The organism is Streptomyces sp. NRRL WC-3626, from assembly GCF_000718785.1.
Lineage (GTDB): Bacteria > Actinomycetota > Actinomycetes > Streptomycetales > Streptomycetaceae > Streptomyces > Streptomyces edwardsiae.
Map to the genome: position 1 here is coordinate 1 of NZ_JOCA01000027.1, position 57,671 is coordinate 57,671.

52 protein-coding genes and 2 rRNA genes (1 of these 54 running past the window's edge) are annotated in these 57,671 nt (G+C 72.6%); 38 read left to right on the top strand and 16 right to left on the bottom strand.

All coding sequences use genetic code 11. The features are described from left to right. Positions 1-77: ribosomal RNA gene (locus IF28_RS0131125) — 23S ribosomal RNA — on the top strand; the annotation flags it as partial. Positions 78-181: 104 nt separating this feature from the next. Next, positions 182-295 (top strand): 5S ribosomal RNA (gene rrf, locus IF28_RS0131130). A gap of 37 nt (positions 296-332) precedes the next feature. Here the strand turns inward: rrf and IF28_RS40045 are convergent. Beyond that, a complete protein-coding gene (locus tag IF28_RS40045; RefSeq protein ID WP_030227317.1) occupies positions 333-551 on the bottom strand; it encodes a hypothetical protein in 219 nt (72 codons plus the stop codon). Positions 552-1,247: 696 nt separating this feature from the next. On the opposite strand from IF28_RS40045, the gene IF28_RS38910 reads away from it, so the two are divergent. Next, the gene (locus IF28_RS38910; protein WP_199809063.1) at positions 1,248-1,991 is read left to right on the top strand and encodes a tetratricopeptide repeat protein; all 744 of its coding nucleotides are present in this window, start codon (positions 1,248-1,250) and stop codon (positions 1,989-1,991) included. 57 nt (positions 1,992-2,048) lie between these two features. Here IF28_RS38910 and IF28_RS0131145 read toward each other — a convergent pair whose 3' ends face one another. Then, positions 2,049-3,347 (bottom strand): DUF1015 domain-containing protein, encoded by a 1,299-nt coding sequence (locus IF28_RS0131145; protein WP_030227319.1) that lies wholly within the window; start codon positions 3,345-3,347, stop codon positions 2,049-2,051. 72 nt (positions 3,348-3,419) lie between these two features. Here IF28_RS0131145 and IF28_RS0131150 point away from each other — a divergent pair, with 72 nt between their 5' ends. From IF28_RS0131150 to IF28_RS0131165, 4 genes are all read left to right on the top strand, one after another. Next, positions 3,420-4,448, top strand: coding sequence for an HAD hydrolase-like protein (locus tag IF28_RS0131150; RefSeq protein ID WP_030227321.1), 1,029 nt, complete (start codon positions 3,420-3,422; stop codon positions 4,446-4,448). A 72-nt stretch (positions 4,449-4,520) separates the two neighbouring features. Further along, on the top strand, positions 4,521-5,564 hold the full coding sequence (locus IF28_RS0131155; RefSeq protein ID WP_030227322.1) for a FecCD family ABC transporter permease: 1,044 nt from the start codon (positions 4,521-4,523) through the stop codon (positions 5,562-5,564). Then, positions 5,561-6,598 carry a FecCD family ABC transporter permease gene (locus IF28_RS0131160; RefSeq protein WP_030227323.1) on the top strand — a complete coding sequence of 346 codons (1,038 nt, stop codon included), beginning with the start codon at positions 5,561-5,563 and terminating at the stop codon, positions 6,596-6,598. Before IF28_RS0131155 ends, IF28_RS0131160 begins: the two co-directional genes overlap by 4 nt. Beyond that, positions 6,595-7,461: an ABC transporter ATP-binding protein gene (locus IF28_RS0131165; protein WP_030227325.1), complete on the top strand. Its 867-nt coding sequence runs from the start codon at positions 6,595-6,597 to the stop codon at positions 7,459-7,461. Before IF28_RS0131160 ends, IF28_RS0131165 begins: the two co-directional genes overlap by 4 nt. Positions 7,462-7,464: 3 nt before the next feature. Here the strand turns inward: IF28_RS0131165 and IF28_RS0131170 are convergent, their stop codons facing one another. Beyond that, a complete protein-coding gene (locus IF28_RS0131170) occupies positions 7,465-7,812 on the bottom strand; it encodes a sterol-binding protein (protein ID WP_030227327.1) in 348 nt (115 codons plus the stop codon). A 42-nt stretch (positions 7,813-7,854) separates the two neighbouring features. Between IF28_RS0131170 and IF28_RS0131175 the strand changes: the two genes are divergently transcribed. From IF28_RS0131175 to IF28_RS0131195, 5 genes are all read left to right on the top strand, one after another. After that, positions 7,855-8,124 (top strand): hypothetical protein, encoded by a 270-nt coding sequence (locus IF28_RS0131175; RefSeq protein ID WP_030227334.1) that lies wholly within the window; start codon positions 7,855-7,857, stop codon positions 8,122-8,124. A gap of 7 nt (positions 8,125-8,131) precedes the next feature. Further along, a complete protein-coding gene (locus tag IF28_RS0131180; RefSeq protein WP_030227336.1) occupies positions 8,132-8,947 on the top strand; it encodes a TlyA family RNA methyltransferase in 816 nt (271 codons plus the stop codon). Beyond that, positions 8,944-9,849, top strand: coding sequence for an NAD kinase (locus IF28_RS0131185; protein WP_030227339.1), 906 nt, complete (start codon positions 8,944-8,946; stop codon positions 9,847-9,849). Before IF28_RS0131180 ends, IF28_RS0131185 begins: the two co-directional genes overlap by 4 nt. A 165-nt stretch (positions 9,850-10,014) precedes the next feature. Beyond that, the gene (gene recN / locus IF28_RS0131190; RefSeq protein ID WP_030227341.1) at positions 10,015-11,733 is read left to right on the top strand and encodes a DNA repair protein RecN; all 1,719 of its coding nucleotides are present in this window, start codon (positions 10,015-10,017) and stop codon (positions 11,731-11,733) included. 191 nt (positions 11,734-11,924) lie between these two features. Beyond that, positions 11,925-13,046 (top strand): glycosyltransferase family 4 protein, encoded by a 1,122-nt coding sequence (locus IF28_RS0131195; RefSeq protein WP_030227343.1) that lies wholly within the window; start codon positions 11,925-11,927, stop codon positions 13,044-13,046. Positions 13,047-13,061: 15 nt separating this feature from the next. Here the strand turns inward: IF28_RS0131195 and IF28_RS0131200 are convergent, their stop codons facing one another. Beyond that, positions 13,062-14,690, bottom strand: a complete 1,629-nt coding sequence (locus IF28_RS0131200; RefSeq protein ID WP_030227345.1) for a PucR family transcriptional regulator — start codon at positions 14,688-14,690, stop codon at positions 13,062-13,064. A 128-nt stretch (positions 14,691-14,818) separates the two neighbouring features. Next, a complete protein-coding gene (locus IF28_RS0131205; protein WP_030227347.1) occupies positions 14,819-16,621 on the bottom strand; it encodes a glycoside hydrolase family 15 protein in 1,803 nt (600 codons plus the stop codon). Between the two features lie 484 nt (positions 16,622-17,105). Here IF28_RS0131205 and IF28_RS0131210 point away from each other — a divergent pair, with 484 nt between their 5' ends. The 12 genes from IF28_RS0131210 to IF28_RS0131265 all read left to right on the top strand — a co-directional run bounded on the left by IF28_RS0131210 (position 17,106) and on the right by IF28_RS0131265 (position 30,567). Beyond that, positions 17,106-18,755 carry a CTP synthase gene (locus IF28_RS0131210; RefSeq protein ID WP_030227350.1) on the top strand — a complete coding sequence of 550 codons (1,650 nt, stop codon included), beginning with the start codon at positions 17,106-17,108 and terminating at the stop codon, positions 18,753-18,755. 119 nt (positions 18,756-18,874) lie between these two features. Next, complete coding sequence (locus IF28_RS0131215; protein WP_030227353.1) at positions 18,875-19,501, top strand: NUDIX domain-containing protein; 627 nt, start codon at positions 18,875-18,877, stop codon at positions 19,499-19,501. A gap of 227 nt (positions 19,502-19,728) precedes the next feature. Beyond that, positions 19,729-21,786 carry a tetratricopeptide repeat protein gene (locus IF28_RS0131220; RefSeq protein ID WP_030227354.1) on the top strand — a complete coding sequence of 686 codons (2,058 nt, stop codon included), beginning with the start codon at positions 19,729-19,731 and terminating at the stop codon, positions 21,784-21,786. A gap of 145 nt (positions 21,787-21,931) precedes the next feature. After that, positions 21,932-23,047: an alanine dehydrogenase gene (ald, locus tag IF28_RS0131225; RefSeq protein WP_199809064.1), complete on the top strand. Its 1,116-nt coding sequence runs from the start codon at positions 21,932-21,934 to the stop codon at positions 23,045-23,047. 410 nt (positions 23,048-23,457) lie between these two features. After that, positions 23,458-24,594: a ParA family protein gene (locus IF28_RS0131230; RefSeq protein WP_078621560.1), complete on the top strand. Its 1,137-nt coding sequence runs from the start codon at positions 23,458-23,460 to the stop codon at positions 24,592-24,594. Next, the gene (locus tag IF28_RS0131235; protein ID WP_078621562.1) at positions 24,579-25,139 is read left to right on the top strand and encodes a hypothetical protein; all 561 of its coding nucleotides are present in this window, start codon (positions 24,579-24,581) and stop codon (positions 25,137-25,139) included. Before IF28_RS0131230 ends, IF28_RS0131235 begins: the two co-directional genes overlap by 16 nt. A gap of 18 nt (positions 25,140-25,157) precedes the next feature. Continuing rightward, positions 25,158-26,240, top strand: a complete 1,083-nt coding sequence (locus tag IF28_RS0131240; RefSeq protein WP_030227365.1) for a segregation and condensation protein A — start codon at positions 25,158-25,160, stop codon at positions 26,238-26,240. Then, positions 26,237-26,890 carry an SMC-Scp complex subunit ScpB gene (scpB, locus tag IF28_RS0131245; RefSeq protein WP_030227368.1) on the top strand — a complete coding sequence of 218 codons (654 nt, stop codon included), beginning with the start codon at positions 26,237-26,239 and terminating at the stop codon, positions 26,888-26,890. The genes IF28_RS0131240 and scpB overlap by 4 nt, the downstream gene beginning before the upstream one ends. Further along, complete coding sequence (locus IF28_RS0131250) at positions 26,890-28,005, top strand: pseudouridine synthase (protein ID WP_030227371.1); 1,116 nt, start codon at positions 26,890-26,892, stop codon at positions 28,003-28,005. The genes scpB and IF28_RS0131250 overlap by 1 nt, the downstream gene beginning before the upstream one ends. Positions 28,006-28,072: 67 nt before the next feature. Continuing rightward, positions 28,073-28,792: an NUDIX hydrolase gene (locus IF28_RS0131255; protein WP_030227375.1), complete on the top strand. Its 720-nt coding sequence runs from the start codon at positions 28,073-28,075 to the stop codon at positions 28,790-28,792. Beyond that, positions 28,789-29,811 carry an ADP-ribosylglycohydrolase family protein gene (locus IF28_RS0131260; RefSeq protein ID WP_030227378.1) on the top strand — a complete coding sequence of 341 codons (1,023 nt, stop codon included), beginning with the start codon at positions 28,789-28,791 and terminating at the stop codon, positions 29,809-29,811. Before IF28_RS0131255 ends, IF28_RS0131260 begins: the two co-directional genes overlap by 4 nt. 3 nt (positions 29,812-29,814) lie before the next feature. Then, complete coding sequence (locus IF28_RS0131265; protein ID WP_030227381.1) at positions 29,815-30,567, top strand: DNA polymerase beta superfamily protein; 753 nt, start codon at positions 29,815-29,817, stop codon at positions 30,565-30,567. Here the strand turns inward: IF28_RS0131265 and IF28_RS0131270 are convergent. Both IF28_RS0131270 and IF28_RS0131275 read right to left on the bottom strand, forming a co-directional pair. Beyond that, the gene (locus IF28_RS0131270) at positions 30,493-31,236 is read right to left on the bottom strand and encodes a DNA polymerase beta superfamily protein (protein WP_030227383.1); all 744 of its coding nucleotides are present in this window, start codon (positions 31,234-31,236) and stop codon (positions 30,493-30,495) included. The genes IF28_RS0131265 and IF28_RS0131270 overlap by 75 nt on opposite strands. A gap of 21 nt (positions 31,237-31,257) precedes the next feature. Next, the gene (locus tag IF28_RS0131275) at positions 31,258-31,674 is read right to left on the bottom strand and encodes a Rieske (2Fe-2S) protein (protein WP_030227385.1); all 417 of its coding nucleotides are present in this window, start codon (positions 31,672-31,674) and stop codon (positions 31,258-31,260) included. Between the two features lie 191 nt (positions 31,675-31,865). On the opposite strand from IF28_RS0131275, the gene aroH reads away from it, so the two are divergent. The 5 genes from aroH (at position 31,866) to der (ending at position 36,337) form a co-directional block, all read left to right on the top strand. Then, a complete protein-coding gene (gene aroH, locus IF28_RS0131280; protein WP_030227388.1) occupies positions 31,866-32,228 on the top strand; it encodes a chorismate mutase in 363 nt (120 codons plus the stop codon). Next, positions 32,225-33,310 carry a prephenate dehydrogenase gene (locus IF28_RS0131285; RefSeq protein WP_030227391.1) on the top strand — a complete coding sequence of 362 codons (1,086 nt, stop codon included), beginning with the start codon at positions 32,225-32,227 and terminating at the stop codon, positions 33,308-33,310. The genes aroH and IF28_RS0131285 overlap by 4 nt, the downstream gene beginning before the upstream one ends. Positions 33,311-33,437: 127 nt before the next feature. Further along, complete coding sequence (gene cmk / locus IF28_RS0131290; protein WP_030227393.1) at positions 33,438-34,124, top strand: (d)CMP kinase; 687 nt, start codon at positions 33,438-33,440, stop codon at positions 34,122-34,124. Then, positions 34,121-34,768: a lysophospholipid acyltransferase family protein gene (locus IF28_RS0131295; RefSeq protein WP_030227395.1), complete on the top strand. Its 648-nt coding sequence runs from the start codon at positions 34,121-34,123 to the stop codon at positions 34,766-34,768. Before cmk ends, IF28_RS0131295 begins: the two co-directional genes overlap by 4 nt. A gap of 78 nt (positions 34,769-34,846) precedes the next feature. Beyond that, entirely contained in the window at positions 34,847-36,337 is a 1,491-nt protein-coding gene (gene der / locus IF28_RS0131300; RefSeq protein ID WP_030227398.1) for a ribosome biogenesis GTPase Der, read from the top strand. Positions 36,338-36,387: 50 nt separating this feature from the next. Here der and IF28_RS0131305 read toward each other — a convergent pair whose 3' ends face one another. The 5 genes from IF28_RS0131305 to IF28_RS0131325 form a co-directional block, all read right to left on the bottom strand. Next, positions 36,388-36,789 (bottom strand): hypothetical protein, encoded by a 402-nt coding sequence (locus tag IF28_RS0131305; protein ID WP_030227401.1) that lies wholly within the window; start codon positions 36,787-36,789, stop codon positions 36,388-36,390. A 77-nt stretch (positions 36,790-36,866) separates the two neighbouring features. After that, positions 36,867-37,652 carry a hypothetical protein gene (locus tag IF28_RS0131310; RefSeq protein ID WP_030227404.1) on the bottom strand — a complete coding sequence of 262 codons (786 nt, stop codon included), beginning with the start codon at positions 37,650-37,652 and terminating at the stop codon, positions 36,867-36,869. A gap of 419 nt (positions 37,653-38,071) precedes the next feature. Beyond that, entirely contained in the window at positions 38,072-38,728 is a 657-nt protein-coding gene (locus IF28_RS0131315) for an ABC transporter ATP-binding protein (protein ID WP_030227406.1), read from the bottom strand. Beyond that, positions 38,728-41,367, bottom strand: coding sequence for an ABC transporter permease subunit (locus IF28_RS0131320; RefSeq protein ID WP_030227408.1), 2,640 nt, complete (start codon positions 41,365-41,367; stop codon positions 38,728-38,730). Before IF28_RS0131320 ends, IF28_RS0131315 begins: the two co-directional genes overlap by 1 nt. A gap of 10 nt (positions 41,368-41,377) precedes the next feature. Continuing rightward, positions 41,378-41,845, bottom strand: coding sequence for a hypothetical protein (locus IF28_RS0131325; RefSeq protein WP_030227411.1), 468 nt, complete (start codon positions 41,843-41,845; stop codon positions 41,378-41,380). 82 nt (positions 41,846-41,927) lie between these two features. On the opposite strand from IF28_RS0131325, the gene IF28_RS0131330 reads away from it, so the two are divergent. Together IF28_RS0131330 and IF28_RS0131335 are read left to right on the top strand one after the other, a co-directional pair. Beyond that, positions 41,928-42,506, top strand: coding sequence for a hypothetical protein (locus IF28_RS0131330; RefSeq protein ID WP_030227414.1), 579 nt, complete (start codon positions 41,928-41,930; stop codon positions 42,504-42,506). Further along, the gene (locus tag IF28_RS0131335; RefSeq protein ID WP_030227417.1) at positions 42,475-43,764 is read left to right on the top strand and encodes an ABC transporter substrate-binding protein; all 1,290 of its coding nucleotides are present in this window, start codon (positions 42,475-42,477) and stop codon (positions 43,762-43,764) included. The genes IF28_RS0131330 and IF28_RS0131335 overlap by 32 nt, the downstream gene beginning before the upstream one ends. On the opposite strand, the gene ctaD is transcribed toward IF28_RS0131335, so the two are convergent. Continuing rightward, positions 43,752-45,446 (bottom strand): cytochrome c oxidase subunit I, encoded by a 1,695-nt coding sequence (gene ctaD, locus IF28_RS0131340; RefSeq protein WP_030227419.1) that lies wholly within the window; start codon positions 45,444-45,446, stop codon positions 43,752-43,754. The genes IF28_RS0131335 and ctaD overlap by 13 nt on opposite strands. Before the next feature lie 424 nt (positions 45,447-45,870). Here ctaD and IF28_RS0131345 point away from each other — a divergent pair, with 424 nt between their 5' ends. Then, a complete protein-coding gene (locus tag IF28_RS0131345; protein WP_030227422.1) occupies positions 45,871-46,086 on the top strand; it encodes an I78 family peptidase inhibitor in 216 nt (71 codons plus the stop codon). Between the two features lie 9 nt (positions 46,087-46,095). On the opposite strand, the gene IF28_RS0131350 is transcribed toward IF28_RS0131345, so the two are convergent. Continuing rightward, positions 46,096-47,097, bottom strand: coding sequence for a phosphatase PAP2 family protein (locus IF28_RS0131350; protein ID WP_030227426.1), 1,002 nt, complete (start codon positions 47,095-47,097; stop codon positions 46,096-46,098). A gap of 238 nt (positions 47,098-47,335) precedes the next feature. After that, positions 47,336-48,658 (bottom strand): glycosyltransferase family 39 protein, encoded by a 1,323-nt coding sequence (locus IF28_RS0131355; protein WP_030227428.1) that lies wholly within the window; start codon positions 48,656-48,658, stop codon positions 47,336-47,338. A 264-nt stretch (positions 48,659-48,922) separates the two neighbouring features. Between IF28_RS0131355 and IF28_RS0131360 the strand changes: the two genes are divergently transcribed. Continuing rightward, positions 48,923-50,524, top strand: coding sequence for an MFS transporter (locus IF28_RS0131360; protein WP_030227430.1), 1,602 nt, complete (start codon positions 48,923-48,925; stop codon positions 50,522-50,524). A gap of 121 nt (positions 50,525-50,645) precedes the next feature. After that, positions 50,646-51,836 (top strand): acyl-CoA dehydrogenase family protein, encoded by a 1,191-nt coding sequence (locus tag IF28_RS0131365; protein WP_030227432.1) that lies wholly within the window; start codon positions 50,646-50,648, stop codon positions 51,834-51,836. 36 nt (positions 51,837-51,872) lie between these two features. Here IF28_RS0131365 and IF28_RS0131370 read toward each other — a convergent pair whose 3' ends face one another. Then, positions 51,873-52,310, bottom strand: a complete 438-nt coding sequence (locus IF28_RS0131370) for a cell division protein SepF (protein WP_030227434.1) — start codon at positions 52,308-52,310, stop codon at positions 51,873-51,875. Between the two features lie 290 nt (positions 52,311-52,600). Between IF28_RS0131370 and IF28_RS0131375 the strand changes: the two genes are divergently transcribed. The 4 genes from IF28_RS0131375 to IF28_RS0131390 all read left to right on the top strand — a co-directional run. Continuing rightward, positions 52,601-53,764 carry a DUF5685 family protein gene (locus IF28_RS0131375; protein WP_030227438.1) on the top strand — a complete coding sequence of 388 codons (1,164 nt, stop codon included), beginning with the start codon at positions 52,601-52,603 and terminating at the stop codon, positions 53,762-53,764. A 298-nt stretch (positions 53,765-54,062) separates the two neighbouring features. Next, on the top strand, positions 54,063-54,965 hold the full coding sequence (locus IF28_RS0131380; RefSeq protein WP_030227441.1) for a S1 family peptidase: 903 nt from the start codon (positions 54,063-54,065) through the stop codon (positions 54,963-54,965). Between the two features lie 543 nt (positions 54,966-55,508). Then, entirely contained in the window at positions 55,509-56,555 is a 1,047-nt protein-coding gene (locus tag IF28_RS0131385; RefSeq protein ID WP_030227445.1) for a S1 family peptidase, read from the top strand. Positions 56,556-56,748: 193 nt separating this feature from the next. Continuing rightward, positions 56,749-57,671, top strand: the 5' end (the start) of a protein-coding gene (locus tag IF28_RS0131390; RefSeq protein ID WP_030227449.1) for a DNA polymerase III subunit alpha. The gene runs 2,593 nt beyond the window's last position; 923 of the gene's 3,516 nt are visible here — the first part of the coding sequence; the start codon lies at positions 56,749-56,751; its stop codon lies off the right edge, out of view.

Here is a 57,671-nt window from a genome sequence, read left to right on the forward strand (position 1 = left end):
CTGGGTTGATAGGCCGGATATGGAAGCACGGTAACGTGTGGAGTTGACCGGTACTAATAGGCCGAGGGCTTGTCCTCAGTTGCTCGCGTCCACTGTGTTAGTTCTGAGACAACGACCGTTGTCGGCTTTGAGCAGAACAGACAAAAGAAAAGTGTGCTTGTTCGCTCGAAACCATTAGGGTTTCGGTGGTCATAGCGTAGGGGAAACGCCCGGTTACATTTCGAACCCGGAAGCTAAGCCTTACAGCGCCGATGGTACTGCAGGGGGGACCCTGTGGGAGCTGGGACCAGGGGTCCTTTTTTTATTTATGCTTGCAGTACCGAAGACAGGAGTCACCGATGTCCACCAACTCTCCCGACGACCGACCGGAGCGCGACCAGCGCCGACGGGACAGTGGTGACCGTGGCGGTCGGAGCGCGGATCGCGGCGGTTTCCGCCGCGACAACGACCGTGGTGGCTTCCGTCGTGACGACCGCCGTGATGACCGGCGAGGCGATGACCGCGGTGAGCGTGGTGGCTTCCGCCGGGACGACAACCGCGGTGGCGGGCACGTGCGTCGGGACGACCGCGACCGTGACCGCGGGCCGCGTCGTGACGACCGTGGCGACCGCCCCTCGTTCCGCCGCGACGACCGCAGGGACGACCGCCCTTCGACAACCGCGGTGGCGGGTACGCGCGTCGGGACGACCGCGACCGTGACCGCGGGCCGCGTCGTGACGACCGTGGCGACCGCCCCTCGTTCCGCCGCGACGACCGCAGGGACGACCGCCCTTCCCTTCCGTCGTGACGAGCGGAGGGATGACCGACGGGACGACCGCGGTGACCGTCCGGCCTTCCGTCGTGACGACCGTGGCGACCGCAGGGACGACCGTCCCTCCTTCCGTCGCGACGACCGAGGCGAGCGCCGCGACGACCGCCGGGACGACCGTCCCTCCTTCCGTCGCGATGACCGAGGCGACCGCGGTGACCGCCCGACCTTCCGGCGTGACGACCGTGGTGACCGGCGTGACGACCGTGGTGACCGCGGTGGTTTCCGGCGCGACGACAATCGTGGTGAGCGTGGCGGTTTCGGCCGGCGGGACGACAGCCGCGGCGGCGACCGTGGTGGCTTCCGTGGCCGGGACGACCGTGGGCCCCGCAGGGACGACCGGGGCGGACGTCCCGGAGGTTTCCGTGGGCGCGACGACCGGCACGGTGGCGGGCGCTTCCGTGAGGAGCGGGACCGGGACCGTGAGCCGATCAAGCGGCTGCCGATCCCGGAGGACGTCACCGGCGAGGAGATCGACAAGGACGTACGGCAGGAGCTGCTGAGCCTGCCCAAGACGCTCGCCGAGGACGTCGCCAAGAACCTGGTGATGGTCGCCCGGCTGATCGACGAGGACCCCGAGGGCGCCTACGGCTACTCCAGGGTGGCCCTGCGGCTGGCCTCGCGTGTCGCCGCCGTACGGGAGGCCGCCGGGTTCGCCGCGTACGCGAACCAGAAGTACGCCGAGGCGCTCGCCGAGTTCCGGGCCGCCCGGCGGATGACCGGGACCGTGGAGCTCTGGCCCCTCATGGCCGACTGCGAGCGTGGACTCGGACGGCCGGAGAAGGCGCTGGACATGGCCGGCGCTCCCGAGGTGCAGAAGCTGGACAAGGCGGGGCAGGTCGAGATGCGTCTCGTCGCCGCCGGTGCCCGGCGTGACCTGGGCCAGCTGGACGCGGCGATCGTGACGCTGCAGAGCTCCGAGCTGGCGTCCCACTCCGTCCAGCCGTGGACCGCACGCCTGCGCTACGCCTACGCCGACGCGCTGCACGCGGCCGGCCGCAGCGACGAGGCGCGGGAGTGGTTCGCCAAGGCCGTCGAGGCCGACCGGGACGGCAGCACGGACGCCTCCGACCGGCTGGCCGAGCTGGACGGCGTCGAGTTCATGGACGCCCTCGTCGAGGACGAGACCGATGAGGCCGTCGAGGCCGAAGACACCACGGCGCCCGAGGACGACAAGGACTGACGTCCGCAGCGGGGAACGGAACGAAGGGGCGGGTCTCTCCGGAGGCCCGCCCCTTCGTCACAGGTCCAGCGCGCGCAGCACCAGTCCCGACGCCGGCTTCGGGCCGAACGACGTCGACTTGCGCGGCATCGTGACCCCCTGCCGGGCCAGATCGCGGACGACGTCCTCACGCACCGGATGCATCAGGACCGCCGTGCCGCCGTCGCGTTCCGCCTTCTCGACCGTGGCGGCCGTGTCGTGGATGTACGCGATGTGGGCGGGGGAGTCGGGCACGCGCCACACCTGGTCGAGGAGCGTGGCGTGCAGGACCGTCGCGTCCAGGCTGCGCCACGCCGCCGGGCGGTCCGACGGGACCGTACGGGCCAGCAGGTCCGGGTCGGGCCGGTCGACGAGATGGAAGGTGCCGTCCCCGGCGAGCAGGAAGGCGTTGCCCGCCGAGGCCGCCCCGCCCAGGACGTCCATCGCCCCGGCGAGCGGCGCGTCGACGCGCCGGACGCGGAACAGGCCGTCGAGCGCGGCCACGGCGTCCGCGACCGGAAGGCTGTGCAGCAGCCGGTGGATGGCGCGCACGCGCAGCGGATAGCGGGCCGTGTCGACCAGCAGGACCAGGCCGTGGTCCCAGGCACTCGGGGAGGGGTGCTCCGCGCGGAGGCGGCGATACGTCGCCCAGCGGTGGTGGCCGTCGGCGATGAGAGCCTGATGACCGGCGAGTTCGCCCTGGATCGCGGCCAGGTCGGCGGGGTCGGTGACGGACCACAGGCGGTGGTGGAAACCGTCCTCCGTGGTGGTCGCCAGCAGGGGCCGCTGCCCTGCCGTGCGTTCGATCAGGGCGGCGGTGGAGGCCACCCGCCCGTCGCCCTCGTCCCCCCGGTAGGTGAGCAGCAGCGGTTCCAGGTTCGCGGACGTGGCCCGCATCAGCTCCGCGCGGTCGGCGACGATGTGCGGCATGACGTCCTCGTGCGGCAGGACGAGTCGCTCGCCGGGGTCGGAGACGTGCAGAGCGCCGATGATGCCGCGCTGCACCATGCCGTCGCCGTCGCGCTGTTCGTAGACGTACAGACAGGGTTCGGGGTCGGCGGTCAGGACTCCCTCGGCGCGCCAGCGGCGCAGGGTGTCGGCGGCCTGGGCGTTGCGCGCCTCGGGCGTGTCGGCCTCGGGCAGGATCAGCCGGACGATGTTGTGCGGGTCGGCGGACTGGAGGTGGTGCAGGCCGTCGGGGCGGACGACGACGTCGTACGGCGGGGATGTCACGGAGGCGAGGCCGCCGACCCGGTCGGGGTCGTAGCGAAGGCCGCGGAACGGGGTGAGTTCCAGGCCCCGGGGCGCCTTTGCCGTCGAGTGACCTGCAGTGTTCATCCCGGCATCGTACGGCTGTCGGTGGCATGGGGGATGATCGGGGGAAAGCCGTCGAACGAGGAGCGATGCGGAATGAGCCGGAGCGTCAGGACGAGGCCCGAGGGCAGTGGGCAGGCCCTGAGCGAGGCGTACGACACGGCGCTGCTCGACCTCGACGGTGTGGTGTACGCGGGCGGGAGCGCGATCGCCCACGCGGTCGAGTCGCTCGCCACGGTCCGTGCGGGAGGGATGCGCCTCGCCTATGTGACCAACAACGCCCTGCGCACCCCGGACACCGTCGCGGCGCATCTGACCGAGCTGGGGATACCCACGGACGCGGGCGACGTCATCACCTCCGCGCAGGCGGTCGCGCGGCTCGTCGCCGGGCAGGTGCCGCAGGGCGCCCGGGTGCTGGTGATCGGCGGCGAGGGCCTGCGGGTGGCGCTGCGCGAACGAGGGCTGGTTCCGGTGGAGTCGGCGGACGACGATCCGGTCGCGGTCGTCCAGGGGTACGGCGGGCCCGACATGGCGTGGGGACGGTTCGCGGAGGCGTCGTACGCCGTGGCGCGCGGGCTGCCGTGGTTCGCGTCCAACACCGACCTGACGATTCCCAGCGGCCGGGGCATCGCCCCGGGCAACGGCGCGGCGGTGGAGGTCGTACGGATCGCCACCGGCGCCGAGCCGCAGGTCGCGGGCAAGCCGCTGCCGCCGATGCACCGGGAGACGATCCTGCGCACGGGCGCGGAGCGGCCGTTGGTGGTGGGGGACCGGCTGGACACGGACATCGAGGGCGCGTTCAACGGTGAGGTGGACTCGCTGCTGGTGCTCACCGGAGTGGCGGACGGCGCCCAGCTGCTGGCCGCGCCGCCGCGGCACCGGCCGACGTACGTGGACGCCGATCTGCGCGGGATGCTCACCGGCCAGCCGGAGGTCGCCCCCGCGGACGACGGGTTCCGCTGCGCCGGCTGGACGGCGCGGGCCGGTGCCGGGCAGCTGGAGCTGGACGGCGAGGGCGGTGCCCTGGACGGGCTGCGTGCGCTGTGCGCGGCGGCGTGGACGGCGGCCGGGGACGGTGAGTGCACACTGGACGGCGGGAAGGCGCTGGCCCGGCTGGGGCTGTGAGACCGGGAACGCCCCTCGCCGCCCGAGGGCTCGGGATCGTGATCGATTGGGAGGGTAGGCTAACCTAACCGCGTGTTGGTCGAGAGTTCCCCAGAACAGCGCGCGGAGACCGCCGCCGCGCCCCCGAGCCGCCGGGCGGTACGTGCCCTCGGGCTGCTCGCCTCCCTCGTGCTCCTGGCGCTCGTCGCGCTGGCGAGCATCGCGATCGGGGCGAAGGAGCTGTCCCTGGAGCAGGTCTGGCACGGCCTGTTCGAGGACTCCGGCACCTACGGCGACGTCGTCGTGGCCGACAGACTGTCACGCACCGTCCTCGGTGTGCTCGCGGGCGCAGCGCTCGGACTTGCGGGATCGGTTCTGCAGGCGCTGACCCGCAACCCGCTGGCCGATCCCGGACTGCTCGGCATCAACGCGGGCGCGTCCGCCGCCGTCGTCACCGCCATCACCTTCTTCGGCGTCACCTCACTGTCCGGCTATGTGTGGTTCGCCTTCTTCGGGGCGGCCGCCGTCGGCGCGCTGGTGTGGTTCCTCGGCGGCAGCCGCGGCGCGACACCGGTGCGGCTGGCGCTCGCCGGTACGGCCATCAGCGCGGCGCTGTTCGGCTACCTCCAGGCCATCATGATCCTCGACGACGCTGCGCTCGGCCGGATGCGCTTCTGGACGGTGGGCTCACTTGCCTCTGGCAGCGACTCGACCATCGTCCAGGTCCTGCCGTTCATCGTCGCCGGTTCCCTGCTCGCGCTCGCGCTCGCCCGGCCGCTCAACGCCATGGCCATGGGCGACGACACCGCCAAGGCGCTCGGCGCCAACCTCAACCGCACCCGGGCGCTGTCCATGCTCGCCGCGACCGTGCTGTGCGGGGCCGCGACCGCCGCCTGCGGGCCGATCATCTTCGTCGGCCTGATGGTGCCGCACGTCGTGCGCTCCTTCACCGGGCCCGACCAGCGCTGGATCCTGCCGTACGCGGCCGTCCTGTCGCCCGTGCTGCTGCTCGGCGCCGACGTCATCGGACGGATCGTGGCCCGGCCCGCCGAACTCCAGGTGGGCATCGTCACCGCGATCCTCGGCGGCCCCGTCTTCATCCTTCTCGTACGACGCCGGAGGACGGCCCAGCTGTGAAGACCAACCGCGCGGTGCGCAGTCCCGGCGGCCTCTCGGTCCGGCTCGACGTGCGTGCCCTCACCGTCGTCGTCGTGCTGCTGCTCACCGCGCTCACCGCGAGCGTGGTGCTGATCGGCACCGGAGACTTCCCGATCCCGGCCGGCGACGTGCTGAGGACCCTCGTCGGCGAGGGCAACGCGGGCCAGGAGTTCATCGTCACCGAACTGCGGCTGCCCCGGGTCCTGGTCGGACTGCTCGTCGGCGCCTCCCTCGGGCTCGGCGGCGCGCTGTTCCAGTCCATCTCCCGCAACCCGCTCGGCAGCCCCGACGTGCTCGGCCTCGGACAGGGGGCGACGGCGGGCGCCCTCACGGTGATCGTGCTGTTCTCCGGCACCGCGGGCCAGGTCGCCCTCGGCGCGCTGGCCGGCGGGCTGGTGACCGGGTTCGCCATCTACGCGCTCGCCTGGAAGCGGGGCGTGCACGGATACCGGCTCGTCCTGGTCGGCATCGGTGTCTCCGCGATCGTCACGGCCGTCAACGGCTATCTGCTCACCAAGTCCGACATCGTCGACGCCGCCCGCGCGGTCGTCTGGATGACCGGCTCCCTCGACGGCCGGGACTGGGACCAGGTCTGGCCGCTGCTCGCCCTGTGCGCCGTCCTCGTACCGCTGGTGCTGGCCCATGGGCGCGGGCTCAGGATGCTGGAGATGGGCGACGACGTGTCGTACGCCCTCGGCGTGCGCGTGGAGCGCGTACGGCTGCTGCTGATGCTGTCGGCCGTGCTGCTCACCGCGTCCGCGACCGCCGCCGCCGGACCCGTCAGCTTCGTCGCGCTCACCGCGCCCCAGCTCGCCCGCCGGCTGACCCGCGCGCCCGGCCCCAACCTGGCCGCCTCGCTGTGCATGGGCGCGGCCCTCCTGGTCACCGCCGACTGGGTGTCGCAGCGGGCGTTCGGCGCCGAGCAGCTGCCCGTCGGCGTGGTCACCGGCGTGCTCGGCGGCGTCTATCTGCTGTGGCTGCTGGTCACCGAACGCCGGGCGGGCCGGATATGAGCGGCACCGGCAGCACACTGAACCACCGAAGGAGCACCGTGAACCGACTGTCCGCCGAGAACGTCACCCTGGCCTACGACCAGCGGGTCATCGCCGAACAGCTGTCGGTGGAGATACCGGACAACTCCTTCACCGTGATCGTCGGCCCCAACGCCTGCGGCAAGTCGACCCTGCTGCGGGCACTGTCACGGATGCTCAAGCCGCACGCGGGACGCGTCCTGCTGGACGGGCAGGTCATCCAGTCGATGCCGGCCAAGAAGGTGGCCCGCACCCTCGGCCTGCTGCCCCAGTCGTCGATCGCGCCCGACGGCATCACCGTCGGCGACCTCGTCGGCCGCGGCCGCTACCCGCACCAGGGACTGCTGCGCCAGTGGTCCGCCGAGGACGAGCGCGTCGTCCAGGAGTCCATGGCCCGGACCGGCATCGCCGAACTCGCGGACCGCTACGTCGACGAGCTCTCCGGCGGTCAGCGCCAGCGCGTGTGGATCGCCATGGCGCTGGCCCAGCAGACCCCGCTGCTGCTGCTCGACGAACCGACCACCTTCCTCGACATCCAGCACCAGATCGACGTACTGGACCTCTGCGCGGACCTGCACGAGGAGCACGGGCGGACCCTCGTCGCAGTCCTCCACGACCTCAACCACGCCGCCCGGTACGCCACCCACCTCATCGCCCTGCGCGAGGGCAGGGTCATCGCCCAGGGCGCGCCGAAGGACATCGTCACCGCCGGGCTGGTCGAGGAGGTCTTCCGGCTGCGCTGCCAGGTCATCGACGACCCCGAGACCGGCACCCCGCTGGTGGTGCCGGCCGCCCGCGGGGCACGGGCGAGGGGCGCAGCGGAGAAGGCCGGAGCCATGAAGTGAGCGCTACAGCAGCTTTCTGAGGTGGAACAGGTCCCGCAGCCCCGCCTCGAGCCGCACCCGGCCCGAACCCCACGCCTTCGCGAAGTGCAGTTCGCCGTCGACCAGGGCCAGCAGGTCGTCGCCCGTCATCGCGAGCCGTATCTGCGCCTTCTCGCGCGGCGGGCCGGGGAACGTGTCGCGCACCTCGATGCGGCCGCCGGTCATCCGGCCGGCGAACGTCACGTCCTGGTCGGTGATGTGACAGCTGACCGAGCGGTCCATGGCCGCGGCCGCGCGGACATCCCCCTCGGCGCCCCGCATGCTGTCCGAAAGCTTGTCGAGTGCGGCACGGCACTCCTCGATCGTGGCCATCGCGGACGACGGTACCGCAGCCGTTCGCGATAGCGTCGGGGCATGAACGACGCAGTGCCGGAGACGGAGCCCGGACAGGCGCCGCCCCAGGACGACGGCGGCCCCGCGGCCCCCGCCCCCCTGAACGTGCCGCGCACCCCCACCGGCCACCCCGAGATCGACGCCCAGGTGCGGCGGCTGGCCGATGCCGACCACCTCGCCACCGACGGCCACGTCGAGGTGTACGAAAATGTGCACCGGGGGCTGCGCGACGCGCTCACCGCGCTCGACACCCGCCCGGGACCCCCGTCGAACCACGGACACAGGAGCTGAACCGAACGTGGCAGGAGTCGCACGCCGCCGTCTCGACGCGGAGCTGGTCCGCCGTAAACTCGCGCGCTCGCGCGAGCACGCCAGCCAGCTGATCGCCGCCGGCCGGGTCAGCGTCGGCAAGACGGTCGCGACCAAGCCCGCCACCCAGGTGGAGACCGCCGCCGCGATCGTCGTCACCGACGACGCCGGCGACCCGGACTACGTCTCGCGCGGCGGCCACAAACTGGCCGGCGCCCTCGACGCCTTCATGCCCCGGGGCCTCGTCGTCGAGGGGCACAGGGCCCTGGACGCCGGCGCCTCCACCGGCGGTTTCACCGACGTACTGCTGCGCGCCGGGGCCGCGCACGTGGTCGCCGTGGACGTCGGATACGGACAACTCGCCTGGTCTCTGCGCAACGATGAACGCGTCACCGTCAAGGACCGTACGAACGTACGCGAGTTGACGCTCGAGATCATCGATGGGGAGCCTGTGGATCTTGTCGTGGGGGATCTGTCCTTCATCCCGCTCGGACTGGTACTGCCCGCCCTGAAGCGGTGCGTGAAACCGGACGCCGACCTGGTGATGATGGTGAAACCGCAGTTCGAGGTGGGCAAGGAACGGCTGGGCAGCGGCGGAGTCGTCCGCAGCCCGCACCTGCGCGCCGAGGCCGTGCGGGGAGTGGCCGCGAAGGCCTGGGAGCTGGGACTCGGAGCGCAGGGCGTGACGGCGAGTCCGCTGCCCGGACCCTCCGGGAACGTCGAATACTTTCTGTGGCTGCGGGCCGGTGCTCCGGAACTGGATCCCGCGGAAGCCGACCGTGCTGTGGCGGAGGGGCCGCGTTGACGCAGAACCGAGCTCGTACTGTTTTCCTGCTGGCCCACACCGGCCGGCCCGCTGCCATCCGCAGCGCCGAACTCGTGGTCAGAGGACTGCTGCGGGCCGGGCTGGGGGTGCGGGTCCTGGAGGACGAGGCCCGCGACCTGCCGCTCCCCGAGGACGTGGAGACCGTCAAGGAGGCCACCCCGCAGTGCCTGGACGACTGTGAACTGCTGATCGTGCTGGGCGGCGACGGCACGCTGCTGCGCGGCGCCGAGTTCGCCCGCGCCTCCGGGGTGCCCATGCTGGGCGTCAACCTCGGCAGCGTCGGATTCCTCGCCGAGGCCGAGCGCGACGACCTCGACAAGGTCGTCGACCGGGTGGTGAGCCGGGCGTACGAGGTCGAGGAACGGATGACCGTCGATGTCGTCGTGCACCGCAACGGCGACATCGTGCACACCGACTGGGCGCTGAACGAGGCGGCCGTGCAGAAGGTGTCCGCCGAGCGGATGCTGGAGATCGTGCTCGAGATCGACGGGCGGCCGGTCACCGGGTTCGGCTGCGACGGCATCGTCTGCGCGACCCCGACCGGGTCGACGGCGTACGCGTTCTCCGCCGGCGGGCCCGTGGTGTGGCCCGAGGTCGAGGCGCTGCTGCTGGTGCCGATCTCGGCGCACGCGCTGTTCGCCAAGCCGCTGGTGACCTCGCCGGACTCGGTGCTGGCGGTGGAGATGCTGCCGCACGTCCCGCCGGGGGTGCTGTGGTGCGACGGGCGGCGCACCGTGGAGCTTCCGGTGGGGGCGCGGGTGGAGGTGCGGAGGGGGGCTGTGCCGGTGCGGTTGGCCCGGTTGCACCATGCGTCGTTCACCGACCGGTTGGTCGCGAAATTCGCTCTGCCCGTGTCGGGGTGGCGGGGGGCGCCGCATTAGCCCTCTCGATGGGGTGGTTCCGCGGCGTGGGCGGGCGCGGGTCGAATGTGGTCGTTCGCGCAGTTCGTCGCGCCCCTGAGCCACTTGCTCCTCCCTTCGTGACAAGGGTGGGGCGGTCGCACTTCCCGGGCTGGACCTCGTAAGGTCTAGTTCGTGTTGGAGGAGATGCGGATACGGTCGCTCGGAGTGATCGACGATGCTGTCGTCGAGCTGTCGCCCGGCTTCACCGCCGTCACCGGTGAGACGGGTGCGGGCAAGACCATGGTGGTCACCAGCCTGGGCCTGCTGCTCGGTGGACGCGCGGATGCGGCCCTGGTGCGGATCGGCGCGCGCAGCGCGGTGGTCGAGGGACGGATCGCGGTGCCCGCGGGCGCCGCGGCCGTCGTACGGGCCGAGGAGGCCGGGGCCGAGCTGGACGACGGGACGCTGCTGGTCAGCCGGACCGTGTCGGCCGAGGGGCGCTCGCGGGCGCACCTGGGCGGGCGGAGTGTGCCCGTGGGGCTGCTCGCGGAGCTCGCCGACGACCTCGTGGCCGTGCACGGGCAGACCGACCAGCAGGGGCTGCTGAAGCTGTCCCGGCAGCGACAGGCGCTCGACCGGTACGCCGGGTACGCGGTCGCCGTGCCGCTCGGCAAGTACGCCGAGGCGTACAAGCGGCTGCGGGCCGTGGTCACGGAGCTGGAGCAGATCACGACGCGCGCGCGTGAGCGGGCCCAGGAGGCCGACCTGCTGCGTTTCGGGCTCGAGGAGATCGCCGCCGTGGAGCCCCGCGCCGGCGAGGACGCGGAGCTGGCGGAGGAGGCGGAGCGGCTCGGGCACGCCGAGGCACTGGCGTCCGCCGCCGCGGTCGCGCACGCCGCGCTCGCGGGCAACCCGGAGGACCCCGAGTCCGTCGACGCGAGCACGCTCGTCGCGGGCGCCCAGCGGGCCCTGGAGGCCGTACGGGCGCACGATCCGGCGCTGGCCGCGCTGACCGACCGGATCGGGGAGGTCGGCATCCTGCTGCGCGACGTGGCCGGGGAGCTGGCGGGGTACGCCGACGACCTGGACGCCGATCCGCTGCGGCTGGCGGCGGTCGAGGAGCGCCGGGCCGCGCTCACCGCGCTGACCCGGAAGTACGGCGAGGACATCGCGTCCGTGCTGACATGGGCCGAGCAGGGCGCCGCCCGGCTGACCGAACTGGACGGCGACGACGAGCGGACCGGTGAGCTCACCGCCGAGCGGGACGCGCTCCGCGCGGAACTGGGCGCTCTGGCGCAGGAGCTGACGGACGCGCGGACGGAGGCGGCGGACCGGTTCGCGTCGGCGGTCACCGCCGAGCTGGCCTCGCTCGCCATGCCGCACGCGCGTGTGTCGTTCGACATCCGGCAGACCGAGGACCCGGAGGGCGTCGAGGTGGACGGGCGCACGGTCGCCTACGGTCCGTCGGGCGTGGACGAGGTGGAGCTGCTGCTTGCCCCGCATCCCGGCGCGCCGCCCCGCCCCATCGCCAAGGGGGCGTCCGGCGGTGAGCTGTCCCGCGTGATGCTGGCCGTGGAGGTCGTGTTCGCCGGCACCGACCCCGTGCCGACGTACCTCTTCGACGAGGTCGACGCCGGGGTCGGCGGCAAGGCGGCGGTGGAGATCGGGCGGCGGCTCGCGAAGCTGGCGAAGACGGCGCAGGTCGTGGTCGTCACGCATCTGCCGCAGGTGGCCGCGTTCGCCGACCGGCAGCTGCTGGTGGAGAAGACCAACGACGGATCGGTCACCCGCTCCGGCGTGAAGGTCCTGGAGGGCGAGGAGCGCATCCGGGAGCTCTCCCGGATGCTCGCCGGGCAGGAGGACTCGCAGACGGCCCGGGCCCACGCGGAGGAACTCCTGGCGACCGCCCGGGCAGACGGGTAGCGCGGGGCCGCCCGGGGGCTTCTGTCACTCGTGTGGGTGACATGGTGTCCTGGGCGGACCCGCGCGCGTGACCTCGGCGTTCCCGGAACGGCCGTACGGCCTGGCATCCTTGACGGAGTACAGGAAGGAACGGGCCAGATCCTCCGGTACGTTCTTCGTGACCGCACGAACCCAACCAGGAGCCCGGCCGCGTGACCCCCGTGAGCAGCCACTCACCGCTGCGCACCGTGCAGGTGCTGGGCGGTGGCAACGCCGCCAGCAGCGCCCATGTGCGCTCGCTGGCCGCGGGGCTCGTCGCGAGGGGCGTGCGGGTCACGGTGTGCGCCCCCGCCGAGGCCGATCACACCTACGACTTCAGCGGTGCCGGCGCCGACCACGTGCCGGTGCCGCGCAGCAGCGACCCGGGCTCGGTGGCCGCGCTGCGGGCCGCCTGCAGCGGCGCGGACCTGGTCCACGCGCACGGACTGCACGCCTCCTTCCGTACGGCGCTGGCCCTGAGCGGACGGCGTACGCCCCTCGTGGTCACCTGGCACGACCGGGCACACGCCGACGGCCCGCGCGGCCACTTCCTGCGCGTGCTGGAGCGGCGGGTCGCCAAGGCGGCCACCGTGGTGCTCGGCACGACCTCCGCCCTCGTCGACCGGGCGCGCCGCACCGGAGCGCGGGACGCGCGGCTCGCCGCCGTCTCCCTCCCCGGCCCCCGCACCGCCCCGGTGACGGACGACCCCGATCTGCTGCGGCCCAAGATCCGGGCCGAACTCGGGGCCATCGGACGCCCGTTGCTCATCGCCGTCGGCTCCCTCGAACGCCACCGCGGTTACGACGTCCTGCTGGACGCCGCCCACGCGTGGCAGCGCCTCGACCCGCTGCCGCTGGTGGTGCTCGCCGGGGAGGGGCCGCTGCGCGACGAACTCCGGCGCAGGATCGACCTCGAGGAGCTGCCGGTCCGGCTCGTCGGACCGCGCGAGGACATCGGCGATCTGCTGGCCGCCGCCGACCTCGCGCTGCTGCCCGGCAGCTGGGAGGCGCGCTCAGCGCTCGCCCAGCAGGCCCTCCACGCACGCGTGCCGCTCGTCGCGACCGCCGCGGGCGGCATCCCCGAACTCGTCGGCGACGCCGCCGAACTCGTCCCGTACGGCAACGCGCGGGCGCTCGCCGACGCCGTCGTACGGCTGCTGGAGGATCCCGGCCGGCGGGAGTCCCTCAAGGAGAGGGGCGCGCGGCAGGCGGCCACCTGGCCCACCGAGGACGAGACGGTCACCCAAGTGCTCAGCGTCTACGACGAGCTGACCCGGCCCCGGCCGATGATCTGACACCGGCCGGCGCGGTCACGGCACATGCCGTCGGGCGCGCAGCGCCAGGCTCAACGCCAGCACGGTGTGCGGGTCGTCGAGGTCGGAGGCGAGCAGCTCGCCGATGCGGGCGAGCCTGTTGTACAGCGTCTGCCGGTTCAGATGCAGTTCGCGGGCCGTCTCCGCCTTGCGTCCCGCGTGCGCCAGATAGGCCTCCAGGGTGGGCAGCAGCGGAGGCCTGGAACGGCCGTCGTGGTCCAGCACCGGGCCGATCGCGCGGTCCACGAAGGCCGCCAGGTCCGGGTGGTCGCGCAGCCGCCACAGCAGCAGGTCGATGTCCAGCCGGCGGGCGTCGTACCAGGGGAGGTCCGGCAGCCCCTGTGCCGCCGTCGCCGTCTCCGCCGCGTGCCGCAGCCCGGTGGACGCCGCCGCCCAGTCACCGGCGGGACCGACCACCACGACGGGCGCCCGGCCCCCTGGACGCGGCACGCCCGCGCGTTCCACGCCCGCCCGCAGCGCCGCCGCCACCCGGTCCGCGACCGCCGCCCGCTCGGCCTCCGCGCGGAGGCCGAGCAGCAGCGGCACCCGGCCCTCCACCGGACGCACGCCCAGCAGGACGGGCACCCCCAGCGCGGCCAGCTCGTCGCCCACCGCGCGGGCCAGCACCGCCCAGCCGCCGCCCTGCGGGGACAGCGCGTCACCGAGCCGCATCACCACCGGCAGCAGCGGCCCCGACCCCGGTCGGAAGCCCAGCACACGCGCCTGCGCGGGCGCGTCGGCGGCGCCGACCCGGCCCTCGGCGAGGTCCGTGAGGAAGTCCCCGCGCCCCCGCGCCGCCAGCTCCTCCTCCTGACGTGCCTGCATCAGCACCACCGCGAGCAGTCCCGCCGCGCGCTCGGCCGCCATACGGTGCACCGGCTCCGGGGGATTGAGCACCGGCAGCAGCACCAGCCGCGCCCGTACGCCACCGCTGCCCGGGCCGCCGCCGGGCACGTCCACCAGCGCCGAACCGGCCGGCGGATCGTCCTGGTGCCGGTCGCGCAGCCCCTCCCACACCTGGAGCGGGTCCGCGCCCTCGGGGCCCTCACCGGCCGCGTACAGCAGCCGGCCGTCGGTCGTCTCCAGGAACACCGGGTTGCCGGTGAAAGCGGCGAGGATCTCCAGCACCCTGGGGACCCCGCCGCCGCCGAGCAGCGCCTCGGTGCACCGGCGGTGCACCTCCTCCGCGCGCTGCAGCAGCGCGTAGTGCCCGTTGACGATCTCGGTGTGGATCTCCTCGGTGACCGTCACGAACGGCACCTCGCGGTGCAGCTGGACCAGCGGCAGGCCGGCCGTGCGGGCCGCGTCGACGAGGGCGGCCGGCAGCCGGGTGAACCGTGTGCCCAGCTCCACCACCAGGGCGGCGATGCCGCGCTCGGCCAGCGTGCGTACGAACGCGCGCTGGTCGGCCGGGCGGGTACCGAGGCCGTACCCGGTGGTGAGCAGGAGCTCGCCGCCCTTGAGCAGCGAGGCGATGTTGGGCACCTCGCCGGCGTGCACCCAGCGCACCGTGCGGTCCAGCCGGTCGGCGCCGGCGAGGACCTCGGGGAGGCCGCTGCGCAGGCCCGGGAGCTCCAGGGCGCGCTGCACGGTGATGCCCGTGGGCGGGGGTGCGCCGGTGTTCATACAGCGGACGGTACCTGGGCGGGCCGGGGGCGGGTTCACTCCCCGGCGTTCGCCGGTGCCGCCGCGCCCACCCGTGCCGCCCCAGCGGCACGACTGCCCGCGGCCGGGGCGTCAGCGCCGCTGCGGGGTCATCCTCCGTAGGCGCCGCTTGCCGTCAGGCGCAGGGCCGTGTCGATGAGCGGGACGTGGCTGAAGGCCTGGGGGAAGTTGCCCACCTGGCGCTGCAAACGCGGGTCCCACTCCTCCGCCAGCAGACCGAGGTCGTTGCGCAGGGAGAGCAGCTTCTCGAAGAGCCTGCGCGCCTCGTCCACCCGGCCGATCATCGCGAGGTCGTCCGCCATCCAGAACGAGCAGGCCAGGAACGCGCCCTCGTCGCCCGGCAGACCGTCGACGCCCTCGTGCCGCCCCTCCGTCGGGTACCGCAGGATGAACCCGTCCGACGTGGACAGCTCGCGCTGGATCGCCTCGATGGTGCCGATCACCCGCTTGTCGTCCGGCGGCAGGAAGCCCATCTGCGGGATCAGCAGCAGGGAGGCGTCCAGTTCCTTCGAGCCGTAGGACTGGGTGAACGTGTTGCGCTCCTTGTCGTAGCCCTTCTCGCACACGTCCCGGTGGATGTCGTCGCGCAGCTGCTTCCACCGCTCCACCGGGCCGTCGGCGTCGCCGGACTCGATCAGCTTGATGGTGCGGTCGACGGCCACCCACGCCATCACCTTGGAGTGCACGAAGTGCCGGCGCGGGCCGCGCACCTCCCAGATGCCCTCGTCCGGCTCCTGCCAGTGCTGCTCCAGGTACTGGATCAGCTTCAGCTGGAGCAGCGAGGCGTAGTCGTTCCGGGCCAGGCCCGTCATATGGGCCAGGTGCAGGGCCTCGGTGACCTCGCCGTACACATCCAGCTGGAGCTGGTGCGCCGCGCCGTTGCCCACCCGGACCGGGGCCGAGTTCTCGTAGCCCGGCAGCCAGTCCAGCTCGGCCTCGCCGAGCTCGCGCTCACCGGCGATGCCGTACATGATCTGCAGGTTCTCGGGGTCGCCCGCCACCGCGCGCAGCAGCCACTCGCGCCAGGCGCGGGCCTCCTCGCGGTAGCCGGTGCGCAGCAGCGAGGACAGGGTGATGGCCGCGTCCCGCAGCCAGGTGTAGCGGTAGTCCCAGTTGCGGACGCCGCCGATGTCCTCGGGCAGGGAGGTGGTGGGCGCGGCGACGATGCCGCCGGTCGGGGCGTACGTCAGCGCCTTCAGCGTGATCAGCGAGCGGATCACGGCCTCGCGGTAGGGGCCGTGGTACGTACAGTGCTCCACCCACTCGCGCCAGAAGTCCTCGGTCGCCTCCAGCGACTGCTCGGGCTCCGGCAGCGCGGGCGGCTGCTTGTGCGAGGGCTCCCAGGAGATGGTGAACGCGATCCGGTCGCCCGGCGCGACGGTGAAGTCCGCGTAGGTCGTCAGGTCCTCGCCGTAGGTCTGCACGGGGGTGTCGAACCACACGGAGTCCGGGCCCGCCACGGCGACCGTGCGTCCCTCGTGGCGGTGCACCCACGGGACGATACGGCCGTAGGAGAAGCGCATGCGCAGCGCCGAGCGCATCGGCACCCGGCCGGAGACGCCCTCCACGATGCGGATCAGCTGCGGGGCGCCGTCGCGCGGGGGCATGAAGTCCGTCACCCGGACCGTGCCGCGCGGGGTGTCCCACTCCGACTCCAGGACCAGCGAGTCGCCGCGGTAGGCGCGCCGGGTCGCCGCGGGCGGCTCGGTGTCCTGCGCGTGCGCGGGACCCAGCCGCCAGAAGCCGTGCTCCTCGGTGCCCAGCAGGCCGGCGAAGATGGCATGGGAGTCGAAACGGGGCAGGCACAACCAGTCCACGGTGCCGTCCCGGCAGACCAGCGCGGCGGTCTGCATGTCTCCGATGAGTGCGTAGTCTTCGATGCGCCCGGCCACGTGCAACTCCAGTCGAACGGCCACGTCACCCCTCAAGGGGGTTGTCGCTAGTGCGGTCAAGGGGTTTTGAAATGTCGTTGAGCTGTGAAGCAAAGCAGTCGCTCAGCCTTGCATGCAAAGCACTGGCTCAGCCTTGAATACAAAACGCCAATCTATGCTCAACGAACTGACGAGCTCACGTTGTTCCGGAAGTCACGGGCTGGGGTGGTGCCGTTCGGCCGGCCGGGCTCGGCAGCAAGCGTCCGAGCAGGATACGACGCACGAAGTTGATCTGTGTGCCGCTCCCGATATCCCGGTTGCGCCGAACGGGTGACCAGGGGGTGACGGTTCCGTGCCCGGTGCTCGCCCGTGGCGGCGCGTGCGCGGAGCGTGGCCGGACGCCACAGCGCCGCGGCGCTGTTACGCTGGTAGCCCGTGGACCGGTGGGCGAGAAAACCCCGGAACCGCACCCACAAGCCGCGACCACGGGAGCCCCCTCTTGGCCATGCCGCCGAAATCTACGACGACCAAGCACATCTTCGTCACCGGGGGTGTCGCCTCCTCGCTCGGCAAGGGGCTCACCGCCTCCAGCCTGGGCATGCTGCTCAAGGCCCGGGGTCTGCGTGTCGTGATGCAGAAGCTCGACCCCTACCTCAACGTCGACCCGGGGACGATGAACCCCTTCCAGCACGGTGAGGTGTTCGTCACCAACGACGGCGCCGAGACCGACCTGGACATCGGTCACTACGAGCGCTTCCTCGACCGCGACCTCGACGGCTCCGCCAACGTCACCACGGGTCAGGTGTACTCGACGGTGATCGCCAAGGAGCGGCGCGGCGAGTACCTGGGCGACACCGTCCAGGTCATCCCGCACATCACCAACGAGATCAAGCACCGCATCCGCCGTATGGCGACCGATGAGGTCGACGTGGTGATCACGGAGGTCGGCGGCACGGTCGGCGACATCGAGTCGCTGCCGTTCCTCGAGACCGTCCGCCAGGTCCGGCACGAGGTCGGCCGGGACAACGTGTTCGTGGTGCACATCTCGCTCCTGCCGTACATCGGCCCGTCGGGCGAGCTGAAGACCAAGCCCACCCAGCACTCCGTCGCCGCCCTGCGCAACATCGGCATCCAGCCGGACGCGATCGTGCTGCGCTGCGACCGCGAGGTCCCCACCGCGATCAAGCGGAAGATCTCGCTGATGTGCGACGTCGACGAGGCCGCCGTCGTCGCCTGTCCCGACGCCCGCTCGATCTACGACATCCCGAAGACCGTGCACGGCGAGGGCCTGGACGCCTATGTGGTCCGCAAGCTGGACCTGCCGTTCCGGGACGTGGACTGGACGACCTGGGACGACCTGCTCGACCGCGTCCACAACCCCGACCACGAGATCACCCTCGCCCTGGTCGGCAAGTACATCGACCTGCCCGACGCCTATCTCTCGGTCACCGAGGCGCTGCGCGCGGGCGGCTTCGCCAACAAGGCCCGAGTGAAGATCAAGTGGGTCACCTCCGACGACTGCAAGACCCCGGCCGACGCCCAGGCGCAGCTCGGCGACGTCGACGGGATCTGCATCCCGGGCGGCTTCGGCGACCGCGGGGTGCTCGGCAAGGTCGGCGCGATCAAGTACGCCCGCGAGAACCGCATCCCGCTCCTCGGCCTGTGCCTGGGTCTGCAGTGCATCGTGATCGAGGCCGCGCGCAGCCTCGCCGACATCTCGGACGCGAACTCCACCGAGTTCGACCCGGGTACCGCGCACCCGGTGATCTCCACCATGGCCGAGCAGCTGGACATCGTCGCCGGTGAGGGCGACATGGGCGGCACCATGCGGCTCGGCATGTACCCGGCCAAGCTGGCCGAGGGCTCCATCGTGCGCGAGGTGTACGACGGCAAGGAGTACGTGGAGGAGCGGCACCGGCACCGCTACGAGGTGAACAACGCCTACCGCGCGGAGCTGGAGAAGAAGGCGGGCATCGTCTTCTCCGGCACATCCCCGGACGGCAAGCTCGTCGAGTACGTCGAGTACCCGCGCGAGGTCCACCCGTACCTGGTCGCGACCCAGGCGCACCCGGAGCTGCGCTCGCGCCCGACCCGTCCGCACCCGCTCTTCGCCGGCCTGGTGAAGGCATCGGTCGAGCGGAAGATCTCGAAGTAACACACCCGGTTGTACGGTTGCCGGGGTGCGAACCTTCAAAAGGTGCGCACCCCGGCCATTTTTTCGCACACGTTCACGCACGGCACGCGCACCTTGGCGGTACGCCGGGAAGGACAGCCATGACGATCAAGGACACCCCGGAGGAGTGGGAGATCCGCGGGACCGAGACCCCGTTCACCGGCAACAAGACCTCCGTGCGCACCGACGACGTGGTGATGCCGGGCGGGACCGTGGTCCGCCGCGACTACCAGGTGCACCCCGGGTCCGTGGCCGTCCTCGCGCTCGACGACGCCGACCGGGTGCTGGTGCTGCGTCAGTACCGCCACCCCGTGCGCCAGAAGCTGTGGGAGATCCCGGCCGGCCTGCTCGACGTCCCCGGCGAGAACCCGCTGCACGCCGCCCAGCGTGAGCTGTACGAGGAGGCGCACGTCAAGGCGGAGGACTGGCGGGTGCTGACCGACGTGTACACCACGCCCGGCGGCTGCGACGAGGCCGTACGGATCTTCCTGGCCCGGGGGCTGTCCGAGGCCGAGGGCGACCGCTTCGAGGTGGAGGACGAGGAGGCCGACATGGAGCTGGGCCGGGTCTCCGTCGAGGAGCTGGCGCGCGGTGTGCTGGCCGGTGAGCTGCACAACAACTGCCTGGTGGTGGGTGTGCTTTCGCTGGTCGCCGCGCGGTCGGGTGACGGCTTGGACGCGCTGCGTCCGGCGCTTTCGCCGTGGCCGGCGCGGCCGTTCGAAGCGTGAGGCCGGTGGGGGTGCCCCCATCGTCCCCCGGACCCCCCGCTCCTCGAACGCCGCAGGGCTGAGGGGGCGGGCTGACGGTCCTACGATCGGTTGATCCGATCGGGGGGAGTCCCGTCCCGGTGCCGCGCTCCTCACGGAACGTCGCAGAGCGTGAACTAGGCTCGGGAAAACGCCCGGTCCGGAGTCCCGGCGGGCTCTGTGCGCGCGGTGGGACGGGAGTGAGGCCCGTGACGGATCAGGCGGTGGACCCGGGCGGTGTAGGGCTCCTTCGGGACGCCCCCGACGAGGGTCGATTCCTGGGCCGTAAGAGGGAGTTGAAGGAGTTGCGCGCCGACATCGAGCGCGCGGGACTGGACACCCTCTCCGGCCGCAAGGCGCCCCGCGCGCGGGTGCTCCTCATCGCCGGCGGGCCCGGCTCCGGCCGGACCTCCCTCGCCGTCGCACTCGTGCACCAGGTCGCCGGCGACTACCCCGACGGGGTGCTGCGCGTACGGCTGAGCGAACCCGACGGCACACGCGTGCCCGTCGGGCGCGCCGCGCGCGAGCTGCTCGACGCGCTGGAGACGCCCGCCCCGGCCGGCGCCGCCGAGGACGAACTCGGCGAGGCGCTGCGCACCGCCCTGAACGGCCGCCGGGTCCTGCTCCTGCTGGACGACGCGGCCGACGCCGAGCAGGTCGACGCGCTGCTGCCGGACAACCCGGACTGCCTGGCCGTCGCCGTCTCCTCCGGGCCGCTGACCGGCATCGCGGACGTCCGCCCCTGCACCCTCGGCGGACTCGACACCAAGTCCGCGGTGGAGGTGCTGTCCCGGTTCACCGGATCGGTGCGCGTCACCGTCGACCCCCGGGCCGCCGAGCGGCTCGCCGAGCAGTGCCAGGGCCAGCCCGCCGCCCTGGTGCTCGCCGGGGGCTGGCTCGCCGCCCGGCCCCAGGCCGCCGTCGCGGACCTCGCCCGGCAGCTCCACACGGACCCCGGCCGGGGCACCGTCGTCAGCAGGGTCCTGAGGCTCGTACACGCCTCGCTGCCCGCGTCCGCCGCCCGCACCCTGCGGCTCCTCAGCCTCGCCCCGGCCGGCCTGGTCGACCCGCACACCGCCGCCGCCCTCGCCGGCTGCTCGGTGGAGTCCGCCCGCGCCACCCTGGACCGCTTCGTCGCCCACGGGCTGCTGCACCCGGCCGGCTCGGCGCCGTCGCAGTACGAGGTGCCCCGCTGCCTGCATCCCCTGCTCGCCGCCCTCGCCGAGGAGCACGAGCGGCCCGCCGAGCTGCAGCTGGCCCGCGCCCGGATGCTCGAGCGGACCGTACGGCTGCTCCAGTCGTGCCGGGCCATCACCGAGACCGACAGTGCCAAGGCACGCGAGAAACTCCTCGAGATGCCGCGCTCCCTGCGGTTCCCCAGCCCCCGCGCCGCCGCCGACTGGCTGCGCCTGCGCCGGCCCGCCCTGCTGGCCTCCGCGCGGCTCGCCGTCGCCGACGGGGAGCTGGACACCCTCGCCCGGCGCCTGATGTCCCAGCTGGTGCGGGCCATGGTCGCGCACTTCGGCACCCAGGCCGCCGCGAGCGACCTGTACGACGTCCACGGCCTGGTCCTCGACGTCGCCGAGCGCCGGAACCTGCCCCGCGAACGGGCGGCGGCCCTGCTGAACCTCGGCGACCTCGACGCCCGTACCGGCCGCACCGGCGACGCCCTGGCCCGCTACCGGGCCGCGCTGGACGCCGGACGCGAGGCGAACGACCCGTACGCCACCGGCCGTGCGATGGAATCCGTGGGCGGCGCCCACCTCGAGCTCGGGGACTACGACCGGGCCGCCGACTGGTTCGGCCGCGCCCTGGCCGAGCGGCTGGCCCGGGGCGAGCGCGAGGAGGCCGCCCGGCTCTACGGCCGTATCGGTGCCGCACACACCTACGCGGGCCGCTACGGCGAGGCGCTGCGCGACTGGCGTGCGGCCGTCGCCGGACACCGCAGATACGGGGACGTCGCCGCACAGGCGCGGGCGCTCAGCGAACTGGCCCGGGTGCAGGAGTACGCCGGCCGCCCCGACGAGTCGCTGCGCACCTGCCGGGAGGCCGTGGAATGGGCGCGCCGGGCCGAGGACACCCGGCTGCAGGCCGCGCTGCACCTGCGGCTGGCCGACTCCTTCGAGCGCGGTGGCGACCCCGCGTCGGCCGCGCTGCACCGCGATACGGCCGGGCGGATGCTGGCCGAGGAGGATCAGGACGAGGAATCCGCACCGGAACCTGGTGCTAACACCTGCGAAATCCGCAGCACACCCGCTGAAGATTGATGCAATGGAAGGCTAGACAGAAAGAACACCTTCATTAGACTGGCTCTGCCGCACCATCTCCTGCGGTCTCTCCCGGTGTGCCCGTGCGTGCCCGGGTATGTGCAGTGATATCCCCATACCCTCTGAGCCAAGGACCGTGATCGTCGTGAAGGTCGGCATCCCCCGCGAAGTCAAGAACAACGAGTTCCGGGTGGCCATCACCCCCGCCGGCGTGCACGAGCTGGTGCGCCACGGCCACCAGGTCGTCATCGAGCGCGGCGCCGGCGTCGGCTCCTCGATCCCGGACGGCGAGTACATCGCCGCCGGCGGACAGATCCTGGACACCGCCGACGAGGTCTGGGCCGCCGCCGATCTGCTGCTGAAGGTCAAGGAGCCCGTCGCGGAGGAGTACCACCGCCTGCGCAAGGACCAGACCCTCTTCACCTACCTGCACCTGGCCGCGTCCAAGGAGTGCACCGACGCCCTCCTGGAGTCCGGCACCACCGCGATCGCCTACGAGACCGTCGAGCTGCCCAGCCGCGCGCTGCCGCTGCTCGCGCCGATGTCCGAGGTCGCGGGCCGGCTGTCCACCCAGGTCGGCGCCTACCACCTGCTGCGCGCCAACGGCGGCCGCGGTGTGCTGCCGGGCGGTGTCCCCGGTGTGCTGGCCGGCAAGGCCGTCGTCATCGGCGGCGGTGTCTCCGGCTGGAACGCCGCGCAGATCGCCATCGGCATGGGCTTCCACGTGACGCTGCTCGACAAGGACGTCAACAAGCTCCGCGAGGCGGACCGGATCTTCGGCACGAAGATCCAGACCGTCGTCTCCAACACCTTCGAGCTGGAGAAGGCCTGCCTGGAGGCCGACCTCGTGATCGGCGCGGTCCTCGTCCCCGGCGCCAAGGCCCCGAAGCTGGTCAGCAACGAGCTGGTCTCTCGGATGAAGGCCGGAAGTGTCCTTGTCGACATCGCGATCGACCAGGGGGGCTGCTTCGAGGACTCCCACCCGACCACGCACGCCGAGCCGACCTTCAAGGTCCACGAGTCGGTCTTCTACTGCGTCGCCAACATGCCCGGCGCGGTGCCCAACACCTCCACCTACGCGCTGACCAACGCCACGCTGCCGTACATCGTGGAACTCGCCGACCGCGGCTGGGCGGAGGCGCTGCGCCGCGACCCCGCGCTCGCCAAGGGCCTCAACACGCACGAGGGCAAGGTGGTTTACCGGCAGGTCGCCGAGGCACACGGAATGGAGCACGTCGAGCTGTCCGCACTGCTCGGCTGAGCCGCCAGGACGTTAAGTCGACCAAGTCGACCGTCGTCAAAGGCGATACGTCAACACGGGTCGTCAACGCCACACATCCGGCCGGACCTTGCCACAAGGGCCGGCCGGATGTGTGTATGGTCACTTCCTGATTCCCGGACAACTCGCCTAGAACGTAACCCTTCCACCGATTCGCGCACCCGTGGAGCCTGCCGTGCGACGGCCGTACGCCCTTGACAGAGGGATGTTTCATTGCCGACACATCGGGCCGGGTCCGGCGGATTGTGTTGCTGCGGACGGTCGACACGCCATAGAGTCGCCAATCGTCGGCATGGTGCCACGCTGACCTGTCTAGAAGTTTCCTGGTCACCAAGGAGGTAAGACGACTTGTGAATGAGTCGACATTTACTCCCGGGGGTGGTCAACCAGGAATGCCCGCACCGGGCCAGGGGTCCGCGGGATTCGCTGCTGTCGGCTCCGTCGCGGTGCGCACCTTCGCAGCCCACCGGGGTCACCAGACAGCAGGGGTGACTCACCCAGCACACCAGAGCATGGATGGCCATCACGTGAACGCCATGGCCGGCGACGGAAGTGGCGCGCCCCACAACCATCTCGCCGACTACGACGAACTGCCCGAGGGGCATTTCTACGACCCCGACGCCGAGTACGAGCCCGATCCCGAGTACGCGGCCACGCTCGCGCCCGACGCGGCGCGCCAGCGGCGTGAGCGCGTCGGTCCGACCGGGCGCCCGCTGCCGTACTTCCCGATCCCGGGTCCGCTGACCGATCACGGCCCCGCGAAGATCATCGCGATGTGCAACCAGAAGGGCGGCGTCGGCAAGACCACGTCGACCATCAACCTGGGTGCCGCGCTCGCGGAGTACGGACGCCGGGTGCTGCTCGTCGACTTCGACCCGCAGGGCGCGCTGTCGGTCGGTCTCGGCGTCAACCCGATGGAACTCGACCTCACCGTCTACAACCTGCTCATGGAGCGGGGCATGGCGGCCGACGAGGTGCTGCTGAAGACCGCGGTCCCCAACATGGACCTGCTGCCCAGCAACATCGACCTGTCGGCGGCCGAGGTGCAGCTGGTGAGCGAGGTCGCGCGCGAGTCCACGCTGCAGCGGGCGCTGAAGCCGCTGATGGACGACTACGACTACATCGTGATCGACTGCCAGCCCTCGCTCGGCCTGCTCACGGTCAACGCGCTGACCGCCGCGCACAAGGTGATCGTGCCGCTGGAGTGCGAGTTCTTCGCGCTGCGCGGTGTGGCGCTGCTGACCGAGACGATCGAGAAGGTCCAGGAGCGGCTCAACCCCGACCTGGAGCTCGACGGGATCCTCGCCACGATGTACGACTCGCGCACGGTGCACAGCCGTGAGGTGCTGGCGCGTGTCGTCGAGGCGTTCGACGACCACGTCTACCACACGGTCATCGGGCGTACGGTCCGCTTCCCGGAGACCACGGTCGCCGGTGAGCCGATCACCACGTACGCGTCCAACTCCGTCGGTGCCGCCGCCTACCGCCAGCTCGCCAGGGAGGTGCTCGCCCGGTGTCACGCCGAGTGAGTCTGCCGGGGGCCGACGAACTCTTCCGTACGACAGGGGGGATGGCGCTGCAGGCGTCGACCCCCCGGCGCCAGGCCAACGGCGACGCCCGTGTCCCCGCACCCGCGGGGGAGGGCGACGCGGCGGCCGCCGCCGAGGACGCGCCGCAGTCGGTGCCCGCACAGGGCGGCGACGGCGGGGGCGCGGAGCACGTCGCGGCGGACGCGGAGCCGGACGGGGCCGGCGAGTCCCGCAGCCGCGACGCCGCGGGCCCGGGGCGGCGTCCGCCGGCGGCGCAGGACGGTGCGGCGGCCCAGCGCGGGAAGCGGGGACGGGCGGCGTCGCGCCGGCCGAGCGGCCGGGAGCGGCACGACGAGAAGATCACCGTGTACGTGTCCGCCGAGGAACTGATGGACCTCGAGCACGCGCGCCTGGTGCTGCGCGGCGAGCACGGGCTGGCGGTGGACCGCGGCCGGATCGTCCGCGAGGCCGTCGCGGTGGTCCTCGCCGACCTGGAGAGCAGGGGCGACGCCAGCATCCTCGTACGACGGCTGAGGGGCCGGTAGCGGTAGCCTGCGGAGGCCATGACCCCGAACGACGCACCCGCTCCCGGCGCCCGGCCGCCCCGCCGCCGCACGCTGGGCCGGGGCGCGGGAGCGCCGCCGCCCGGCACGCCCGAGGGGGATGTGGGCCCCGCACCGGGGGCGCCGCCCGAGAGCGGTGCCGCCGAGCCGGACGCGTCCCGGCACGCCCCGCCCGAGGACACACCGGCCACCGAACCTCCCGCGCGGGTCTCCTCGCCGGTCGAGGCGGCCGAGGCGGTCGCGCCGGACGGGGCGGAGGGGGCCGAGGACGGTGACGGGCGGTTCAAGGTCCGGCTGGCCAACTTCGAGGGGCCGTTCGATCTGCTGTTGCAGCTGATCTCGAAGCACAAGCTGGACGTCACCGAGGTCGCGCTGTCGCGGGTGACCGATGAGTTCATGGCGTACATCCGGGCCCTGGGGCCGGACTGGGACCTGGACGAGACGACCGAGTTCCTGGTCGTGGCCGCCACCCTGCTCGACCTCAAGGCGGCCAGGCTGCTGCCCGCCGCCGAGGTGGAGGACGAGGCCGACCTCGCCCTCCTGGAGGCCCGCGACCTGCTCTTCGCACGGCTGCTGCAGTATCGCGCGTACAAACAGATCGCCGGCATCCTCAGCCGGCGCCTCGAGGACGAGGGCCGCCGCTACCCCCGTACCGTCGGACTCGAACCGCACCACGCCGAGCTGCTGCCCGAGGTCGTCATCAGCATCGGCGCCGAGGGCTTCGCCAGGCTCGCCGTCAAGGCCATGCAGCCCAGGCCCAGGCCGCAGGTGTACGTCGACCACATCCACGCGCCGCTCGTCAGTGTGCGGGAACAGGCCGGGATCGTGGTCGCACGCCTCAGGGAACTCGGCGAGGCGAGCTTCCGGGACCTCGTCGAGGACACGGACGACACACTGACCGTCGTGGCCCGGTTCCTCGCCCTGCTGGAGCTGTACCGCGAGAAGGCCGTCGCCCTGGACCAGGAGACCGCGCTCGGCGACCTCACCGTGCGCTGGACCGGCGGGGAGGGAGACACCACGCCCGCGGTCACCGACGAGTTCGACCGGCCGCCCGAGCAGCCCGAGGAGGAGAGGAAACCGTGAGCGAGGAGACGACCGGAACTCCCGCCGGGTCCCGCGGCGTCGCGGACCTGGACCTCAGGCCCGCCCTGGAGGCGGTCCTGATGGTCGTGGACGAGCCCGCGACCGAGGAGCACCTGGCCAAGATCCTGGAACGCCCGAGGCGCCAGGTCGCGGACGCGCTGCGGGCGCTCGCCGACGAGTACACCGTCCAGGGCCGCGGCTTCGAGCTGCGCCTCGTCGCGGGCGGCTGGCGCTTCTACACCCGCCCCGAGTACGCCGCCGCCGTCGAGGGCTTCGTCCTGGACGGCCAGCAGGCCCGGCTCACCCAGGCCGCCCTGGAGACCCTCGCGGTCGTCGCGTACCGGCAGCCGGTCAGCCGCGGCAGGGTCTCCGCGGTGCGCGGAGTCAACTGCGACGGTGTGATGCGCACCCTCCTGCAGCGCGGTCTGATCGAGGAGGCGGGCACGGAACCCGAAACAGGTGCGATCCTGTACACGACGACGAACTACTTCCTGGAGCGGATGGGCCTGCGCGGTCTGGACGAGCTCCCGGAGCTCGCGCCCTTCCTCCCGGAGGCGGAGGCGATCGAGGCCGAGACACTGGAAGGGGTCCCGTCGTTCGATCCGGACGCCCCGGATTCCGAGGACGCAGACGACAAGACGGAACTTTGATGCGAAGCAGCAGCGGCAGGAACAGCAGCGGAAACAACGGCGGGAGCCGTGGTGGCAACAGCGGCGGCCGCGGCGGGAGCGGCGGTGGTCGCGGCAGTCACCGCGGTGCCGGCGACAACCGCGACGACAGGCAGGGCGGTCGTCCGAAGAAGCCGCGCCCGGAGGAGCGGCGCTACGACGTGGGCCCCGGCGCCTCCCAGGAGGGTCCCAAGTCGGGCCGCGGGCCCACGGCCCGCGGCGGCGTCAAGGGCGGGCCGAAGAAGCCCCTGCAGCGGGGGCGCTCGGTCCCGGCCACGTCCCGCGAGTACGAGACGCGGGCCGAGGAGCGCAACCGCGAGCGGTACGCGGGCAAGAAGGACGTCAAGCTGCCCAAGACCTTCCCGGGCGCCGAGCAGGAGGGCGAGCGGCTGCAGAAGGTGCTGGCCCGCGCGGGCTACGGCTCCCGGCGCGCCTGCGAGGAGCTGATCGAGCAGGCGCGGGTCGAGGTCAACGGCGAGATCGTCCTCGAGCAGGGCAAGCGGGTCGACCCGGAGAAGGACGAGGTCAAGGTCGACGGCCTGACCGTCGCCACGCAGTCGTACCAGTTCTTCTCGCTGAACAAGCCCGCCGGTGTCGTCTCCACCATGGAGGACCCGGAGGGCCGCCAGTGCCTCGGTGACTACGTCACCAACCGCGAGACCCGCCTCTTCCACGTCGGCCGGCTCGACACCGAGACCGAGGGCGTCATCCTGCTCACCAACCACGGCGAGCTGGCGCACCGGCTGACCCACCCCCGGTACGGCGTGAAGAAGACGTACCTGGCGGCCATCGTGGGCCCGATCCCCCGCGATCTGGGCAAGCGGCTGAAGGACGGCATCCAGCTGGAGGACGGTTACGCGCGCGCGGACCACTTCCGGGTCGTGGAGCAGACCGGCAAGAACTACCTCGTCGAGGTGACCCTGCACGAGGGCCGCAAGCACATCGTGCGCCGCATGCTCGCCGAGGCCGGGTTCCCGGTCGAGAGGCTGGTGCGCACCGCCTTCGGGCCGATCACCCTGGGCGACCAGAAGTCGGGCTGGCTGCGCCGGCTGTCGAACACCGAGGTCGGGATGCTGATGCAGGAGGTCGACCTCTAGAAGGGCTTGTGCGCCCGCACCGCACCCCCTTTAATAGTCACAGCGACTATTAAAGGGGGTGCGAGTGATGGACGGCTACGACCGGTACGCCTTCGAGCCCTTCGCCGTCACCGTCGACCTCGCCGTGTTCACCCTCCGGGCGGGCGCCCTGCACGTGCTGCTCGTCGAGCGCGGCCAGGAGCCCTACGCCGGACGGTGGGCACTGCCCGGCGGCTTCGTCCGGCCGGACGAGTCCGCGGAGAGTGCCGCGCGGCGCGAACTGGGCGAGGAGACCGGGCTGACGGACGTGTCCGGGCTGCATCTGGAGCAGCTGCGGACCTACAGCGAACCCGACCGCGACCCCCGCATGCGGGTCGTCTCCGTCGCCTTCGCCGCCCTGCTCCCCGACGCCCCCGAGGCACACGGCGGCAGCGACGCGGCACAGGCCCGCTGGACGCCGTACGACTGCGCGCGGGAGCTCGCCTTCGACCACGGCCGGATCCTGGCCGACGCGCGGGACCGCGTCGGCGCCAAGCTCGAGTACAGCTGCCTCGCCACCGCCTTCTGCCCGCCCGAGTTCACCCTCGGGGAGCTGCGTCAGGTCTACGAGACCGTGTGGGGCACCGCCCTGGACCGCCCCAACTTCCGGCGCAAGGTGCTCGCCACCCCCGGCTTCGTCGAAGCCGTACCCGGCGCCGCGCGCCTCACCGGCGGCCGGGGCAAACCCGCCTCGCTCTACCGCGCGGGCACCGCCACCGCCCTCCACCCGCCCCTGCTCCGGCCCACTCCGGAAGGACGCCCCGCATGACCACGACCACCGTCACCAAACGCGCCGCCACGGGAGCGCTCACCGGACTCGCCCTGGGGGACGCGCTGGGGTTCCCGACCGAGTTCAACGACGTGCCGTCGATCCTCGCCAAGTTCGGCCCCTGGCGGGGCATGGACCTCCCCAGGCCCGCGATCGTCACCGACGACACCCAGATGACCCTCGCGCTCGGCAGAGGACTGCGCACGGCCATGGACCGGGGGCCGCTCACCCCGAAGCGGCTGGAGCGGCCGGTGCGCGAGGAGTTCGTGGAGTGGTGGCGCTCGCCCGAGAACAACCGCGCGCCGGGCAACACCTGCCTCAAGGCCTGCCACCTGCTGTCCCGTGAGGACCGGCGCTGGCAGGACGCCAGTCAGATCGGCTCCAAGGGCTGCGGTGCCAACATGCGCGTCGCCCCCATAGGACTGGCCCCCGGCCTCACCGAAGAACAGCGCGCCGGCGCCGCCCAGTTGCAGTGCGCCCTCACCCACGGGCACCCCACCGCGCTCGCCGCCTCCGACCTCACCGCGCACGCCGTACGGCTGCTGGCGGAGGGTGCCGAACCGACCGGTCTGATCGGACTGCTGCGCTCCTACGCCTACGACAACCGCACCCGCTACCACGAGTTCTGGCTCGGCGACCTGTGGACCCACGCCCAGGACCCCACGCCCGAGCACTTCATCGCGCGCGGCTGGGACGAGTGCCTGAGCATCCTGGAACGGCTCCAGGACGCCGTACGCACCGTCTCGCCCGAGACCGACCCCTGCCAGGCCACCGGCGAGGGCTGGATCGCCGAGGAGGCCCTGGCGACCGGCCTGCTCTGCTTCCTCCTCTTCGTCGACGAACCCCTCACCGCGCTGCGCCGCGCCGCCTGCACCGCCGGCGACTCCGACTCCATCGCCTGCCTCGCCGGCGCCTTCGCGGGCGCCCACCTCGGCGCGGACGCCTGGCCGGCCGACTGGGCGGACCGCATCGAGTACCGGGACGAACTGACGACGCTGGGAACGCTCTGGGACGCTTGACCGATGACCGACCTCCTGGACCTCGACCTGCGCCCGGTGATCGCCGAACAGCCCGATCCGGTGCTGTTCGCCACCGTCTCCGGCGCGCACCTGTACGGTTTCCCGTCCCGCGACTCCGACGTGGACCTGCGGGGCGCGCACCTGCTGCCGGCCGCCGCCCTCGTCGGACTGCGCGAGCCGGACGAGACCCGGTCCAGGATGTGGGTCCGGGACGGCGTCGAGATGGACCTCGTCACGCACGACCTGCGCAAGTTCGTCCGCCTGATGCTGCGCCGCAACGGCTACGTCCTCGAGCAGCTGCTGTCCCCGCTGGTCGTGCACACCACCGACACCCACCGCGAACTGGCCGCGCTCGCGCCCGGCACCCTCACCAGCCACCACGCCCACCACTACCGGGGGTTCGCACGGACCCAGTGGCGGCTGTTCGAGAAGACCGGTGAACTCAAACCACTGCTCTACACCTTCCGGGTGCTGCTCACCGGCATCCACCTGATGCGCTCGGGAGAGGTGCAGCCGCATCTGCCCACCCTCGCCGCGCAGGTCGGCGAGGCCCCGGACCGGCTGCCGGAGCTGATCGCCGCCAAGGCGGAGCGCGAGCACGGGGACGCCGGCGTCGACCACGCGCGCGTGCGGGCCGACGTGGAGCGGCTGCACGGCGTGCTGGACGAGGCGCAGACGGCGTCAGGGCTGCCCGACACCCCCGTCGTGTACGACGCCCTGCACGACCTCGTCGTACGGGCCCGCCTCGAGGGCTGAGGCACGGCGGGTGCGGATGAGGAAGTCCTCCACGCGGCGGCGGTCCGGTTCCGCGGGGAGCGGGCTGCGGTGGGCGGCCTCCTCGGCCTCGCGCCCCAGACGGGTCATCCGGGCCTCGAACTCGGGCCACGGGACCTCGCCCCGCTTCACCGCCAGCAGCGGCTCGCGGTCCTCGCCCACGTCGACCGTGAGCGTGCCCGTACGGAGCACATCGCGGGCGCTCGTCAGCAGGCGGAGCAGATGCATGGCGTGCTTCCAGCGCGGGGCGCCGTGGGCGCGGACGTCGGCGTCCAGCTTGCGGCGCTGGCCGTGGGCGTACCGGACGAAGGTTTCGTGGACCCGGCGGGACAGGAACGCCCCGCGCAGGGACAGCAGTTCACGGCCGGTGGCGTCGGCGTACTCCACCAGCGGGGAGTGCAGGCACTCCAGGATGTTGGGGTTGGCGCGCAGGGCCAGCTCGCAGAAGCGCTCCAGCTCCCAGCCGAACTGCTCCTCGGCCGGGCCCTCGATGTGCGTCGGCGGCTTCTCGAAGCGCCAGAACAGGGCGGTGGGCGCCAGGAAGACGCCCCGGCGGTCGGTGTCGCTGCCCTCCGTGGCCAGACCGAAGGCGCGCGAGCCCATGACACAGGCGTAGATCGTGTGGTCGCGGACCAGGGTCTCGGGGCGCATGCCGGGAGCGTACGGGGCGGATCACGCCCGGCGAACCGAATTACCCTCCACCGTGATCCGCTCCTCGGGCAGCGGCCGGGTCGCCGGGCCGTGGGCCACCGAGCCGTCGGTGATCCGGAACCGGCTGCCGTGGCAGGGGCAGTCGATGGTGCCGTCCGTGACCTCGGACACGAGGCAGTTCTGGTGGGTGCAGATCGCCGAGAAGGCCTTGAACTCGCCCTCCTCGGGCTGGGTGACCACGACCTTCTCCTCCTTGAGGATCGTGCCCCCGCCCACCGGGACGTCGGCCGTCGAGGTCAGTTCCCGTCCGGCGGTGCCCGCCGCGGTGTCGCCCCCGCCGCCCCCGCCGTCTCCGCCGCCCGAGCCGCAGCCCGCGGCCAGAGCCGCCGCGGCACCCGAGGTGAGCAGAACAGTGCGGCGCGTCGCACGAGGGGTCATGGCGTCACTCCAGAAGGTCGCGGTGCGTGCATCCTGACACCGAATCCGCCCAGGAAGAAGCAACCCATGACGAGGCACCATGAAACACCCATGTCGCCCGTCTCAGCGGGCGGGCGCCGGACGCCGCCCCCGCCCCGCGCTGACTAGGCTGGACGACCGAACCACCAGTACGCACAGCAAGGAGCATCGTCGTGGCGGTACGCGCGGTCCGGGGGGCCGTCCAGCTGGAGCGGGACGAGGCCGGTCACATGGAGGAGCAGGTCGGCGCGCTGCTCACCGCGGTCCTGGAACGCAACGAACTGCGCACCGACGACCTGATCAGCCTCTGGTTCACCGCCACGCCCGATCTGCACAGCGACTTCCCGGCGGCCGCCGCCCGCAAGCTCGGCATCGTCGACGTCCCCCTCCTCTGCGCCCAGGAACTGGACATCGAGGGCGCCATGCCCCGCGTCGTCCGGGTCCTCGCGCACATCGAGTCCGACCGGCCCCGCACCGGCATCGCGCACGTCTACCTCGGTGCCGCGGCCGCCCTGCGCAAGGACATCGCCCAGTGAGAACCGCACTCGTCATCGGCACCGGACTCATCGGCACGTCCGCCGCCCTCGCCCTCACCGGGCGAGGTGTCGTCGTCCACCTCACCGACCACGACCACGAGCAGGCGCGCACCGCAGCCGCTCTCGGCGCCGGCACGGACGAGACCCCCGACGGGCCCGTCGACCTGGCCATCGTCGCCGCCCCGCCCGCCCATGTGGCCGACGTGCTCGCCGACGCGATGCGGCGCGGCCTGGCCCGCGGCTACATCGACGTGGCCAGCGTCAAGGGCGGACCGCGCCGCGAGCTCCAGGAACGCGGGATCGACCTGACCCCGTACATCGGCACCCACCCCATGTCCGGCCGTGAGCGGTCGGGACCGCTGGCCGCCACCGCCGACCTCTTCGAGGGCCGCCCCTGGGTACTCACCCCGACCCGGGACACCGACACCGAGGTGCTGAACCTCGCCCTGGAGCTGGTCTCCCACTGCCGCGCCGTACCGGTCGTCATGGACGCCGACGCCCACGACCGGGCTGTCGCCCTCGTCTCCCACATGCCCCACCTGGTGTCCAGCATGGTCGCCGCGCGCCTGGAGCACGCCGAGGAGGCCGCCGTACGGCTGTGCGGGCAGGGCATCCGGGACGTCACCCGGATCGCCGCCTCCGACCCCCGGATGTGGATCGACATCCTCTCCGCGAACCCCGGCCCGGTCGCCGACCTGCTGACGGACGTCGCCGCCGACCTGGAGGAGACCGTGCGGGCCCTGCGCGCGCTGCAGTCGTCCGACGAGGACAAGCGCCGCGAGGGCAGTACGGGCATCGAGACCGTGCTGCGCCGGGGCAACGCCGGCCAGGTCCGCGTCCCCGGCAAGCACGGCTCCGCGCCGCGCGTCTACGAGACGGTGACGGTGCTCATCGACGACCAGCCCGGCCAGCTGGCCCGCGTCTTCGCGGACGCCGAGCGTGCCGGGGTCAACATCGAGGACGTCCGTATCGAGCACGCCACCGGGCAGCAGGCCGGTCTGATCCAGCTCATGGTGGAGCCCAGGGCGGCACCGGTCCTCACCGCCGGGCTGCGGGAGCGGGGCTGGGCGATCCGTCAGTGACGGCCCGCCCTCCGGCGGGGGCGGCGTCGTCCGCATGTCGGAGGGGTTCCGGGGGGCCGGTAATCTGGTGCGGGGCGTGTCCGCGTCCCGCACACACCACTCCACCGCACCAGGAAGGTGTTCCCCCGTGGAAAACGGCGCCGCCCAGCCCGTGATTGTCGCCATCGACGGCCCCTCCGGCACGGGCAAGTCGAGCACGTCGAAAGCCGTGGCGGCGCAGCTCGGCCTGAGCTACCTGGACACCGGCGCCCAGTACCGGGCGATCACCTGGTGGATGGTGACCAACAACATCGACATAGACGACGCGTCCGCGATCGCCGCCGTCGCCGGGAAGCCCGAGATCGTCTCCGGCACGGACCCCCGGGACCCGACGATCACGGTCGACGGTGTCGACGTGGCCGGCCCGATCCGCGGACAGGACGTCACCTCCAAGGTCAGCGCCGTCTCCGCGGTGCCCGAGGTGCGGTCCCGCATCACCGAGCTGCAGCGGTCCATCGCCGGCTCCGCCGTCACCGGCATCGTCGTCGAGGGACGGGACATCGGCACCACCGTGCTCCCCGACGCCGACCTGAAGATCTTCCTCACCGCCAGCGCGGAGGCCCGTGCCGCCCGCCGCAGCGGCGAGCTCAAGGGCGCCGACCTGAACACCACCCGCGAGGCCCTGATCAAGCGGGACGCCGCCGACGCCGGCCGCAAGACGTCCCCGCTGGCCAAGGCCGGCGACGCGGTCGAGGTGGACACCACCGAGCTGACCCTTCAGCAGGTCATCGAGTGCGTCGTCACCCTCGTCGAGGAGAAGCGGGCCGGAAAGTGACCGACGTCCCATCGGTGCGGAGCGCCGAGGTCGGCCGGCGCATCGGCGTCGGCCTGATGTACGGGCTGTTCAAGCCGCGCGTACTGGGCGCCTGGCGGGTGCCCGCCACAGGCCCGCTGATCTTCGCCGTGAACCACTCCCACAACGTCGACGGCCCGATGGTCATGGGCGTGGCGCCCCGGCCGACGCACTTCCTGATCAAGAAGGAGGCGTTCGTCGGCCCGCTCGACCCGTTCCTGACCGGCATCGGCCAGCTCAAGGTCGACCGGGACACCACCGACCGTACGGCGATCTCCCGGGCCCTGGGCGTGCTGCAGCAGGGCGGCGTCCTCGGTATCTTCCCGGAGGGCACCCGGGGCGAGGGCGACTTCGCCTCGCTGCGCGCGGGGCTCGCCTACTTCGCCGTCCGCGGCGGTGCGCCGATCGTGCCCGTGGCCGTCCTGGGAAGTTCCGAGCGGTCCGGACGGTTGATAAAGGCGCTGCCCCCGCTGCGCTCCCGCGTCGACGTCGTCTTCGGCGACCCCTTCGACGCGGGCGACGGCAGCGGCAGACGTACGCGCAAGGCGCTGGACGAGGCGACCGAACGCATCCAGAAGCAGCTCACCGCGCACCTGAAAAACGCCAGGCGCCTCACCGGGCGCTGAGCGACACTCGAGTAGTGGACCGCTCCCGTACGGGGGCGGCCCACCGATCACCACGATGAACGCAGAGGTACGGACTTCATGAACGACCACATCCAGCCCGACGGCTCGGACGCGTACGAGGGCGCGCCGGAGCACGACCACGGGGCGCTGGGCGATGCCGAGTTCGCGGAGTTCATGGAGCTCGCCGCGGAGGAGGGCTTCGACCTCGAGGACGTCGAGGGCGCGATCGAGGCCGCGGGCCACGGCCCGCTGCCCGTGCTCGCCGTCGTCGGCCGCCCCAACGTCGGCAAGTCGACCCTGGTGAACCGCATCATCGGCCGCCGTGAGGCGGTCGTCGAGGACAAGCCGGGCGTCACCCGCGACCGGGTCACCTACGAGGCCGAGTGGGCGGGCCGCCGCTTCAAGGTCGTCGACACCGGCGGCTGGGAGCAGGACGTCCTCGGCATCGACGCCTCCGTGGCCGCGCAGGCCGAGTACGCCATCGAGGCCGCCGACGCGGTCGTCTTCGTCGTCGACGCCAAGGTCGGCGCCACCGACACCGACGAGGCCGTCGTCCGGCTGCTGCGCAAGGCGGGCAAGCCCGTCGTGCTGTGCGCCAACAAGGTGGACGGCCCGAGCGGCGAGGCCGACGCCTCGTACCTGTGGTCACTGGGCCTGGGGGAGCCCCACCCGGTCTCCGCGCTGCACGGCCGAGGCACCGGCGACATGCTGGACCAGGTCCTGGAGGCCCTGCCCGAGGCGCCGGCCCAGACCTTCGGCGGCGCCGTCGGCGGCCCGCGGCGCATCGCCCTGATCGGCCGGCCCAACGTCGGCAAGTCCTCGCTGCTGAACAAGGTCGCGGGCGAGGAGCGCGTCGTCGTCAACGAACTCGCCGGCACCACCCGCGACCCGGTCGACGAGCTGATCGAACTGGGCGGCGTCACCTGGAAGTTCGTCGACACGGCGGGCATCCGCAAGCGCGTCCACCTCCAGCAGGGCGCCGACTACTACGCCTCGCTGCGCACCGCCGCCGCCGTCGAGAAGGCGGAGGTGGCCGTCGTCCTCATCGACGCCGCCGACTCCATCTCCGTGCAGGACCAGCGGATCGTCACCATGGCCGTGGAGGCGGGCCGCGCGCTCGTCCTCGCCTACAACAAGTGGGACACCCTCGACGAGGAGCGCCGCTACTACCTGGAGCGGGAGATCGAGACCGAGCTCGGCCAGGTGACCTGGGCGCCGCGGGTGAACGTGTCGGCGCGCACCGGCCGCCACATGGAGAAGCTGGTCCCCGCCATCGAGACGGCCCTGGAGGGCTGGGAGACCCGGGTCCCGACGGGCAGGCTGAACGCCTTCCTCGGCGAGCTGGTCGCCGCCCACCCGCACCCCGTGCGGGGCGGCAAGCAGCCGCGCATCCTGTTCGGCACCCAGGCGGGCACCAAGCCGCCCCGGTTCGTGCTGTTCGCGTCCGGCTTCATCGAGGCGGGCTACCGGCGGTTCATCGAGCGCCGGCTGCGGGAGGAGTTCGGCTTCGAGGGGACGCCGATCCACATCTCCGTGCGGGTGCGGGAGAAGCGCGGCCGGAAGAAGTAGGCAGAGCGAAGGGGCGGTCCCACCGGGACCGCCCCTTCGTCGTGCGCCGGTCAGGCGCCCCTGCGCGGCGCCGGCGGCAGCCCGGCCGGCACATGCTGCATACCGGCGGCGGAACGGCCGACGGCGCCGACCCGCTGCCACTGCGGCGCCGCGCCCGGGCGGCCGCCCGCCCCCGCGCCGTAGGCACCGCTCATCAGGGACGCGCCGAACGTTCCCGGGCTGTGCCCGCCGTACGGCCTCGTACCGTGCGGGATGTCCCCGAAGGCGGTGAAGCCCAGCTCCTCCTCGCCGCTGCGGTCACCCGGCAGCGAACGGAAGGACTTGACGTACTCGGTGTAGAGGGCGTCGTAGATCGGCGTGGCCGAGAGGCCGCTCCGGGAGTCCTGCGCCGGGCGCCCGGGTGCGGGGACCGAGGCGAGGGACTGGTGGCGGGGAACGTCGTATGCGTGCACGTATGTCCAAACGACCCCGTGCCGTAAGGGATGCGGCCCTTTTGCGGCTTTCGGCGCCGGTGCTCGGGCGGGGTCGGTCAGAGGCCGGCCAGGGGCAGTGCCGAGGCGACGAGCTTGCCGTTCGCCGCCGCCTTGTCCAGCGCGTCGCGCAGCAGGTCCTCGCGCGGCTGACGGCCGATCGAGCCGACCGGCGCCGCGAACATCAGCACCTGCTGGTGCTTGTTGGCGGCCGACCGCCAGCCGTCGGTGACCTGCAGCGGCTGGTGCGCCTGCCACCACGCCACCGGACGCCCGCCGCCGCCCGGGTTCGGCTGCAGTACGGCGTGCAGCTGGCCCGCGGCGAGCAGCACCGACCAGCCGTGCAGCACCGGCGGTACGGCCGACAGCTCGGTCAGCGGCATGAAGCCCTGCTCGATGAGGAGCGGCAGGAAGTCGTCCCCGGCCCCCAGGGTGCCGGGGCGGGCGACCGGCGCGGTCGGTTCGACGACCAGCGCCGGATGCAGTTCCCCGGCGATCAGGACCAGTCCGCTGGTCACGCCGAGCACGGCCTGTTCGGGGGTGACGTCCGCGGGCGCCGGCTGCGCGGAGTCGCCGCCGATGGCCCGTACGGCCCCCTGGAGCTGTTCCTCGGTGACCTGGACGACCTGGGAGGGCAGGCAGGTGGAGTGGGCGAACGCGAGTACGGCGGTCTCGTCCCCGACGAACAGGACGGTGCTGGTGCGCTCCTGCTCCGGGTCGCCGGGGGTGCGGCAGGAGGTGCAGTCGTAACTGCCCGGGGCGGACTCTCCGGCGAGGAGGCGGTCTGCTTCTTCGTCGCCGATCTCGGCGCGTACCTCGTCGCTGACGTCGAGCATGCGCGGCACGGGTGGCTCCCTCGGGATGCGGTGCGTGGCGAGGCCGGGTGGCTCCCGGCCCGTGGTCCGGGGTGGGTCCCCGGCTCATGAAGAAGACAACGGGCGATCTGTGGCGGTGGTCACGCCCCAGGGCGAACGGAATCGAACCATCCAGCGCACGCCGTCACGTTCGGCGCGGAATCGGCCACTCATCGTCAAGTCGGCGCTGGTGAGCGGCGGTTGAAGGGGTGAGGTGACTCACGGATCGCTCCGGCCGCTGGTCGACAAATCCTGAAATCAGGGAATGAAGCGGGTGGCCGAAAATAGCCGCTACCCAGGGTAAGCGACAACTGGCCTGCAATGACAGGGCGTTGGTCGATCCCGGACGCCCGGGCTCCCTGGATTCCTCGGCCGTGTGCACGCGGGACCCCGGCCGGCCGGCCGGGGCCCTACCGCCGCCCGGACCCGCCGAGTTCGCTCGCCTCACCCGCGAACACCACCGTGCCCCGGCGCAGTTCGTACACGAGGGCGCGAAGGCCGTGCAGGGCGGGCGGCAGCCGCTGCTCGGCGACGACCACGCACGCGTCGAGCGCGGCCAGCAGCGCGTACGTACGGGCCGCGACCACCGGTGACATGCCCTGGGCGGGCTCGTCGACGAGCACCACGCGCGCGCCGGACCGCAGGGCCCGGCACAGGGCCAGCATCCGCTGCTCGCCCCCGGAGAGCGTGCCGGCCCTGCGGTCCAGCAGCGGCCGCAGCCGCGGATAGGCCTCGAGGGCCTCCGCGGGGTCGGGGGCGGTCAGGGCGAGGTTCTCCCGCACGGTGAGGGAACCGAACACGGCCCGACGCTCCGGCACCAGGCACAGCCCGCGCCGGGCCCGCTCGTCCGCCGCCACGCCGGTGATGTCCCGTCCGTCCCACACCACGGCCCCGCCGGACAGCGGCACGTCACCGGCGAGTGCGCGCAGGGCGGTCGTACGGCCCGAGCCGTTGCGCCCCAGCAGCACGGTGAGGCCGGGGCCGGGTGCGGCGAGGGTGACGCCGTGCAGGGCCTCCAGGGGGCCGTAGCGCACCCGCGCTTCGCGCAGGGAGATGGTGGTCGTCATCACGGGTCGGCCGTCCTTCCGGGGATGTCCAGGACGCTTCCGGGCGGTCCGGAGGCGACGATCCTGCCCTCCGTCATCACATGCACGACGTCGGCGAGGCCGGCGACCAGACCGAGATCGTGCTCGACGACGAGGAGTGCCATGCCGTCGGCGGCCAGCGCCTTCAGGATCCGGGCCAGCGCGGTCACCTCCGCGGTGTCGAGACCGGCGGCGGGCTCGTCGAGCAGCAGCACGCGCGGGGCGGCGGCGAGGGCCCGCGCGAGTTCCACCCGGCGCAGTGTCCCGGTGGGCAGTCCGGCGGCGGGCCGAGCGCGTACGGGTCCGTCGAGGCCGAGCAGCCGCAGGGTCCGCTCGACCGCGCGGGGGTCGCGCGGCCGGACCTGCTCGGCACCGACGCGGACGTTCTCGGCGACGGTCAGCGTCGGGAAGACGGCCGACAGCTGGAACGTCCGCGCGATCCCGAGCCGGGTGCGGGCCTGCGCGGACAGCGGGGTGATGTCCCGCCCGCCGAGCGAGACGGTCCCCCGCGCGGGGCGCACGGTCCCGGCCAGACAGTGGAACAAGGTGCTCTTCCCGGCCCCGTTCGGCCCCACGACGGCACTCACCCGCCCGGCCACCACCTCCAGATCCACCCCGTCCAGCGCGACGAACCCGCCGTACCGCACGGTCAGCCCCCGGGCGGCAAGCCCGGGACCCCCCGCGCAGCGGGAGTCGGGGGGCAGGGCCGTGCGATGGCCCGCGGGTTCAGCCGGCCGGGTGTGCGGGCCCCGGCCCGTCGCCGTCGCGCCCGCCGGCTGCCGTGGTCCCGGAGGGCGCGGGCGGGTGCGCACGGGTGGGGCCGACGGGACCGGTGCCGGGCGGAGACGGTTGCGCAGGGCCTCGTAGGGGCCGTCCGGGAAGCGGCCCGTCAGGATCGCCAGGACGCCGATCACCGCCGCCGCCACGCCCCCGCGCGTGCCCGCGTCCAGGCCGACCAGGAGGGCCGCGGCGAGCAGCGCGCCCAGGGTGCCGTCCGCGCCGACGACCACGACCGCCGCGAACCACAGCAGGCTCCGCACGGGGTCGTACGCGGCCGGGTCGAAGGCGCGCAGGCCCATGCCCAGCATGCCGCCGCCGAGCGCGGCCAGCCCGGCACCGCAGACGAAGGCGAGGAGCTTCAGCGACGGCACCCGCACGCCCGCCGCCCGCGCCCCGGACTCGTGGTCCCGCGTCGCCGCCAGGGCGCGGCCCGTGCGGCCCCGCCGCAGGGCCCCGGTCGCGAGCAGCGCGCACACCAGGAGGAGCAGTTCCAGGACGTAGTACGCGCGGTCGCCGTCGAACCCCGCCGGGCGGTCCAGGGACAGTCCGGACGTGGCGTACGGCTGGTCGAAGACGAAGCGGCTCACCCCGACACCCACCGCGAACGTCGCCAGCGCCAGGGCCGGTCCGCGCCGGCCGATCGCCGGCCACCCGGTCAGCACGCCCAGCGGGGCGACCAGCACGACCGCCACCGCCAGCCCGGCCAGCTCCGGCAGCCGGGGCAGGCCGGGGAAACGGCCGGCCGCCAGCAGCGCCGTGAACAGGGCGCCCAGACCGGCGTACGCCGCCTGCCCGAGCGAGATCTGCCCGCCCCGGCCGGTAACGACCACCAGCGACAGCAGCACCACCCCCAGCGCCGGCACCTGCACCGCCGTACGCAGATCGCTCCCGGCGAGGCCCAGCGGCAGCAGGAACAGCACCCCCGCCACGACCCACGCGCCCGGCGGCGCCGGCACCCGCGCGGTGGCCGTGCGCGGCAGCGCGTCACGCGTCCCGACGCCCGGCAGCACCAGGGCGGCGAACAGCAGCGCCACGACGAACAGATTGGCGCCCACCGCCTGGAGGAGCGGCTCGCCCCACCCGGACGGGTGCAGTCGCGTCAGCTGACTCTGCGCCACCCCGATGCCGAGCGCCACGGCCACCGCCACCACCGGAGCGCGCATCCGCGCGGCGACCGCGACCGCCATGACCTCCATCACGAGCAGCGGCAGCCCGTACGGGTCGAGCCGCACGTACGGAGCCAGCAGGACCCCCGTCAGACCGGCCGTGAACGAGCCGAACGCCCAGCCCGCCGCCGCCACCCGGTCCGCGTCGACACCGGCGAGCACGGCCAGCCGGCGGTCGTCCACGACGGCCCGCAGCTCCCGCCCGAACCGCGTCCGGCGGACCACCGTTCCCACCCCCGCGGCCAGCACCGCCACCACCGCCAGCTGCCCCCACGGCTCCGCCGGCAGCAGCACCGGCGCGTCGTCCCGCGCCCCCTGCCCCCACAGCAGCGCCGCCCCGCCCACCAGCAGCACGAACACCCCGATGGCCGCCACCAGCGTCCGCGCGGGATCGCCGCCCCGCACCGACAGCGGCCGGAACACGCACCGCTCCAGCACCACCCCGATCCCCGGCGCCACCACCAGCAGCGTCACCGCGGCGGCCCACCACAGCGGCAGGCCCCCGTCGACCACCAGAGCGCGCAGCACATACGCGCACACCATGGCGACCGCCCCGTGCGCGAAGTTCAGCACCCCGGTCGCCCGGTACGTCACGATCAGCCCGATCCCGGTGAGCGCCGCTGCGGCGCCCACCGACAGTCCGGCCAGCGTGAGGTCGTACGTCAGCGAGGACATCGGCGTGGGGTCAGCCGGCCCTGTCGGCGGGTTCGCAGATCGGGCAGGGCCTCAGCCCGCCGCTCGCGACGAGCCTCCCGTCCACCGGGACCGCCTCCGCCTTCCCCGCGACCAGCGGGCAGTCCGCGCGGTGCCACAGCGTGCCGCCCGGCACCATCAGCGTCCGCGCGGCGACCGCCAGCGGCCCGCCGGCCGGCCGCCCCGGCTCGTCCGCGCCGGTGTCCAGCAGGAGGCCGTGCGGCTCCTCCCCGCGCGCGGCGGCGAACGTCTCCCGGCGGTGGGCGAGCAGCACCGCCCCCGCGACGATCAGCGCGGCGCCGGGGATGCTGCACGAGGCCAGGTAGGGCAGCTGCCGTTCGGCGTAACGCTCGCCCGAGACGCCGTACCAGCCGACGACGCACAGCACCGCCCCGGCGGCGAGCGCGGCCCAGCCCGCCCACCGCGCGGGGCGCGCGATCCGCAGTCGGGATGTCCGCATGGCTTGCACTATGCCCCTTACGCCCCGACCCTGAAAGCACCGGACGCACCCGGTCCGGACCGACACCCGATTGGTGAGCCAGATGGTTCTCGGCAGTGGCATCGGGCGGGGGAACACAAGGACGGGCGGGCGCGGCCCACGGACGGCGGGGCGGGGCACGGCACTGGCCGCCGCGCTGTTCCTGGTGTCGGCGCCCGGCCTCGCGGCATGCGGCGACGGATACAGCGGGGGCGGGGACGGGGGGACGTACACGCCCACGGCGGAGCGCACGACGAACGAACCGGGCAGCGCGCCCGCGGACCGGGCGGCGGCCGAGAAGGAGATCCGGCAGAACTGGGAGAAGTTCTTCGACCCCGGGACGCCCGTGGACGAGAAGAAGAAGCTCCTGCAGAACGGTGAGCTGCTGGGCCCGGTGCTCGAGGTGTTCAGCGGTGACAACCGGGCCGGACAGGTGAAGGCCGAGGTCACCGAGATCGCGTTCACCTCACCGACCGAGGCGGACGTGACCTTCACCCTGACGCTCAAGGGGGCCACCGCCCTCCCGGACGCCTCCGGCGTCGCCGTCGACGACGACGGCACCTGGAAGGTGTCCGTCAAGTCCCTGTGCGCGCTCGTCCAGCTGAGCGGCGATGAATCGCCCCCGGACATCCCGGGCTGCTGAGGCCCTCGCCGCGGCGGCGCTCCTCGTCCTGACCGCCGCCTGCGGCAGCCGTCTGCCGGAGAGCGACTTCGGGCACGACGACCGCGCCTCCGCGCCCGCGCGCGAGCCGATCCGGGTCGGCATCGTCGCGAGCGCCACCAGCCCGGTCGGCGGCGGCGCCCTCACCGGCCCGCGCGACGGCGCGAAGGCCTGGTTCGACCGGCTCAACACGCGCGGCGGCATCGACGGCCGGCGCGTCGAGGTGCACACGTGCGACGACGGCGGCAGCGGCGTCGGCAACAACGAGTGCGTGCACAGGCTGATCGACGAGGAGAAGGTCGTCGCCCTGGTCGCCACCACCGCCCTGGACTACGCGGGCGCCTCCCGCGTCTCCCGCGCCGGCGTCCCCGACGTCGGCGGCCAGCCCATCGGCGCCGCCTACGACACGTATCCGCACCTGTACGGCATCCACGGCAGCGACGCGCCCCGGAACGGCACCCCCGGCTGGGACGGCATGCTGTACGGCGGCACCGAGGTCTACCGCTACTTCAAGCGCGAGCACGGCGCCCGTACCGCCGCCGTCGTCTCCTACAACCAGTCCGCGTCCGCCGCCTACGCCCGGCTCGTGCGACGCGGTCTGAAGGCCGAGGGCTACAAGGTGGTCACCGAGCAGGTCGACTTCGCCCTGCCCAACTTCCGCGCGGTCGCCGCCGACCTGAAGCAGCAGGGCGCCGACCTGGTCTTCGACGCCATCGACGCGAACGGCAACGCCCGCCTGTGCCGGGCCATGGACGACGCCGGCGTCCGGGTCACCGCCAAGGTCACCAACGTGCAGAACTGGACCTCCGCCGTCGCCGAGGACTACAAGGACGCACCGCGCTGCCGCAACGCCCTCTGGGCGACCGGCTCCAGCCGCGACTACGAGGACACGGCCCATCCGGCCGTACGCGCCTTCCGGGACGCCACGAAGGATCTGCAGACGCACTCCCAGTGGCAGCTGGAGGGCTGGGCGGCGGCCCGCTGGTTCACCGACGCGGCCACCTCCTGCGCCCGTACGGGCATCACCCGCGCGTGCGTCGACGGCTACGTCGGCCGCGCCCGGGACTACACCGCGGGCGGACTGCTGCTGCCCGTCTCGTTCGAGCGGTCGCCCGAGCCGCCGTCGACGAGCCGGACCTGTCTGTCCGTGGCCCGCTGGCGGGACGGCGAGGGCTGGGTGGCGCAGGGCGACATGAACCGCACCTGCTTCGAGGTGCCGCAGCTCGCCTACGAGCCCTGACCGGAACCCGCCTGCTCGCTCTTCGGTTCGGGCTGGGCGGTCAGCGCCGCGTACTCCGGATGGTTCATGTCGAACGCCGGCGACTCCGAACGGACCCGGGGCAGCGTCGTGAAGTTGTGCCGGGGCGGCGGACACGACGTCGCCCACTCCAGGGAGCGGCCGAACCCCCACGGGTCGTCGACCTCTACCTTCTCGCCGTACTTGGCGGTCTTCCAGACGTTGTAGAGGAACGGCAGCGTGGACATGCCGAGCAGGAAGGCGCCGATGGTCGAGACGGTGTTCAGCGCGGTGAAGCCGTCCGCCGCCAGATAGTCGGCGTAGCGGCGCGGCATGCCCTCGGCGCCCAGCCAGTGCTGCACCAGGAACGTGGTGTGGAAGCCGACGAACAGCGTCCAGAACTGGATCTTGCCGAGCCGTTCGTCCAGCATCTTCCCGGTGAACTTGGGCCACCAGAAGTAGAACCCGCCGAAGGTAGCGAAGACGACGGTGCCGAAGACGACGTAGTGGAAGTGCGCGACGACGAAGTACGAGTCCGTCACATGGAAGTCCAGCGGCGGCGACGCCAGCAGTACCCCGGTGAGCCCGCCGAACAGGAACGACACCAGGAACCCGGTCGCCCACAGCATGGGTGTCTCGAAGGACAGCGACCCCTTGATCATGGTGCCGGTCCAGTTGAAGAACTTCACGCCCGTGGGCACCGCGATCAGGAAGCTCATGAAGGAGAAGAACGGCAGCAGCACCGCGCCGGTGGCGAACATGTGGTGCGCCCACACCACCACCGACAGGCCGGTGATGGCCATGGTGGCGCCCACCAGCGTCAGATAGCCGAACAGCGGCTTGCGGCTGAAGACCGGGATGATCTCCGTGACGATGCCGAAGAACGGCAGCGCGATGATGTACACCTCGGGATGGCCGAAGAACCAGAACAGGTGCTGCCACAGGACCGCCCCGCCGCCGGCGGCCTCGAAGACCTGGGAGCCGAACCGCCGGTCCGCCTCCAGCACCAGCAGCGCCGCCGCCAGCACCGGGAACGCCAGCAGGATCAGGATCGACGTGAACAGCGTGTTCCAGGTGAACAGCGGCATCCGGAACATCGTCATCCCGGGCGCGCGCATCCCGACGATGGTGGTGATGAAGTTGACCGCGCCGAGGATGGTGCCGAACCCGGCGAGCGCGAGCCCCATGATCCACAGGTCGGGGCCGAGGCCCGGCGAGTACTCCATGCTGTTCAGCGGCGCGTAGGCGAACCAGCCGAAGGCGGCCGGGCCCCCGGTGACCACCAGCGAACCGAGCACGATCAGCCCGCCGAAGAGGAACAGCCAGTACGAGAGCATGTTCAGCCGGGGGAAGGCCACGTCGGGCGCCCCGATCTGCAGCGGCATCAGCTCGTTGGCGAAACCGGCGAAGGTGGGCGTCGCGAACAGCAGCAGCATGATCGTGCCGTGCAGGGTGAACAGCTGGTTGAACTGCTGGTTGTCGACGATCTGCAGTCCGGGCCGGGCCAGTTCCGCCCGCATCAGCAGGGCCATCACGCCGGCGATCAGGAAGAACACGAACGACGTGATCAGATAGAGGTGGCCGATCTTCTTGTGGTCCGTGGTGGTCAGCCAGTCGATCACCAGTCGTCCGCGCCGCTGCCGCCGCGCCGGTCGCGCCGTCGCCTGGACGGTCTGCGTCCCCATCGCTCGCCCCTTCGCTCCTCGCGCGCCGGGCCCGCTCGGGCCCGCGCCGCCTGTCCCTCCGGGCCCACGCCATGATGCTCGCCCCTGCCCGTTTACGACAGGGGACGTGGCGGATCGTGTGGCGGAAAAGCGCATTTTCTGTGCGCACCGGCTTGTGCGGTCATGTGTGTCGGCGGAAAACGAATGAGGCCCCGGGAGTACTTCGCACGGCATTTTCCGCCGACGCCGAACACGCCCGTGGTGTGACACGCGGGAATTACGTTCGAATACCTGCGGAAGGGGTACGGAACCGTCCGTCCGGGTGAAGGCCACCGTCACGAACGTCTGTCGTGATCCTGTGACAGAAGTGTGACCGCCACAGGATCCGGCCGGGTGTTCCCGGGGTGGGCTTCCCCGCTCACGAGGCAGGGCATAGCGTGGCCGTATGGCACCCATTCCGACACCCTCGGCGGAACCCCAGGACAGCCCGGACGCCTATGTCGGCCTTGCCGCGGACCGGGCCGAGGACCTCGCGCGCGAGCGCGGCTGGTCGACGGTGCGGGCGCTCGCGCCGGGGACGATCATCACCATGGAGTACCGCATGGGCCGGCTCAACTTCGAGGTGCGGGACGGCCGGGTGGCGCGGGCCTGGAAGGGCTGACGCCCGCCGTCAGGGGCGGCTCGCCGACGTCGTGCCGCGCGGGTGGCGCTCCGGGTGTGGCGGGCGGCGGCTGCCCGCCGGTGTGACCGGGGAGCGCTCCCCGCGGGTCGTGTGCGGCCCGGGTGCCAGGTAGGCAGGCGACCGGGTGGACGGGCGCCCCGTGGCGAGCGGCTCGGGAGCCGCGTCGGCGCGGTCCGTGAGCGGCTTGAGCATGACGGGCCGCGCGAGAGCGCCGGGCTCGGCCGCGCCCGCCCGGCGTACCCGCCAGCGGGCCCGGAGGTCGAAGATCCGCGCCTCCGTGCGGGCGATCAGCGGCTCGAACCAGGGCAGCGCCAGCAGGATCAGCAGGCCCGCGACCCAGCCCAGGACCACATCGCTCAGCCAGTGCGTCCCGATGTACACGGTGGACAGTCCCACCCCGAGCGAAGTGACCGCGGACAGGGCGGACAGCCAGCGGCGCGCTCTCGGGGTGGAGGCCAGATAGGCCAGGATTCCCCAGGTCACCACGGCGTTCGCGGTGTGGCCGCTGGGAAATATATCGCCGCCGAGCCACATCTCGTTCGAGCCGATCTCGGTGGCGTAGTGCGGGCCGAGGCGGCCCATGCCGTACTTCGCGGCACCGACGGTGACGTTGAGCAGCAGCAGGGAGACACCGAGGGCGAGCAGGGGACGCAGCGTGTGCTGCCGCCAGGAGCGCCAGCCCAGCCAGGCCGCCACCATCACGGCGGTCGGGCCGCGCTGGCCGAGCACCACGTAGTAGTCGACGAAGGCGTGGATCTCGGACCACTGCTGGTAGGGGCGGAAGAACATCACCTGCCAGTCCAGCCGGACCAGCCAGGAGGTGATCAGCACGGCCCACACGATCGCCAGATAGAAGGCCAGGGAGGCGCCGAACAGCACCACCCGGTGCCGGCTCATTCGCGGCACGCCGATGTGAGCCGGTCGTTCCGGCTCACGATCCAGCCTCGCGAACACCCGGTCCAGACGGGTGGGCTTCCGTTCGGTACGCACCCAATCGACGTTACAGCGAGTGAGCGCGGAACCCTGTCGAATCAGCCTCTTTGTGATGACGATGTGATGTGGCATTCCTCTCAGGAGGACCTTTAATGCCGGTGAATCCCTAAACCCCGGATGCCCCGGACTTCAATTCCTTTGATCATTCAGGGCGAGGGTTTTATCGCGCTTTTAAATTCGTTCACCGGGGGCTCGTACGGAATTTCCCCGGCGCTCATCGGCCGTCCGGGGCGGGTCAGGGCGGACCGGAGCCGTTCAGCCAGAAGGCCCCGTACACCGCCGAGGCCACCGCGACCGCCCCCACGACCAGCGCCGACCTGCGCGTACGCAGCCGGGCCAGGGCCAGGGCGAGGGGCAGCAGCAGGGGGAAGGCGGGCAGCAGCAGCCGCGGCTTCGAGCCGAAGTAGCTCGACGCGCACAGGGCGAGCGCGGTGACGACACCGGCGTACACCAGCAGGGGGAGCGGCTGCCGCTGCCGTACACAGACGACGTACAGCCGGAGCAGGAGGCCGACGCCGATCAGCAGGCCGAGGCCCGCGAGGGCGGACGGGAACGACGTGAACTTGGCGGCGACGAAACGGGCGAAGGCGTAGCCGCCGTCGAAGCCGTTGCGCCACCCGGCCTGTACATCGAGATATCCCAGCGGTCCGTCTCCGGTGCGGTGGCCGACCCACAGAACGTAACCGGCGGCTCCGAGGGGCGCGAGGAGCATGCCGAGGATCCGGCGCAGGCGCACCTCCGGAAGGTGCGGCGCGCTCCGGGCGCCCTCCGGTGCGGGGGCGCGCCGCTCCGGCGCGGGTGCGCCGGAGTGTCCGCCCGGCCGTGCGCCGTCCGCGGGCGCCGTGCTGCGGTGCCGCGCGAAAGGGGTGCGGTCCCGCGTGCGGTCCCGTATGCGATCCCGCGTGCGGTCCCGTGGGCGTTCGCGGAGGAACGCGGCGATGCCCGCCGCCCAGACCGCCGCGACCACCGCCAGCCCCACCGGGCGGGTCAGGCCCGCCAGGCCGGCCAGGACTCCCGCCGTCACCCAGCGCCCCGTCAGCACGGCGTACAGCGACCACGCGGCGAGCGCGGTGAACAGGGACTCGCTGTACGCCATCGACTGCACGATCCCGACCGGCAGCACCGCCCACAGCAGCACCGCGCACACCCCGGCCCGGCGCCCGTACACGTGGTCGGCCACGGCGAAGATCCCCCAGGCCGCCGCGAGCGAGGCGAGCACGGCCACCACGAAGCCGCCGTCGGCGTACGACAGCGGGGACACCGTCGCGACCAGCCGCTCCAGCCATGGCAGCAGCGGGAAGAACGCCAGGTTGGAGTGCACGTCGCCGTTGGGCAGCCGCACCTCGTAGCCGTACCCGAGTTCGGCGACCCTCGTGTACCAGAGCGCGTCCCAGCGGGCGGTCAGCAGGGTGTACGCGTCCTTGCCGCGCGCCCCGCTCCACACGGCCAGCACCACCAGGCCCAGGGCACGCACGGCGGCGTACCCGAGGAGCGCGGGGGCGGCGCGGCGCAGGGCGCCGGAGCGCGCCGGGGCGACGCGTACGTCGAGATCGTTCACCCGCCCGATTATCGACCCGGCGGGGAACCGGTCCGCCCGGCGCGGGCGTGTGACCACCACGGGAGGAGTGGTGTACGCCACATGGATCCGCCGGGACAGTGAGAGGCCCGCCACTCGACCCCGGCTTCCACTCGCGTACTCTGACGTGTCACTCGCCGATCGCTGCGCGGGCCGGGGATCACCGCTCCTCCCCGGCCGAGTCACGGGGGAGTCCCCGACCCTGTGAGCCCGCCGATCGCGAGGGAACATCTGGGAGGTACGTACATGTCCGGGACGACCACGGCCGCCGCCGCGCTGCGCCGTCGGGCGGCCGGGGCCGGTGCCAACCGCTGGGTGGTGCTCGTCGTCCTGTGCGCCAGCCTGCTCCTGGTCGCCGTCGACGCCACCGTGCTGCACGTGGCGGTTCCCGCGGTCACCGAGGACCTCAGGCCCGGCGCGATGGAACTGCTCTGGATCGTCGACGCCTATCCGTTGGTCTGCGCCTCGCTGCTGATCCTCTTCGGCACCCTCGGGGACCGGATCGGCCGCAGACGCGTACTGCTGCTCGGCTACGCCCTGTTCGGCGTCGCCTCCGGCATGGCGGCCCTCGCGGACAGCGCGCAGGTGCTGATCGTCGCGCGGGCGCTGCTCGGCGTCGGCGGCGCGATGATCATGCCGGCGACGCTGTCGATCCTGCGCCAGGTCTTCCCCGACCGGCGCGAGCGGGCGCTCGCCATCGGCATCTGGAGCGCGGTCGCCGCCGTCGGCGCGGCGGTCGGCCCGCTGCTCGGCGGGTTCCTGCTGGAGCACTTCTGGTGGGGCTCGGTGTTCCTGGTCAACATCCCGCTGATGCTGGTCAGCCTCCCGGTCGGACGCCTTCTGCTGCCCGAGTCGAAGGGCGCGGGCGACGGGCCCTGGGACGTGGTCGGCGCGCTGATGGCCGCGGCCGGACTGTTCGCGATGGTCCTCGGTGTGAAGCGGCTCGGCGGCGAGGCGTCCGCCGCCGGTGTGTGGACCCTGCTGCCGCTGCTCCTGGGCGCCGGTCTGCTGGCCGCGTTCGTACGGCGGCAGCGGCGGCGGGCGCATCCGCTGGTCGACCTGCGGATGTTCGCCCGGCCGGCGTTCAGTACGTCGGTGGGGTGCATCGTGCTGGCGATGCTCGCGCTGGTCGGGCTGGAACTGATCGCCGCCCAGTATCTCCAGCTGGTGCTGGGGCTCTCTCCGCTGGAGACCGGGCTGCGGCTGCTGCCGCTGACGATCGCCGCGATGGCGGCCGGGCTGGCGGGGGCGCGGATGCTGCGCCGGTTCGGGCCGCGCCGCATGGTCTGCGCCGGCTTCTGTCTGACCGCGGCCGCGGTGGTGGCCCTGACCGGGATGGGCGGGCAGGACGACTGGCCGCTGCTGCTGACCGGGTTCGTGCTGCTCGGCCTGGGGCTGGAGACCACGCTGTTCGGGGCGTACGAGTCGATGCTCAGCGAGGCGCCGGCGGCGTCGGCGGGTGGGGCGGCGGCGATCGGGGAGACCTCGTACCAGTTGGGCGCCGGTATCGGGATCGCGCTGCTCGGCAGTGTGATGAACGCGGCGTATGCGCCCGGCCTCGCGGAGGTCCCCGGGGTACCGGGGGAGGCGTCCTCGGCGGCGTCGCACTCGCTGGGGGAGGCGTACGAGGTGGCCGACGGGCTCGGCGGGCCGGTGGGGAGCGCGTTGCGGGAGGCGGCGCGGGAGGCGTTCGTGCACGGGCTGCATGTGACGTTGCTGGTCAGCGCGGGGCTGTTGTTGCTCGGGGCGTTGATGGCGTTGCGGTTGCCGCGGGCGATGCAGTGTGAGGCCGCCGCGGTGGAGGTGCCCGCGCCTCGGGGAGCGGTGGAGTCACGCGTGTCGGTGTGACCGTATGTGTCCTCCCGTCCCGGACGGGGAAGGGCAGGGTGGACGTGCCGGGGGCTGCCGCGTACCGTCGGTGCGGTGTTGGGACTAGCGGTGCTAGTTTTCGTTTTCGGAGGGTGAATCCATGTCCGCGTCCGCGAAACCGCCCCCCTTCGACCCCGCCGATCCGCTCGGCCTCGACGAGCTGCTGGAGCCGGAGGACCTGGCCGTGCGGGACACCGTGCGGGCCTGGGCCGCCGACCGGGTGCTGCCGGAGGTCGCCGGCTGGTACGAGAAGGGCGAGCTGCCCGGTATCCGGGAGCTGGCCCGGGAGCTCGGCGGGATCGGCGCGCTCGGCATGTCCCTCGACGGCTACGGCTGCGCGGGCGCGAGCGCCGTCCAGTACGGGCTCGCCTGTCTGGAGCTGGAGGCGGCCGACTCCGGGATCCGGTCCCTGGTCTCCGTACAGGGCTCGCTCGCCATGTACGCCATCCACCGCTTCGGCAGCGAGGAGCAGAAACGGGAGTGGCTGCCCCGGATGGCCGCCGGCGAGGTCATCGGCTGCTTCGGGCTGACCGAGCCCGACGTCGGCTCCGACCCCGCCGCCATGCGCACCCACGCCAAGAAGGACGGCACCGACTGGGTGCTCAGCGGGCGCAAGATGTGGATCACCAACGGTTCCGTGGCCGGAGTCGCCGTCGTGTGGGCGCGGACCGACGAGGGAATCCGCGGCTTCGCCGTACCCACCGGCACCCCCGGCTTCTCCGCGCCCGAGATCAAGCACAAGTGGTCGCTGCGCGCCTCCGTCACCAGCGAGCTGGTCCTCGACGGCGTACGGCTGCCCGCCGACGCCGTACTGCCCGGGGTGACCGGTCTCAAGGGCCCGCTCAGCTGTCTCTCGCACGCCCGGTACGGGATCGTCTGGGGCGCCATGGGCGCCGCGCGGAGCTGCTTCGAGGCGGCCGTCGACTACGCCACGTCACGGGAGCAGTTCGGGCGGCCCATCGGCGGGTTCCAGCTGACCCAGGCCAAACTCGCCGACATGGCGGTCGAACTGCACAAGGGGATTCTGCTCGCCCACCATCTGGGGCGGCGCATGGACGCCGGCCGCCTGCGTCCCGAGCAGGTCAGCTTCGGCAAGCTCAACAACGTCCGCGAGGCCCTCGACATCTGCCGTACGGCCCGTACGATCCTCGGCGCCAACGGGATCTCGCTGGAGTACCCGGTCATGCGGCACGCGACGAACCTCGAATCGGTGCTGACGTACGAGGGCACCGTCGAGATGCACCAGCTCGTGCTGGGCAAGGCGCTCACCGGGCTCGACGCCTTCCGGTGAGTGCCCGAGGGGGCAGGGCCGGGGAGCGGCCCTGCCTCAGCTCTGGTTGAAGAAGCCGTCCGAACGGTGCGCGGCCGGCTCACCGCTGACGACCTCGGTGTCGGCCGGGCTGAGCAGGAACACCCGGTTCGACACCCGCTCGATGGAGCCGCGCAGACCGAAGATCAGACCCGCGGCGAAGTCGACGACGCGCTTGGCGTCACCGGCGTCCATGGCCGTGAGGTTCATGATGACGGGAACGCCCTCGCGGAACAGCTCACCGATGGCACGGGCGTCCCGGAAGCTGTCCGGGGTGACCGTGCCGATCCGGCGCCCCCGCTCCTCGGCGACGTCCGCGGCGACCTTGACCCGCGGATCGGTGACCCAGGCCTCGCCGGGCTCGGCCCCGTCGGAGTAGTCGTCGTCGTAGTAACGCTCGTCTTCGTTGTCGTCGACGAGGCCGAGCCAGGCACTCGCCTTGCGTACCGATCCCATGGACGCCTCCTCTCACAGCGGTCTTGTGTGCTTTCCGCATCCCTATCGTCGACCATGATGCGGACGTCGCGCCAAGTGGATAGACGCCGCGCGGGGGGTTTGTGACGGTACTGGTGCACAGCTGATCCGTCGAGACTCCGTGTCCCCCAAGGGTCTTGGTGTAAACGGATGCTGACTGTGAGTGAAATATGATTCTTCCCGGCGTACGGGTGAGGAAGGGTACGTACGGGTGAACGCCGGGCCCGATACGATGCCGCCGCTGAACGTCGTACAACTGCACGGGGGATGTCGTGTTCGGAATGGTCAGGCCGTGTCGGCACCGGCTCGGGGAGAAGCTCACCGCCCAGTGGATGGCCCATCTGTGCGGGCTGTGTCTCGCCCTGCGCGGGGATCACGGGCAGCTCGCGCGGATCGTCACCAACTACGACGGGCTGCTGATATCCGTCCTGACGGAGGCTCAGGCGGCCCGCCCGGAGGCGGGGCGGCGCACCGCGGGGCCGTGTCCGCTGCGCGGGATGCGCACCGCGTCCGTCGCGCACGGTGAGGGCGCGCGGCTCGCGGCGGCCGTCTCCCTCGTCCTCGCCTCCGCCAAGGTGCGCGACCATGTCGCCGACGGTGACGGGATGCTGGCGCGCAAGCCGGTCGCGCTCGCCGCGCGGCGGGTGGCGGCGGGCTGGGACCGGGCGGGGGCGCGGACCGGTTCGGCCGTCGGCTTCGACACCGCCGTCCTCGTCGACGCCGTGGACCGGCAGACCGGCATCGAGACCCTCGCCGGGCCCGGCACCCCGATCCTCACCGTCACCGAGCCCACCGAGACCGCGACGGCGGCGGCCTTCGCGCACACCGCGGTGCTCGCCGGGCGGCCGGGCAACGCCGTACCGCTCGCGGAGGCCGGGCGTCTCTTCGGGCGCCTCGCGCATCTGCTGGACGCCGTGGAGGACCGGGAGGCCGACGCCGCCTCGGGTGCCTGGAACCCGCTCACCGCCACCGGGACCCCGCTGGAGGAGGCCCGCCGGCTCGCCGACGACGCGGTGCACGGCATCCGGCTCGCCCTGCGCGAGGCCGAGTTCACCGACGGTGGTCTCGCGCACCGGCTGCTCGTCCATGAACTGCCCAACTCCGTCCATCGCGCCTTCGGTACGGTCTCCTGTGCCCACGGAGCGGGCCCCTACGCCCCTCCCGGCGGCCCCGGTGCCCCGCTCCCGCCCGGACCGCCGCGCCGTGACCCGCGCGGGCTGCTGGCCGGCTGCGCCGTGTGGCTGGGACTCGCCTGCACCTGTCAGCTGTGCTGCGGCACCTACGACGATCCCTGGAGCCGGGAGCAGAAGCAGGGGCCCTGCACCAACTGCGACTGCAGCGGGTGCGGCGACTGCTGCAGCTGCTGTGACTGCTGCAACTGCTGCGGTGAGGACGGATGCTGCGGCGACGGCTGCGACTGCGGCTGCGACTGCTGACGGACGGGTCATCCGGAGGGGCGAATTCCGGCCACGGCGCACCTGTTCGACCGGCCGTGATACGGGTGTGACCACGGGTAACGCGATCCCGCGTGGGGATCAAATCTCCTAGAGGGTTCAAAGGTTGACGGCCAAAAGGCACCCTTGCGCCGAACGGTCGGTCGGCCGAATACTCGCCCACAGCGCTTGTCAGGGGCACGGCATATTCGGAATCCGGGCATCCGGGGCCCCCTGACTGCGCCTCACCGGGCCCACAACCCCACGAGGGCCCCCTACTTCCTTTGTGGAGGAACGAGAAGTGAGGATCAAGCGCACCACCCCCAGCAGCGGCATCTCGAGACGGACTCGGCTGATCGCCGTATCCACCGGCCTCGTGGCCGCCGCCGCGATCGCGGTCCCCAGCGCGAACGCGTCCGACACCCCCACCACCTTCAGCTCCGCCGAACTCAAGGGCGTCAGCGGCTCGGTGCTGAAGGCCGACGTCCCGGGCACCGCCTGGGCCGTCGACAGCGAGACCAACCGGGTGCTCCTGACGGTCGACAGCACCGTCTCCCAGGCCGAGATCAACAAGATCAAGCAGCAGGCCGGGGCCGACGCCGACGCGATCACCGTCAAGCGCACACCGGGTACGTTCAGCAAGCTCATCCAGGGCGGCGACGCCATCTACGCGAGCAGCTGGCGCTGCTCCCTCGGCTTCAACGTCCGCAGCAGCAGCGGTGCCGAGTACTTCCTGACCGCCGGTCACTGCACCGACGGCGCCGGCGCCTGGCGCGCCAGCTCCGGAGGCACCGTCATCGGACAGACGGCGGGCTCCAGCTTCCCGGGCAACGACTACGGCATCGTGCAGTACACGGGGTCCGTCGCCCGGCCCGGCACCGCCAACGGCGTGGACATCACCCGCGCGGCCACCCCGTCAGTGGGCACCACCGTCATCCGCGACGGTTCCACCACCGGCACCCACAGCGGCCGCGTCACCGCCCTGAACGCCACCGTCAACTACGGCGGCGGCGACGTCGTCTCCGGCCTCATCCAGACCACGGTCTGCGCCGAGCCCGGCGACTCCGGCGGCTCGCTCTACGGCAGCAACGGCACCGCGTACGGTCTGACCTCCGGCGGCAGCGGCAACTGCTCCTCCGGCGGCACGACCTTCTTCCAGCCGGTGACCGAGGCCCTGAGCGCCTACGGGGTCAGCGTCTACTAGGACCCGCCCGCACCACCACCGGTCCCACGGGTGACACCCGCGGCCCGAAGTACGACGAGCCCCCGCACGCGATCGCCGTGCGGGGGCTCGTTTTCGTGCGGCACGGAGCCGTGGGCGCGTCGGCGAACGGGCCCGGCGGCCGGCTCCGCAACCGGTGCGGGAGTAACGCCCCACGGGTGCGCCGGCCATGTATCCGGGCCACTGAGGGTCGATTTCAAGCCATGGTCGGATTCCGCCGGCCGTACCGCCGGTTACCCGCTCGTAGCGTTTGCAGTGCGAACCGTCCCGCGTGTCCATGAACTGTCAGGACATAGGGGGCGCGCGGCCGTTGTCGTACGCGCGTCCTGAAGTCGACCTTGTGTGCTCCCCGGCGGGTTCGGAAGAGTAGGCGCCGTTCGACCGGCACGGGCGTGGCTTCTTCTGTGTTCCGCCCCCGTCGCCGTACACCTTCCGGTCCGACGGGGTCCCCACAACCTCCCGGACCGTCCCCCCACAGGAGGACGTGAGTTGAAGCACCGACGCATACCCAGGCGACGTGCGGTCATGGCGAGTGCGGGCATCGCCGCACTGGCCGCCGGCGCGGTCACCTTCCAGACTGCGAACGCCAGCGAGCCCCCGGCGGACGCCGCGCCCCGGACCCTCTCGATCGGAGCGGCCGGAAAGCTCGCCTCGGCCCTCGCCCAGGACCTGGGCGCCGACGCGGCGGGAACGTACTACGACGCGAAGAGCAAGGCCCTCGTGGTGAACGTGCTCGACGAGTCGGCCGCCGAGGCCGTCGAGTCGGCCGGCGCCAAGGCGAGAGTCGTGGCGAACTCCCTCGCCGAGCTCAAGGGCGCGCACACCACCCTGAAGCAGGACGCCACCATCCCGGGCACCTCCTGGGTGACCGACCCGACCACCAACAAGGTCGTCGTCACCGCGGACCGCACCGTCTCCGAGGCGGAGTGGGCCAAGCTGACGAAGGTCGTCGACGGGCTGGGCGCCAAGGCCGAACTTCAGCGCACCAAGGGCGAGTACAAGCCCTTCGTGGCCGGCGGCGACGCCATCACCGGCAACGGCGGGCGCTGCTCGCTCGGCTTCAACGTGACCAAGGGCGGCGAGCCGCACTTCCTCACCGCGGGCCACTGCACCGAGGGGATCTCCACCTGGTCGGACTCCTCGGGCGACGTGATCGGCCAGAACGCGGACTCCAGCTTCCCCGGTGACGACTACGGCCTGGTCAAGTACACCGCCGACGTGGCCCACCCGAGCGAGGTGAACCTCTACGACGGCTCCGCCCAGGCGATCTCCGGCGCCGCCGAGGCCACCGTCGGCATGCAGGTCACCCGCAGCGGCTCCACGACCGAGGTGCACTCCGGCACGGTCACGGGTCTGGACGCCACCGTGAACTACGGCAACGGCGACATCGTCAACGGTCTGATCCAGACCGACGTGTGCGCCGAGCCCGGCGACAGCGGCGGCTCGCTCTTCTCGGGCAGCAGCGCGGTCGGCCTCACCTCCGGCGGCAGTGGCGACTGCGCCTCCGGCGGCGAGACCTTCTTCCAGCCGGTGACGGAGGCCCTCTCGGCGACCGGCACGCAGATCGGCTGAGCACTCCTCGTCACGACGTCCCGCCCCTCCGTCGCGGAGGGGCGGGACATTCGTGCGTTCACGGGTGTTTGCGCAGGTGGGAAGGGGTCGGTCGGATCTCGCACACGTATTCGAAAATTGGTCTATGGTGGGTGAGGTAGCTGGGAACAATTGTTCGAGAGTCGATCGGGGCTCACGAGTGCGGGAGGTGCGTGTGCCGGGTTTCACGCATCTGCACACCGTCTCCGGGTTCTCCCTGCGCTATGGCGCCTCCCACCCGGAGCGGCTGGCCGAGCGCGCCTCGGAGCGGGGCATGGACGCCCTCGCCCTCACCGACCGCGACACCCTCGCCGGCTCCGTCCGCTTCGCCAAGGCCTGCGCGAAGGCGGGCGTGCGCCCCCTGTTCGGCGCGGAACTGGCGGTGGCGGCCCCCACGGCGGCGGCGGGCGACGAGTCCGTACGACGGGAGAGGCGCCGTACCCCGGTGCGCGGCGGTGCCTTCATCGACGAGTCGACACCCCGTGTCACCTTCCTCGCCCGGGACGGCTCCCGTGGCTGGGCCGACCTGTGCCGGCTGGTCTCCGCCGCCCACACCGCCCCCGGCCTCCCCCTGCTGACCTGGGACGACAATCACGCCGACGGTCTGACCGTCCTCCTCGGCCCCGACTCCGACGTCGGCCGCGCCCTCGCCGCGGGCCGGCCCGACCGCGCCGCCCGGCTGCTCGCCCCCTGGCGGGAGGTGTACGGCGACGCCCTGCGCCTGGAGGCCGTCTGGCACGGCCGCGAAGGCACCGGACCCGGCTCCCTGCGGCTGGCCGCCCGCACCCTGGGCCTCGCCGCCGAACAGGGCGTCCGGCCCGTCCTCAGCAACGCCGTCCGCTACGCCGACCCCGGGCTCGGCCCGGTCGCCGACGTGCTGGACGCCGCCCGCCGGCTGGTCCCCGTCGACCCGGCCAAAGGACTGGACTCCGGCGAGGCCTGGCTCAAGGGCGAGGGCGCCATGCTGGCGGCGGCCGAGCGGATCGTGGAGGCCGCCGGGTTCCGGCGCGAGACGGCCCCGCGGCTGCTGGAACAGACGCGGGCCACGGCCGCCGAGTGCCTGGTGGACCCCGAGGACGACCTCGGCATGGGCAGCGT

Coding starts and splice junctions, on each gene's coding strand:
- IF28_RS0131170 (WP_030227327.1), bottom strand. CDS start 7,812: ATGGCCACGATCGAGGAGTGCCGTGCCGCACTCGACAAGCTTTCGGAC.
- der (WP_030227398.1), top strand. CDS start 34,847: ATGAACGACCACATCCAGCCCGACGGCTCGGACGCGTACGAGGGCGCG.
- IF28_RS0131330 (WP_030227414.1), top strand. CDS start 41,928: ATGGTTCTCGGCAGTGGCATCGGGCGGGGGAACACAAGGACGGGCGGG.
- IF28_RS0131210 (WP_030227350.1), top strand. CDS start 17,106: ATGCCGCCGAAATCTACGACGACCAAGCACATCTTCGTCACCGGGGGT.
- IF28_RS0131260 (WP_030227378.1), top strand. CDS start 28,789: ATGACCACGACCACCGTCACCAAACGCGCCGCCACGGGAGCGCTCACC.
- IF28_RS0131230 (WP_078621560.1), top strand. CDS start 23,458: ATGCCCGCACCGGGCCAGGGGTCCGCGGGATTCGCTGCTGTCGGCTCC.
- IF28_RS0131275 (WP_030227385.1), bottom strand. CDS start 31,674: ATGACCCCTCGTGCGACGCGCCGCACTGTTCTGCTCACCTCGGGTGCC.
- IF28_RS0131370 (WP_030227434.1), bottom strand. CDS start 52,310: ATGGGATCGGTACGCAAGGCGAGTGCCTGGCTCGGCCTCGTCGACGAC.
- IF28_RS0131360 (WP_030227430.1), top strand. CDS start 48,923: ATGTCCGGGACGACCACGGCCGCCGCCGCGCTGCGCCGTCGGGCGGCC.
- recN (WP_030227341.1), top strand. CDS start 10,015: ATGCGGATACGGTCGCTCGGAGTGATCGACGATGCTGTCGTCGAGCTG.
- IF28_RS0131315 (WP_030227406.1), bottom strand. CDS start 38,728: ATGACGACCACCATCTCCCTGCGCGAAGCGCGGGTGCGCTACGGCCCC.
- IF28_RS0131385 (WP_030227445.1), top strand. CDS start 55,509: ATGGCGAGTGCGGGCATCGCCGCACTGGCCGCCGGCGCGGTCACCTTC.
- IF28_RS0131145 (WP_030227319.1), bottom strand. CDS start 3,347: ATGAACACTGCAGGTCACTCGACGGCAAAGGCGCCCCGGGGCCTGGAA.
- IF28_RS0131320 (WP_030227408.1), bottom strand. CDS start 41,367: ATGTCCTCGCTGACGTACGACCTCACGCTGGCCGGACTGTCGGTGGGC.
- IF28_RS0131365 (WP_030227432.1), top strand. CDS start 50,646: ATGTCCGCGTCCGCGAAACCGCCCCCCTTCGACCCCGCCGATCCGCTC.
- IF28_RS0131265 (WP_030227381.1), top strand. CDS start 29,815: ATGACCGACCTCCTGGACCTCGACCTGCGCCCGGTGATCGCCGAACAG.
- IF28_RS0131165 (WP_030227325.1), top strand. CDS start 6,595: ATGAGCGGCACCGGCAGCACACTGAACCACCGAAGGAGCACCGTGAAC.
- IF28_RS0131345 (WP_030227422.1), top strand. CDS start 45,871: ATGGCACCCATTCCGACACCCTCGGCGGAACCCCAGGACAGCCCGGAC.
- IF28_RS0131215 (WP_030227353.1), top strand. CDS start 18,875: ATGACGATCAAGGACACCCCGGAGGAGTGGGAGATCCGCGGGACCGAG.
- IF28_RS0131335 (WP_030227417.1), top strand. CDS start 42,475: ATGAATCGCCCCCGGACATCCCGGGCTGCTGAGGCCCTCGCCGCGGCG.
- IF28_RS0131255 (WP_030227375.1), top strand. CDS start 28,073: ATGGACGGCTACGACCGGTACGCCTTCGAGCCCTTCGCCGTCACCGTC.
- IF28_RS0131250 (WP_030227371.1), top strand. CDS start 26,890: ATGCGAAGCAGCAGCGGCAGGAACAGCAGCGGAAACAACGGCGGGAGC.
- IF28_RS0131270 (WP_030227383.1), bottom strand. CDS start 31,236: ATGCGCCCCGAGACCCTGGTCCGCGACCACACGATCTACGCCTGTGTC.
- IF28_RS0131175 (WP_030227334.1), top strand. CDS start 7,855: ATGAACGACGCAGTGCCGGAGACGGAGCCCGGACAGGCGCCGCCCCAG.
- IF28_RS0131200 (WP_030227345.1), bottom strand. CDS start 14,690: ATGAACACCGGCGCACCCCCGCCCACGGGCATCACCGTGCAGCGCGCC.
- ctaD (WP_030227419.1), bottom strand. CDS start 45,446: ATGGGGACGCAGACCGTCCAGGCGACGGCGCGACCGGCGCGGCGGCAG.
- IF28_RS0131150 (WP_030227321.1), top strand. CDS start 3,420: ATGAGCCGGAGCGTCAGGACGAGGCCCGAGGGCAGTGGGCAGGCCCTG.
- IF28_RS0131240 (WP_030227365.1), top strand. CDS start 25,158: ATGACCCCGAACGACGCACCCGCTCCCGGCGCCCGGCCGCCCCGCCGC.
- IF28_RS0131325 (WP_030227411.1), bottom strand. CDS start 41,845: ATGCGGACATCCCGACTGCGGATCGCGCGCCCCGCGCGGTGGGCGGGC.